The 46,619-nt window shown below is 60.6% G+C and carries 39 protein-coding genes and 2 pseudogenes (1 of these 41 only partly in view); 18 read left to right on the plus strand and 23 right to left on the minus strand.

Annotation, left to right across the window (positions count from 1 at the left end):
• A protein-coding gene (locus tag AC0L3S_RS26360) for a GntR family transcriptional regulator (protein ID WP_473282251.1) crosses the window boundary here: on the minus strand, positions 1 to 367 show its 5' portion. The gene continues 329 nt to the left of window position 1, outside the view; 367 of the gene's 696 nt are visible here — the first part of the coding sequence; its start codon is at positions 365 to 367; its stop codon lies beyond the left edge, outside the window.
• A 155-nt stretch (positions 368 to 522) separates the two neighbouring features.
• On the opposite strand from AC0L3S_RS26360, the gene tcuA reads away from it, so the two are divergent.
• The 3 genes from tcuA to tcuB are packed head-to-tail and all read left to right on the plus strand — an operon-like array spanning position 523 to position 4,080.
• Entirely contained in the window at positions 523 to 1,914 is a 1,392-nt protein-coding gene (tcuA, locus tag AC0L3S_RS26365) for an FAD-dependent tricarballylate dehydrogenase TcuA (protein ID WP_473282253.1), read from the plus strand.
• 26 nt (positions 1,915 to 1,940) lie between these two features.
• Complete coding sequence (locus AC0L3S_RS26370; protein ID WP_473282255.1) at positions 1,941 to 2,969, plus strand: alpha/beta hydrolase; 1,029 nt, start codon at positions 1,941 to 1,943, stop codon at positions 2,967 to 2,969.
• A gap of 4 nt (positions 2,970 to 2,973) precedes the next feature.
• Complete coding sequence (tcuB, locus tag AC0L3S_RS26375) at positions 2,974 to 4,080, plus strand: tricarballylate utilization 4Fe-4S protein TcuB (protein ID WP_473282257.1); 1,107 nt, start codon at positions 2,974 to 2,976, stop codon at positions 4,078 to 4,080.
• On the opposite strand, the gene AC0L3S_RS26380 is transcribed toward tcuB, so the two are convergent.
• Entirely contained in the window at positions 4,044 to 4,757 is a 714-nt protein-coding gene (locus AC0L3S_RS26380) for an esterase/lipase family protein (RefSeq protein ID WP_473282259.1), read from the minus strand. The two genes, tcuB and AC0L3S_RS26380, sit on opposite strands and share 37 nt — an antisense overlap.
• Before the next feature lie 5 nt (positions 4,758 to 4,762).
• Positions 4,763 to 8,167, minus strand: a complete 3,405-nt coding sequence (locus AC0L3S_RS26385) for an acyl-[ACP]--phospholipid O-acyltransferase (RefSeq protein ID WP_473282261.1) — start codon at positions 8,165 to 8,167, stop codon at positions 4,763 to 4,765.
• Positions 8,168 to 8,702: 535 nt separating this feature from the next.
• On the opposite strand from AC0L3S_RS26385, the gene AC0L3S_RS26390 reads away from it, so the two are divergent.
• Entirely contained in the window at positions 8,703 to 9,323 is a 621-nt protein-coding gene (locus AC0L3S_RS26390; protein ID WP_473282315.1) for a TetR/AcrR family transcriptional regulator, read from the plus strand.
• Positions 9,324 to 9,337: 14 nt separating this feature from the next.
• Here the strand turns inward: AC0L3S_RS26390 and AC0L3S_RS26395 are convergent, their stop codons facing one another.
• From AC0L3S_RS26395 to AC0L3S_RS26405, 3 genes are all read right to left on the minus strand, one after another.
• Positions 9,338 to 10,642 carry a GGDEF domain-containing protein gene (locus tag AC0L3S_RS26395; protein ID WP_473282263.1) on the minus strand — a complete coding sequence of 435 codons (1,305 nt, stop codon included), beginning with the start codon at positions 10,640 to 10,642 and terminating at the stop codon, positions 9,338 to 9,340.
• A 244-nt stretch (positions 10,643 to 10,886) separates the two neighbouring features.
• The gene (pncB, locus tag AC0L3S_RS26400; RefSeq protein WP_473282265.1) at positions 10,887 to 12,191 is read right to left on the minus strand and encodes a nicotinate phosphoribosyltransferase; all 1,305 of its coding nucleotides are present in this window, start codon (positions 12,189 to 12,191) and stop codon (positions 10,887 to 10,889) included.
• A gap of 51 nt (positions 12,192 to 12,242) precedes the next feature.
• Entirely contained in the window at positions 12,243 to 13,187 is a 945-nt protein-coding gene (locus AC0L3S_RS26405) for a LysR family transcriptional regulator (protein WP_473282267.1), read from the minus strand.
• A gap of 91 nt (positions 13,188 to 13,278) precedes the next feature.
• On the opposite strand from AC0L3S_RS26405, the gene pcaH reads away from it, so the two are divergent.
• Together pcaH and pcaG are read left to right on the plus strand one after the other, a co-directional pair.
• The gene (gene pcaH / locus AC0L3S_RS26410) at positions 13,279 to 14,067 is read left to right on the plus strand and encodes a protocatechuate 3,4-dioxygenase subunit beta (protein ID WP_473282269.1); all 789 of its coding nucleotides are present in this window, start codon (positions 13,279 to 13,281) and stop codon (positions 14,065 to 14,067) included.
• Positions 14,068 to 14,071: 4 nt separating this feature from the next.
• The gene (gene pcaG, locus AC0L3S_RS26415; protein ID WP_473282271.1) at positions 14,072 to 14,698 is read left to right on the plus strand and encodes a protocatechuate 3,4-dioxygenase subunit alpha; all 627 of its coding nucleotides are present in this window, start codon (positions 14,072 to 14,074) and stop codon (positions 14,696 to 14,698) included.
• A 5-nt stretch (positions 14,699 to 14,703) separates the two neighbouring features.
• On the opposite strand, the gene AC0L3S_RS26420 is transcribed toward pcaG, so the two are convergent.
• On the minus strand, positions 14,704 to 15,609 hold the full coding sequence (locus AC0L3S_RS26420) for a helix-turn-helix domain-containing protein (RefSeq protein ID WP_473282273.1): 906 nt from the start codon (positions 15,607 to 15,609) through the stop codon (positions 14,704 to 14,706).
• A 48-nt stretch (positions 15,610 to 15,657) separates the two neighbouring features.
• Between AC0L3S_RS26420 and pobA the strand changes: the two genes are divergently transcribed.
• On the plus strand, positions 15,658 to 16,830 hold the full coding sequence (gene pobA, locus AC0L3S_RS26425; RefSeq protein WP_473282275.1) for a 4-hydroxybenzoate 3-monooxygenase: 1,173 nt from the start codon (positions 15,658 to 15,660) through the stop codon (positions 16,828 to 16,830).
• A 35-nt stretch (positions 16,831 to 16,865) separates the two neighbouring features.
• Here the strand turns inward: pobA and AC0L3S_RS26430 are convergent, their stop codons facing one another.
• From AC0L3S_RS26430 to AC0L3S_RS26440, 3 genes are all read right to left on the minus strand, one after another.
• Complete coding sequence (locus tag AC0L3S_RS26430) at positions 16,866 to 19,016, minus strand: CHASE2 domain-containing protein (protein WP_473282277.1); 2,151 nt, start codon at positions 19,014 to 19,016, stop codon at positions 16,866 to 16,868.
• A gap of 18 nt (positions 19,017 to 19,034) precedes the next feature.
• Positions 19,035 to 19,706, minus strand: coding sequence for a hypothetical protein (locus AC0L3S_RS26435; RefSeq protein WP_473282279.1), 672 nt, complete (start codon positions 19,704 to 19,706; stop codon positions 19,035 to 19,037).
• Between the two features lie 129 nt (positions 19,707 to 19,835).
• Positions 19,836 to 20,114 carry a hypothetical protein gene (locus tag AC0L3S_RS26440; RefSeq protein ID WP_473282281.1) on the minus strand — a complete coding sequence of 93 codons (279 nt, stop codon included), beginning with the start codon at positions 20,112 to 20,114 and terminating at the stop codon, positions 19,836 to 19,838.
• 159 nt (positions 20,115 to 20,273) lie between these two features.
• Here AC0L3S_RS26440 and AC0L3S_RS26445 point away from each other — a divergent pair, with 159 nt between their 5' ends.
• The 4 genes from AC0L3S_RS26445 (at position 20,274) to AC0L3S_RS26460 (ending at position 25,621) form a co-directional block, all read left to right on the plus strand.
• A complete protein-coding gene (locus tag AC0L3S_RS26445) occupies positions 20,274 to 20,531 on the plus strand; it encodes a PilZ domain-containing protein (protein ID WP_063993707.1) in 258 nt (85 codons plus the stop codon).
• Between the two features lie 2,056 nt (positions 20,532 to 22,587).
• Positions 22,588 to 23,025 (plus strand): hypothetical protein, encoded by a 438-nt coding sequence (locus AC0L3S_RS26450; RefSeq protein WP_473282283.1) that lies wholly within the window; start codon positions 22,588 to 22,590, stop codon positions 23,023 to 23,025.
• A 519-nt stretch (positions 23,026 to 23,544) separates the two neighbouring features.
• Complete coding sequence (locus tag AC0L3S_RS26455; protein ID WP_473282285.1) at positions 23,545 to 23,718, plus strand: hypothetical protein; 174 nt, start codon at positions 23,545 to 23,547, stop codon at positions 23,716 to 23,718.
• Between the two features lie 1,705 nt (positions 23,719 to 25,423).
• Positions 25,424 to 25,621: a hypothetical protein gene (locus AC0L3S_RS26460; RefSeq protein WP_473282287.1), complete on the plus strand. Its 198-nt coding sequence runs from the start codon at positions 25,424 to 25,426 to the stop codon at positions 25,619 to 25,621.
• Between the two features lie 37 nt (positions 25,622 to 25,658).
• Here the strand turns inward: AC0L3S_RS26460 and AC0L3S_RS26465 are convergent, their stop codons facing one another.
• The 3 genes from AC0L3S_RS26465 to AC0L3S_RS26475 all read right to left on the minus strand — a co-directional run bounded on the left by AC0L3S_RS26465 (position 25,659) and on the right by AC0L3S_RS26475 (position 28,881).
• Entirely contained in the window at positions 25,659 to 25,871 is a 213-nt protein-coding gene (locus AC0L3S_RS26465) for a hypothetical protein (RefSeq protein ID WP_084462212.1), read from the minus strand.
• 1,834 nt (positions 25,872 to 27,705) lie between these two features.
• Positions 27,706 to 28,701: a UDP-glucose 4-epimerase GalE gene (gene galE / locus AC0L3S_RS26470; RefSeq protein WP_473282289.1), complete on the minus strand. Its 996-nt coding sequence runs from the start codon at positions 28,699 to 28,701 to the stop codon at positions 27,706 to 27,708.
• A 6-nt stretch (positions 28,702 to 28,707) separates the two neighbouring features.
• Entirely contained in the window at positions 28,708 to 28,881 is a 174-nt protein-coding gene (locus AC0L3S_RS26475) for a hypothetical protein (protein WP_473282291.1), read from the minus strand.
• Positions 28,882 to 29,121: 240 nt separating this feature from the next.
• On the opposite strand from AC0L3S_RS26475, the gene AC0L3S_RS26480 reads away from it, so the two are divergent.
• Positions 29,122 to 29,406 carry a hypothetical protein gene (locus AC0L3S_RS26480; RefSeq protein ID WP_247282658.1) on the plus strand — a complete coding sequence of 95 codons (285 nt, stop codon included), beginning with the start codon at positions 29,122 to 29,124 and terminating at the stop codon, positions 29,404 to 29,406.
• A 216-nt stretch (positions 29,407 to 29,622) separates the two neighbouring features.
• Positions 29,623 to 30,103: pseudogene (locus tag AC0L3S_RS26485) on the plus strand (CHRD domain-containing protein).
• Here AC0L3S_RS26485 and AC0L3S_RS26490 read toward each other — a convergent pair.
• Positions 30,054 to 30,413 carry a VanZ family protein gene (locus AC0L3S_RS26490; protein ID WP_473282317.1) on the minus strand — a complete coding sequence of 120 codons (360 nt, stop codon included), beginning with the start codon at positions 30,411 to 30,413 and terminating at the stop codon, positions 30,054 to 30,056. The pseudogene AC0L3S_RS26485 and the gene AC0L3S_RS26490 overlap by 50 nt on opposite strands.
• A gap of 785 nt (positions 30,414 to 31,198) precedes the next feature.
• Between AC0L3S_RS26490 and AC0L3S_RS26495 the strand changes: the two genes are divergently transcribed.
• Entirely contained in the window at positions 31,199 to 31,495 is a 297-nt protein-coding gene (locus AC0L3S_RS26495; RefSeq protein ID WP_473282293.1) for a hypothetical protein, read from the plus strand.
• A 999-nt stretch (positions 31,496 to 32,494) separates the two neighbouring features.
• Here AC0L3S_RS26495 and AC0L3S_RS26500 read toward each other — a convergent pair.
• From AC0L3S_RS26500 to AC0L3S_RS26515, 4 genes are all read right to left on the minus strand, one after another.
• Positions 32,495 to 32,776, minus strand: coding sequence for a hypothetical protein (locus AC0L3S_RS26500; RefSeq protein WP_473282295.1), 282 nt, complete (start codon positions 32,774 to 32,776; stop codon positions 32,495 to 32,497).
• Positions 32,777 to 33,152: 376 nt separating this feature from the next.
• Entirely contained in the window at positions 33,153 to 33,491 is a 339-nt protein-coding gene (locus tag AC0L3S_RS26505; protein ID WP_473282297.1) for a hypothetical protein, read from the minus strand.
• A 287-nt stretch (positions 33,492 to 33,778) separates the two neighbouring features.
• Positions 33,779 to 34,045 (minus strand): hypothetical protein, encoded by a 267-nt coding sequence (locus AC0L3S_RS26510; RefSeq protein WP_473282299.1) that lies wholly within the window; start codon positions 34,043 to 34,045, stop codon positions 33,779 to 33,781.
• 673 nt (positions 34,046 to 34,718) lie between these two features.
• Entirely contained in the window at positions 34,719 to 35,003 is a 285-nt protein-coding gene (locus tag AC0L3S_RS26515; RefSeq protein WP_473282301.1) for a hypothetical protein, read from the minus strand.
• 2,282 nt (positions 35,004 to 37,285) lie between these two features.
• On the opposite strand from AC0L3S_RS26515, the gene AC0L3S_RS26520 reads away from it, so the two are divergent.
• Together AC0L3S_RS26520 and AC0L3S_RS26525 are read left to right on the plus strand one after the other, a co-directional pair.
• Entirely contained in the window at positions 37,286 to 37,441 is a 156-nt protein-coding gene (locus tag AC0L3S_RS26520) for a hypothetical protein (RefSeq protein ID WP_473282303.1), read from the plus strand.
• Positions 37,442 to 38,030: 589 nt separating this feature from the next.
• Entirely contained in the window at positions 38,031 to 38,714 is a 684-nt protein-coding gene (locus tag AC0L3S_RS26525) for a phage tail tube protein (protein WP_473282305.1), read from the plus strand.
• A gap of 723 nt (positions 38,715 to 39,437) precedes the next feature.
• On the opposite strand, the gene AC0L3S_RS26530 is transcribed toward AC0L3S_RS26525, so the two are convergent.
• From AC0L3S_RS26530 to AC0L3S_RS26540, 3 genes and pseudogenes are all read right to left on the minus strand, one after another.
• A complete protein-coding gene (locus AC0L3S_RS26530) occupies positions 39,438 to 39,611 on the minus strand; it encodes a hypothetical protein (protein WP_473282307.1) in 174 nt (57 codons plus the stop codon).
• Between the two features lie 349 nt (positions 39,612 to 39,960).
• Entirely contained in the window at positions 39,961 to 40,137 is a 177-nt protein-coding gene (locus AC0L3S_RS26535) for a hypothetical protein (RefSeq protein ID WP_473282309.1), read from the minus strand.
• A gap of 425 nt (positions 40,138 to 40,562) precedes the next feature.
• Positions 40,563 to 40,862: pseudogene (locus AC0L3S_RS26540) on the minus strand (transposase); the annotation flags it as partial.
• A gap of 260 nt (positions 40,863 to 41,122) precedes the next feature.
• On the opposite strand from AC0L3S_RS26540, the gene AC0L3S_RS26545 reads away from it, so the two are divergent.
• On the plus strand, positions 41,123 to 41,554 hold the full coding sequence (locus AC0L3S_RS26545; RefSeq protein WP_473282311.1) for a hypothetical protein: 432 nt from the start codon (positions 41,123 to 41,125) through the stop codon (positions 41,552 to 41,554).
• Positions 41,555 to 42,043: 489 nt separating this feature from the next.
• A complete protein-coding gene (locus tag AC0L3S_RS26550) occupies positions 42,044 to 42,337 on the plus strand; it encodes a BA14K family protein (protein WP_473282319.1) in 294 nt (97 codons plus the stop codon).
• An 822-nt stretch (positions 42,338 to 43,159) separates the two neighbouring features.
• On the opposite strand, the gene AC0L3S_RS26555 is transcribed toward AC0L3S_RS26550, so the two are convergent.
• Positions 43,160 to 44,116, minus strand: coding sequence for a UDP-glucuronic acid decarboxylase family protein (locus AC0L3S_RS26555; RefSeq protein WP_473282321.1), 957 nt, complete (start codon positions 44,114 to 44,116; stop codon positions 43,160 to 43,162).
• A gap of 647 nt (positions 44,117 to 44,763) precedes the next feature.
• Positions 44,764 to 44,943: a hypothetical protein gene (locus tag AC0L3S_RS26560; RefSeq protein WP_473282313.1), complete on the minus strand. Its 180-nt coding sequence runs from the start codon at positions 44,941 to 44,943 to the stop codon at positions 44,764 to 44,766.
• Between the last annotated feature and the right edge of the window lie 1,676 nt (positions 44,944 to 46,619).

Consider the following 46,619-nt stretch of genomic DNA (forward strand, 5'->3'; position numbering starts at 1 on the left):
TATCTCGGAGTGCATCGATTTCGGGCGTCGAGGCGTGCTCGGCCGCAAGTCGGGCAGCGGCGCCCTCCATGATCTCGCGCATGGCGTAGAGCTCGAGCACCTCCGAGATGTCGAGGTTGCGTACGATCAGGCCGCGGCCGCCGGCAGGTTCGACGAACCCGCGTGCCGCGAGCCGCCCCAGAGCTTCCCGCACCGGCGTACGGCTGACCTTCAGCCGCTGGGCGACCTCTTCCTCGCGCAGGCGGTCGCCCGCGCGGTAGCTGCCGGCCTGCAGCGCCTCGCAGAGTGAGCGGAACACGGCTTCGCCGAGCGCCACGTCGCCGCCGCGCGCGATCGAGCCGCCTGCCTTTGTCGGGCGTCTTGCCATCCATCCTCGTGGGCTCGCGCATCCTGCCCATGCAGCGGTGGCGCTTGCTGCACGTCTGTATATCTTTGTATACAAAGGTGCGCAATGGCCCCGGATCTGACCGGGGGCCGCCGGCGGGCAGAATGTCTCCAACTTCGTCGCATCGGGCAGACGGCATGAGCAGCAAATACGATGTGCTGGTGATCGGCGGCGGCAACGCTGCGCTCTGTGCGGCGATCAGCGCGCGACGCGGTGGGGCGTCGGTGCTGGTGCTCGAAGGCGCGCCAAAATTCTATCGCGGCGGCAACACGCGCCACACCCGCAACATGCGCTGCGCCCATGACGAAGCGACCGAAATCCTGACCGGCCCCTACACCGAGGAAGAGTTCTGGGAGGATCTCCTGCGCGTCACCGGCGGGCAGACCGACGAGGTGCTCGCCCGGCACATGATCCGTGAGTCCAAGGACATTTTGAACTGGATCGTGGAGCAGGGCGTGCGCTGGCAGCCCTCACTCGGCGGCACGCTGAGCCTCGGTCGCACCAACTCCTTCTTTCTCGGTGGCGGCCGCGCGATGTTGAACGCACTTTATCTCACCGCCGAGAAGCTCGGCGTCGAGGTCGAATACGACGCCGAGGTCACCGACCTCGTGATCGAGGACGGCATGTTCCTCGCCGCCCGCCTCAAACGGCCGATCAAGGGCAACACCGAGATCCGCGCGACGTCGTTGGTCGCCGCCGCCGGCGGGTTCGAGGCCAACATCGAATGGCTGAAGCAATATTGGGGCGAGGCCGCCGACAATTTCCTGATCCGCGGCACGCCCTATAACCGCGGCTCAATCCTGAAGATGCTGCTCGACAAGGGCGTGCAGGAGGTCGGCGATCCCACCCAGTGCCATGCGGTCGCGATCGACGCTCGCGCGCCGAAATTCGACGGTGGCATCATCACGCGCCACGACTCGGTCGTGTTCGGCATCGTCGTCAACAAGCACGCGCAGCGTTTCTATGACGAGGGCGAGGACATCTGGCCGAAGCGCTACGCGATCTGGGGCCGGCTGGTGGCCGCGCAGCCCGACCAGATCGCCTACATCATCTTCGATTCCACGGTGGTCACGAGCTTCATGCCGACGCTGTTTCCGCCGATCGCAGGGCAGACCGTGGCTGAGCTCGCCGCCAAGCTCGAGATCGATCCGGCCGCACTGGAAAAGACCATCACCGAGTTCAACGCCGCGGTGCAGCCCGGCACCTTCGACCACACCATTCTGGACGACTGCCGCACCGAAGGCATCACGCCGCCGAAGACGCACTGGGCGCGGCGGATCGAGACGCCGCCTTACCTCGCCTATCCGGTGCGGCCCGGCATCACCTTCACCTATCTCGGCACGCGCGTGACCAGGGAAGCGCGCATGCTGATGGCTGACGGCAAGCCGTCGGCCAACATGTTCGCTGCCGGCGAGATCATGGCCGGCAATGTGCTCGGGAAGGGCTATGCCGCTGGCATGGGCATGACCATCGGCAGCGTGTTCGGGCGGATTGCAGGACACGAAGCGGCGCGCCACGCGAAGAACTAGGACGAAGAAAAGACGAGGGAGGAACCATGTCACGCATTGCGATTTCTGCGATAGCGGCGCTGCTGATCGTCGGCCACGCCCATGCGGCCGAGCCGATCACGCTACGAGACATGGGTTCGTTCCATGTCGGTGGCCGTCTTGTCGAAATCTCGGGCAAGCCGGTGAGGGAGGTCGTGTTCGCGCCCGGCGGAGTGCCGGCCAAGGTCGATCCCAACGGCACGTATCAGGTCGAGCAGATGTACGTGCAGTATTTCCTGCCGGCAAACGAGAAGGGTGCCTATCCTTTGCTGATGTGGCACGGCGGCGGATTGACCGGCGTCACCTACGAGACCACGCCCGATGGACGCGAAGGCTGGCTGAATTATTTTCTACGCAAGGGGTGGGCGGTCTATAACTCCGATGCGGTAGAGCGCGGACGCGCGGGCTGGGCGCAATACCCAGATATTTTCAAGAGCGAGCCGGTCTTCCTGACCACGGCCAATCCGTTCGAGCGTTTCCGCATCGGTGATGGGCCGAATTCCTACGATCCCGATCCAGCCAAGCGAAAATTGTTGCCGGGCAACCAGTTCCCCGTCGAGGGTTACGAGAATTTCGTCAAGCAGAACGTACCGCGCTGGACCACGACCGACGATGCGACCATCGCCGCCTATATCGCCGAGATCGATCGCGTCGGCCCCTCGGTGCTCCTGTTCCACAGCCAGGCCGGCACCTTCGGTTTCAAGGTCGCGCAAGCCCGACCAGACAAGGTCAAGGCGCTGATTGCGATCGAGCCGGCAGGCATCGGCGATCCCGCCAAGGCGGATGTGCTGAAGAACATCCCGACCCTCATCATCTACGGCGACTATATCGAGCGCGATTCCCGCTGGCCCAAGATTCGCGCCAACGGCATCGCCTTTGCGGACGCGATCAAAGCGGCCGGCGGCAGTGTCGACATCGTCGATCTCCCGCAGGCCGGCATCAAGGGCAATTCGCATATGGTGATGATGGACAAGAACAACCTCGAGGTCGCCGCCCTGATCCAGAAATGGCTCGAGGGCAAAGGCCTGACGAAGTAAAGCCATGCACGGAACCAGAATTTTGGACGAAGCCGACCGCCTGATGACGGTCTGCAATTCCTGCCGTTACTGCGAGGGTCTTTGCGCGGTTTTTCCCGCCATGGAGATGCGGCGCGCCTTCTCCGACGGCGACCTCAATTATCTCGCCAATCTCTGCCATGGCTGCGGCGCCTGCTACGTCGACTGCCAGTTCTCGCCGCCGCACGAATTCAACGTCAATGTCCCGCAGACGCTGGCGATCGCGCGCGCGGAATCCTACGCGGCTTATGCCTGGCCGCAGGCGCTGTCCGGTGCCTTCGCGCGCAATGGTCTCGTCATCAGCATCGTCGCCGCGCTCAGCATGGCTGCCTTCATCCTCGGCTTCGCGGCACTGAACGACCGCAGCGTGCTGTTCGGCGTGCACACCGGCCCCGGCGCGTTCTACAGGTTGATGCCGCACAACGCGATGGCGGCGTTATTCAGCGCCGCTTTCCTTTATGCGATTTTCGTGCTGGTGATGAGCGTGCGTGCCTTCTGGCGGGATATCGGTCCGCCGATCGGCGGCCGTGCGGACGGCGGCTCCATCTTTCAGGCAATGCGCGATGCTGGTGAGCTGCGCTATCTCCATGGTGGCGGCGTCGGCTGCTACAATGAGGATGACAAGCCGACCGACCGGCGCAAGCTGTATCATCACCTGACCTTCTACGGCTTCCTGCTCTGCTTCGCCGCGACCTCAGTCGCCACGCTGTATCACTATCTGCTCGGCCGCGAGGCGCCGTATCCGTGGTGGGATCTGCCGGTGGTGCTCGGCACCCTCGGCGGCGTCGGTCTGATCATCGGGCCGATCGGCCTCGTTATCGCCAAGATGCGGCGCGATCCGGCGCTGCTCGACCAGCAACGCTACGGCATGGATATCGGCTTCATCGCCATGCTGTTCCTGACCGGCTTCACCGGCATGCTGCTTCTGCTCCTGCGCGAGACCGCAGCCATGGGGCCGTTGCTTGCGTTGCATTTGGGCGCAGTGTTCGCACTGTTCGTCACCATGCCCTACGGCAAGTTCGTGCACGGCATCTATCGCTTCGCAGCGCTGGTGCGTTACGCGCAGGAGCGTCGCGAAGAAGCCGGCTCCTGAGATTCAGACGGTCGGAAGCGGCCGTCGCGCAGGAAAGCGATCGTCTGTTCGATCGCGGCGGCGTGACGCGGAAGTCCGGTATGGGACGCCTTGACGACGATATGGTCGGCCATGCCTGCTACTATCGTGCTTTGCACTGAGACCCGTCCGTCATTCGGCTTCGGCAGAATGAAGAGACCTGCCACGGGATCGATGAAGCGGCTTCCCGCGATCACGGCAACGGGATAGTCCACGGCGGGCGGGGCGTCGGACCGGGGCGTGGACGTAGTAGTAAGCTCGAGCCCGGCGGGTCCGTAGAATGCGCTGTAGAGGCGATATCGGATGAGGAGATCGGCGACCTCGCTGCCGCCGTGTGGCGTGCCAAGCATCACCACGCCGGCAAGCCGGTCCGGACGGTGTTTTGCGATATAGGCGCGCGTCACCAGACCCCCCATGGAATGTGCGACGAAATACAGCGGCGCGTCACGTTCGGCGAAGCGGGCGATTTCCGGGTGGATATCGTCCGCGAGCGCCGTGATCGGTTTGCTGCGGCTGGCATAGTCGATGTTGAGCGTTGCGAAGCCGCTTGCCCGGAGCGCCCGTTCCAGTCTGGTCAGGGACGCCGAGGTGCGCGCGATGCCGTGAAGCAGAACCACTCCCGGGCATCGCGCCCCGCCTGATTGAGGCGCCACGTGCATCTCTCTTACGCCACCTCGCGCTCCGGCGCGGACGCCTGCTCGCGAGCCATCGTCGTTGCGGTGACGTAGTCGGTCTTGCCGGTGCCGAGCAGTGGCACCTTGTCGACCACCATGATCGCCGCGGGAACGGTCAGCTCGGACGCGCCGATGGCCTTTGCCTGGCCCTGCATCGCACTGCGCTCGGCATTTTTTTCCGTCGTCAGCAGCACGATGCGCTCGCCCTTGCGCGGGTCCGGGATCGACACGGCAACCGATGCGGCCTGCGGCCACAGCGCCGCCGCGATGTTCTCGACCGCGGACAGCGAGACCATTTCGCCGGCGATCTTGGCAAAGCGCTTGGCGCGGCCCTTGATGGTGATGAAGCCGGCCGGGTCGATCGCCACGATGTCGCCGGTGTCGTGCCAGCCCTCGGCGAGCGGTTCGAGCACGCCGGGATTTTCGGCCCTGAGATAACCGAGCATCACGTTCGGTCCGCGCACCGACAGGCGGCCGCCGTCCTCGATGCCGGGGACCGGGTCGAGGCGGCTTTCCATCAGCGGCGACAGGCGTCCGACCGTGCCGGGACGATTGGCCATCGGCGTGTTCATTGCCAGCACCGGCGCCGTCTCGGTGACGCCATAGCCTTCGAGGATGCGGATGCCGTAGCGCTCCATGAAGACCTGTCGGGTGCGATCCTTGACCGCTTCGGCGCCGGCGATCACCAGGCGCAGGGTGCGGAAGTCATAGGCATGCGCCGAGCGGGCGTAGCCGGTGAGAAACGTGTCGGTGCCGAACAGGATCGTGGCGCCGGTCTGGTAAATCAGCTCGGGCACGATCCGGTAGTGTAGCGGCGAGGGGTACATGTAGATCGGAATGCCCGCGAGCAGCGGCATCATCATTCCCCCGGTCAGCCCGAACGAGTGGAACACCGGCAGCACGTTGAACACCTTGTCATTGGCGTTGGCATCGACCCGCGCCAGCGCCTGTGAGGCGTTCGCAAGGATGTTGCGATGGGAGAGCACAACGCCCTTGGGTGTGCCTTCCGAGCCCGACGTGAACAGCACGACGGCCGGATCGCTCGCCTGGCGGACGACGCGCGGCGTAGTACCGGCGAGCAAGCCCTTGATCTTGTCGGCCGTGCCGATCGAGGCGCGGACATCCTCGAGATAGACGACGCGAACTTCCGCGGAGATCGCCGCCATCAGCTTGTCGAGCTTGCCCTTCTCGATGAAGGCCTTGGACGTCAGCACGGTCTTCACCTGTGCGGCCTTCATGGCGGCGAGCACGTTGACCGGGCCGGCCGAGAAGTTGAGCATCGCCGGCACCCGGCCGATGTTTTGCAACGCCATGAAGACGACGGCGACGCCCGCGGAATTCGGCAGCAGCACGCCGACATTCTCGCCGACAGCGGTGCCGTTCTCCAGCTTTCGGCTCAAGACCTGCGCGCCCAGGATCAGCTTGCGATAGGTTAGCTTGGTGCCGAGCGCGTCCTCGATGATGACCTTGCCGGTGTCGCGGTCGCGATAGGCGTGTCCGAGCGCCTCGAACAGGGTGTGATCGAGCATGGCGTTCTTCACCATCGCGTCGATCATCACGTCCTGAAGTGCTGCGCCCGCGGCATTGCGGCGCGTCTTGCCCTTGAGCGACGGATCGACCGGAAGCTTGACCGGCGGCAGGATGGTGACGGTCACTCGCGGAAACCACGTGCGCTTGATCTGGCTACCGTTGAGATAGCTGAGATGCGAGCGTTGGGCGCCTTCGATGCGGACCGGGACGACTACCGCGTCGGCCTTGTCCGCGATCATCGCGGTGCCGTCATAGACCTTCATCAGCGAGCCGGAGACGGTGATGCGTCCCTCCGGGAAGATCACCACCGGCTCGCCGGCGGCGACGAGCTTGATGAGATCGCGCGCGGCGAGCGGCTTGCTGGGGTCCATGGTGTAGTGCTTGACCACCCGCAGGAACGGCTTGGCCCACCAGGCCTTGGCGATGCCGGTATCGACTGCGAAGCTCGCGTCAATCGGCAGCACGGCGTGCAGCAGCGGGCCGTCGATCAGGCTGACATGGTTGGGCGCGATCAGCATGCGCGTGCCAGCAGGCGGCAGGTTCTCCAGCCCGCGGACCTCGGTGCGGAACAGCGCGCGGAACAGCAGCCCGCCAAAGTCGCGCACGCCTTCTTTGCCCCACTTCGTCAGCACGAACCAGACTGCGCCGAAGCTGGCGACGCCGAGACCGAAGAAGATCCAGCCGATGTGCAATCCGCCGGCCTGCAGCAGCGCGACGAAAAGCGAGCCGGCCACCATGAAGGCGGCCTGCAGCACGTTGCCGGCGGCGATGATGCGGGCGCGCTCGGAGGGGGCGGACCAGGCCTGGACGGCGGCGAAGGACGGCACGACGAACAGCCCGCCGCCGAATGCGAAGGCGACGAAGTCGAGCAGCATGCGTAGGCCCGCGAACGAGATCGCGAAGTCGCCCGCGGTGATGTCCTGCCCCTTGGTGGTTATGCCGATCGCCCACGCGAGGTCGAGACCGGCAAACCCCATCATGATGGCGCCGATCGGCACCAGCGCGAGGTTCGGGCGAACGTGGCTCAAATTCGCGGCGAACAGCGAGCCGATGGCAATGCCGATTGCGAAGATCGCGAGGCACAACGTCACCACGCCCTCGGTGCCACCGATGACCTCCTTGACCAGCGCCGGCAGCAGCGAGAGCACGATGGCGCCGACCAGCCAGAACCAGGAGACGATCACGGTGCCGTCCCACAGCCGGTGGTCGGCGTACAAGGTCTTCAGCAGGCCGAGCGTCGAGGTCCAGGGATTGGCATTGACCGGCAGATCGGGTGCAGACGGCGTCGTCGCGGGAATGCGGGAGGCGAACGCCCAGGACAGCAGGGCCAGCACGACCACGGCCGATGCGACCCAGCCCATATGCGCGGAGCCGGCCACGAACTGGCCGCCGGCAACTGTGCCGAGCAGGATGGCCATGAAGGTCGCGCCTTCGACCAGCGCGTTGCCGGTCGCGAGCTCGCCGAGCTCGAGCTGGTCCGGCAACATCGCGTATTTCACGGGGCCGAACAGCGCGGCGATGACGCCGAACAGCGCGAGCGCTGCGAACAGCAGCGGCACCGAGTGTAGGAAGAAGCCGGCCGCGGCAAAGCCCGCGGCAAAGATCTCGGCGAATTTGAGCCGCCTCGCGACGACGGATTTGACGTATTTGTCGGCCAGCTGGCCGCCGAGCCCGGACAGAATGAAATAGGGGAAGATGAAGACGGCGCCTGCGACCGTCACCAGCGCATCTCCGTGGCCGGTCGCGGCGCTGTAAAGCAGGATGATGACGAGTGCGTTCTTCAGCACGTTGTCGTTCAGCGCCGAGAAGAATTGCGCCCAGAACAGCGGCGCGAAGCGGCGTGACGACATCAAATCCCTGATCATGACTAGTCCTGTTTTGGAAACGCTGTCTGAGGTTGTTTCATTGTCGGATGGGCGTCGGGATCGGAGGAGATGCGACGGGCATTTGCGGGTTGACGACAATCGTCCCGGCCTGCTCTGCGCCTTTACCTTCCGATCCTGTTGGTCTCCGCGTGGCGACGTTTGGTTCGCAAATGGCTGGTCGTGGCTCTATCACGCCCGGCAAGGAGGCGTGCGCGCCTCAGGTGAGGTGGGCGAGGCGGCGAAAGGGCGAGAGGCGGCCGAGCAGGCTGATACGGCGGCTCTCATGACGGGCACGGCTGCGGTTGGCCCGCCACATCCGGAAGGTCGCGCGGCGCTCGGTCAAAACGCCGGCAATGTCGCAGGCATTTGCGATGCGATCGATCGGCCCCATCGCGAACCGCAGGAGGGCGCGGCCAAATCCGGTCACGAGAGCAGTGGCGTCATCGACGAAGGTGGAGGCGATATCAACGGTGAGGGTTTGCATTTTGCAGGTCTCCAGGTTAAATTGAACATTGTTCAAGTGAGTATCCTGAGAATGAACAATGTTCAAGATGAATCGTTGCGGAACCGAAAAAAATCTCGCCGACGGCAGCAGATCGTGGAGATCGCTCGCAGCATTATTGCGACTAAGGGACTGAAATCGTTGAAAGTCCGGGACGTCGCGGACGCCGCCGGCTGCTCGGTTGGAAGTGTCTATAACGAGTTCGGCGACTTCGATGGCGTGATCCTGACCGTGAATCGGGAGACCGTTAATGCGCTGACGGTGCGGCTGGGCCAGGTTCCGGCCGAGGATCCCATTCGCCAGCTCTACGGGCTGGCTGCGACCTACCTCGAATTCTTTGCGGAGCACGCCAATCTGCTGCGCTCGCTGTTCGAACATCGGATGGAGGACGACCGCCCTTACCCCGATGACATCCTTCAGATGGTGATGGACGCCTTCGCGCTGATGCATCCGCCCCTGGTGCGGCTGCTTCCGAATGCAGACGACGTGCAGATCGCGCTGCTGTCACGCACCCTGTTTTCCGCCGTGCACGGCATCATCTCCCTCGGCCTCGAAGAGCGCATGGTAGCCGTGCCCCCGCAGATGCTGCGCCAGCAGGTCGAACAATTTCTCGATGCGCATCTCGCGGGGCTCGGGATTCTGCCAGTACGATAAAGTGCTGAGCGCTGCTACGCGCTGGCGGATCTGCGCTGCCGCGAGGTGACGACGACGACGTCCATTGTCCCGTTGTCGACCTGAACACGGTTGCGTCCGTTCTCCTTGGCGCGATAGCAGGCAGCGTCCGCGCGCCGCATCGCGTCCTCGAGCGTGGTGTTGCCGTCGGTGATGTAGGCAACGCCGATGCTGGCGGTCACTGCAAAGCAACGATCGTCCCAGGCGAAGACGGATAGCTCCAGCGACCGGCGTAGCCGTTCGGCGATGTCCACGGCGTCGTACTGCGTGCATTGCGGCAGGATCAAGCCGAATTCGTCACCGCCGAGCCGGGCCACCAGGTCATGCGGCCGTCGCTCCTGCTGCAGGAGACGTGAAATCTGGCGGAGCAGGCGATCGCCGGCGAGGTGACCGCAACTGTCGTTGACGTCCTTGAACTGGTCGAGATCGAGCAGGATCAGGCCCAGCGAAGCCGCCGCGGTGTCCAACTCGTTTTGCAGGCGGGCCTCGAACGCGCGACGGTTGGACAAGCCGGTCAGCCAGTCGTGCGAAGCCTGATGCGCCAGGCGCTCCTTCTCGGCATACAAGGCATCCTCGAAAGCCTGTCGTTGCAGCACCAATCGCCGTGTGTGCCAGATGAGGAGCAGGATCAGCGTCATGGCTGTGACGACATTGACGCCAGTCAGCGTCATCTTGATTGCGCGCGAGCCTTCGCCGAGAACGGTGGAGAATCGCTTGGCGTGCACCGTGAACTGAGTGTTGAGCTCCGAGAGCCGCGACGACAATAATTGCAGGCGCTTGCTGTCCTGAACGGGCCCGCTCTCAAGCTCTGACCGGATGACCTCGCCGAACACGCTCAGTTCCAGCAGCATGGGGTCGGTGGCAGCCCACTCGCGGATCGCCTCTTTGAGAAAGCTGACTTGCTTGAAGTAGCGGAACAGCCAGATCAATCCCGGCACGTCATCGGGATGGTTGCCGCCTTGCAGGAAGCCTATGCGGGCGGCCTCGACGTCGACCGGATCGCGCTCGAGCGCCCAGCGCGCGAACTCGTCGCCGATGGGAACGGCGAGCGCGGCCTGATATTGCGCAAACTGGCTGGCATCGCCCGAATGCAGATAGAGATTGAGGAAATAGACGGCGTTCTTCTGCGAGCGCGACCACAGCGCTTCGCCCGCGACATAGGCGCGGACGGAGGACATCACCTCCAGGCTAAACCCGGCGATCGCCGCCTGCAGCAGGACGACCGTGACGAAAGGCGAGACGAGCTTGATGACGTGAAGGAAGTTGCGTCCCTTCGTTGATGGCGCTGTTCTGCGAAACACTTTGCGTTCCCCAAGTCGCTCAACGACCCCAGCGGAGCGATCCGCTCATAACGCGGATTACGCGCGAAAGGTGCTTAACTCGACTTGAAAATGCCAGGAGACCACGTCGCAGGGTGAAGGCGTCGTGAAGTGGATGCTTGCAGATCGTCGCAAATGCCGCCGAACCGGAACTGACGCGGCATCGGCCCGCCGATGTCTCGCATTCGCCCCAGGTGGTCTACCTGATGGAGAGATTGCTCTGGCGCTAGACCAGCACCGGCTTGCGCACGCGGCCGGCATCGCCGAATACGCGCAAATAGCGCTCGATCTCCGAGGGCAGGCCGGTCGCCTTCTCGGGATTGTCGGAAAGCTTGACGGCCGGATGTCCGTCGACCGACGACACCTTGCAGACCAGCGAAATCGGATCGAGATTGAACGAGCCGTCCGGCGTGCAGCCGACGAAATCATTGGTGAGATTGGTGCCCCAGCCGAAGGAGAGTCGCACCCGGCCGGCGAAGTGGTGGTAGGTCTCCTCGATCGAGCCGACGTCCATCGCGTCGGAGAACACCAGCAGCTTGTCCCTGGGATTGCGGCCCTTCTGCTCCCACCATTTCATGATCTCCTCGCCCGCCTGGATCGGCGGCGCGCTGTCGGGACGGAAGCCGGTCCAGTCGGCGACCCATTCCGGCGCATCGCGCAGGAAAGCTTTGGTGCCGAAAGCGTCGGGCAGCGCGATCAGGAGGTTGCCGCCATAGGTCTGGCGCCATTGGTCAAGGATGCGATAGGGCGCCCACCGCAACTCCTCGTCGTCGCTGGCGAGCGCCGCCGCGACCATCGGCAGTTCATGGGCGTTGGTGCCGATGGCTTCGAGATCATTGTCCATCGCGAGCAGCACGTTGGAGGTGCCGATGAAGGACGGGCCCAGGCCTTCCTTCACGGCCTCCACGCACCATCGCTGCCAGAGGAAGCCATGGCGGCGACGGGTGCCGAAATCGGACAGCCGGAGGCCATCCAGCTTGCGCAGGCGTTCCACCTTGCTCCACAGCTTGGCCTTGGCGCGGGCATAGAGCACGTCGAGTTCAAAGCGGCCGCGGCCCTTCATCGCTGCGCGCGAGCGCAACTCGTTGAGGATGGCGAGCGCAGGAATCTCCCACATCGTGGTATGGCTCCACGGCCCATGGAAGTGCAGCTCGTACTGGCCTTCGACCTTGCGCAGCTCGTATTCGGGCAGTCGGAATTCGGCGAGCCAGCGGATGAAGTCCGCCGAGAACATGTGGGTCTTGCCGTAGAAAGTGTTACCGGCAAGCCAGATCAGCTCTTTTTTGGTGAAGCGGATGGTGCGGGCGTGGTCGAGCTGGGCGCGCAGTTCGCCCTCGTCGATGATTTCGGCGAGCCGGACATGGCGCGACCGGTTGATGACCGAGAACGTTACCTGCTGATCCGGGTAAGATTCCCGAATCATTTGCAACATCAATAGTTTGTAGAAGTCGGTATCAAGCAGGCTGCGGATGATGGGATCCAGCCGCCAGCTGTGATTGTAGGTCCGGCTCGCAATGTCGGTCACTGTCATGGGCGAATTCTAGCGTGGCCGCCCCGGCGCAACCAGTGGGTTTGACGGGGATCAGGTTTTCGCGGGGACGGGGTGCGAGGCCGTCGCCGCCACGGTCTCGAGCTGGCTTCTGATCCAGCGATGCGCCGGGTCCTTCTGATAGCGCTGGTGCCAGACCATGAACATCGGCAGCTCGGCGAGGGTTCGCGTGCGCGAGGCCAGCGGAATCCGCATCTGCGCGAAGCCGTGCATCACACCGGGCGCCAGCAGGCTCGGCATGCTTGCCAGCATCTGCGAGCCGCGCAGGAAGGACGGCACGCCGGAGAAGCTCGGCACCGAGATCGCGATGTCGCGGTGGAAGCCGTTGGCTGCAAGCCGGCGATCGAAGTCGAGCCGCTCATTGTCAGTGTAGACCACCGTGATGTGACGCCCCGCGAGATAGGCGCCGCGTGTAGCCGGCGCGGCACGCGCTTTGGGGTCGTAGTAACAAACGTAGTGGTCCTGCAGCAGGCGCTTCTGCACGATGTCCACGCCCGACGGCGGCAGCGGCGTGATCAGCAGGTCGCAGCGGTTTTCCCGCAGCATCGCCGGCGAGGGCGACTGCGAGGGGGTCACGCGCAGGTTCAGGCTCATCACTTGCGCGGCGACATGGTCGAAGAACCGCGGCAGCAGCAGGTCGCGCTGGAAGTCGTTCGCGGCGATCGTCAGCGAAAGCTGCGCGCTCGCCGGTTCGAACGTGACGCCGCCGGCAAAGCTGCGCATCTCGTCGATCAGCGCCCGCGCCTTTGCCGCGAGCGCCTGGGCGTGCGCCGTGGCCACAATGCCGCGGCCGGATTTGGCAAACAGCGGATCGCCGACGATCCGCCGCAGATTGTTCAGGCCGTGGCTGACCGCGGATTGCGTCAGGCCGAGCCGCGTTGCGGCCGCTGTCACCGAGCCTTCTTCCAGCACGGCCAGGAACAGCTCCAGCGCGTGGCCATCGAGCGCCAAATGATCGATTTTGTTCATGTAATTCATTATAATCGATCTATTTATCTTGAGAATAGCCGGCGCCATCATCTCCCGATAAATCGTGCGCCCCAACGGGGGCCAGAGGGAGACAACGCCGATGCATGCCCAGGCGCCAGCCTTGCGGGATCCCCGCCTCAACCGCCCCGAGCCGTTCGCGCCGCCGCTCGGTGACGGCGGCTTCTTCCAGCGCGACCGCTCCATGCATCCGCCAGCGCACGCGCCGGGCTACAAATCCTCGGTGCTGCGTTCGCCGCGCCACGCGCTGCTGTCGCTTGAGACCTCGGTCTCGGAGATCACAGGGCCGGTGTTCGGGCACAACGATCTCGGCCCGCTCGACAATGATTTGATCCGCAACTACGCCAAGGACGGCGATCCCGTCGGCGAGCGCATCATCGTCCACGGCCGCGTGCTGGACGAGGCCGGCCGCGGCGTGCCGAACACGCTGGTCGAGTTCTGGCAGGCGAATGCCGGCGGCCGCTACCGGCACAAGAAGGACACGTATCTGGCGCCGGTCGATCCGAATTTCGGCGGTTGCGGTCGCGCGCTGACCGACGACACCGGCTACTATTATTTCCGCACCGTGAAGCCAGGACCCTATCCCTGGCGCAACTACGTCAACAGCTGGCGTCCCGCTCACATCCACTTCTCGGTGTTCGGCTCGGGCTTCGCACAACGTCTGATCACCCAGATGTACTTTGAGGGCGATCCCCTGATCCCGGTCTGCCCGATCCTGACGACGATCCCGGACAAGGACGCGCTGGAGCGCCTCGTCGCGCCGCTCGACCTCAACGCATCCACTCCGTTCGACTCGCTCGCCTACCGCTTCGACATCGTCTTGCGCGGCCAGCGCTCCACTTACTTCGAAAATCGCACCGCAGGGAACTAGGTCCATGCCGCAGCCGCTCAACTACCTCAAGGAAACCGCCTCGCAGACGGCCGGGCCCTACGTCCATATCGGGTTGATCCCGGCCATGGCCGGCTTCGACATTTTCGAGAAGAACTTCTCCAACGTGCTGGTGGCGCCGAACACGCAAGGCGAACGCATCACGCTGGAGGGCAAGGTGATCGACGGCAGCGGCACGCCACTTCGCGACGTGCTGCTGGAGATTTGGCAGGCCAACGCGACCGGCCGCTACAACCATCCGGCCGATCGGTCGCGCGGAGTGCTGGACGAGGAGTTTCGCGGCTGGGGCCGCGCCGGCTCCGATTTCGAGAGTGGTCTCGTCACCTTCGAGACCATCAAACCGGGCGCGATCATCGACAAGACCGGCCGCAAGGGAGCTCCGCACATCAATGTTTGGATCGTCGCGCGCGGTATCAACATCGGTCTGAACACGCGCCTCTATTTCTCGGACGAAGAGGCCGCCAACGCCGCCGATCCGGTGCTCAACCTGATCGAGCAGCCGGTCCGGCGCTCGACTCTGATCGCAAATCGCAGCGAACGCGCCGGCAAGATCGTGTATTCCTTCACGATCAATTTGCAGGGGCCGGAAGAGACGGTGTTTTTCGACGTGTGATGGTCTCAGGTCTCGTCGCCATGGAGCTGCGCGCGAAAGGCGCGCGGCGACACGCCCGTGGCGGCGGCGTAGACCCGGCTGAAATAGGCGGGGTCCTCGAAGCCAAGTGCATAGGCGATGGTCGAGACCGGCAAATTGGTGTAGACGAGGTTGCGCCGCGCCTCGCGGATCAGCCGGTTGAGGATCAGGTGCGAGGCGGTGTCGCCGGTTGCTGCCCGCGTCACCCGGTTGAGATGAGTCGGCGTGATCGACAGCGCACTCGCATAGTCCGCAACGCTCCAGCGTTCCAGATGATGCTGTTCCAGCAGCGCCTCGAAGCGGCGGAATAGTCCGCTTTCAGCCGTGCCGTTGCCGCCGCTCTCGCCGGTGAGCGCGCGGGCCACCAGCCCGATCATGGCCGCCGACAGTGCACGCAGCACATGCGCTCGGCCGAAATCGCGCGCGGCGTGTTCGGCAAAGATCTGCTTCATGGTGGTCCGGATCTGCGGCGTGCCGCGTATCACGGCCGAGCGCGACAGGGCACCTCGCAGTCCTTCGGAGGCGAGCAGCGCTTCGTCCAATATTTCCGCGGCGATGGTCAGCACCCAGCCCTGGGTATCAGGCACGAAACGGAAGCCATGGACGTGGCCGATAGGCACGTTGACGATTTGCATCGGCTTCAGCTGCACCACGCGTCCATCGAGCGTAGCCTCGCCGCCGCCGCGTTCGATCAGCAGCACCTGATGCAGCCGGGCGTGGCGGTGCACGGCCAGCGTCCAGTCGTGCAGCACCGAGCGCGAGGCAATCGTCTCGCAATGCACGACATCGGGCAGATCGCCGGACTCGCCGAACAAATTGTAGACCCGGATCGCCGGGGCGGGGGCTGCGTTTCTCATGTTCGAATAGTACAAGATAAAGACGAAAGCCTCCATCGGTCAGCGGCGCTGAATCTGCAAGAAAGTGCCGAGGAGGACGTAAAAATGAAAGTTCAGGTTTGTATCATCGGCGGCGGGCCGTCCGGGCTGCTGTTGTCCCAGCTCCTGCACCTCAAGGGCATCGACACGGTCGTGTTGGAAAAGTACAGCCGCGACCACGTGCTTGCCCGGATCCGTGCCGGCGTGCTCGAGCACGGCTTCGCCAGGCTGATGCGCGAGGCTCAGTGCGGCGACCGGATGGACCGGGAGGGCGAGATCCACAAGGGATTCGAGATCGCCCATGACGGCGTGCTCTCCCAGATCGACCTTTACAAGCATTCCGGCGGTAATTCGGTGCTGGTCTACGGCCAGACCGAGCTGACGCGCGACCTCTACGAGGCGCGCGACCGCCTCGGCGGCAACGTCGTGCATAATGCCGAGGACGTGACGCCGCATGACCTGACCTCGGACCGGCCGTACGTGACCTATCGTTCGAATGGCGAAACCGTTCGAGTCGATTGCGACTATATCGTCGGCGCCGACGGCTTTCACGGCGTCAGCCGCAAGTCGATCCCGAAGGACGTGCTGCGGGAATACGAAAAGATCTATCCGTTCGGCTGGCTCGGCGTGCTGTCGCGCACGAAACCGGTGTCGCCGGAGCTGATCTATGTGAAGCACGAGCGCGGCTTCGCGCTGTGTTCCCTACGGTCGCAAGTGCTGAGCCGCTACTACGTCCAGGTGTCGCTCACCGACAAGGTGGAGGACTGGGGTGACGATGCGTTCTGGGCCGAGCTGAAGCGTCGTTTGCCGGACGAGGTCGGCGGCCGCTTGATCACGGGGCCGTCCATCGAGAAGAGCATCGCGCCGTTGCGCAGCTTCGTCGCCGAGCCGATGAGCTACGGCCGCCTGTTTCTCGCCGGCGATGCCGCCCACATCGTGCCGCCGACCGGCGCGCGCGGGCTGAACAGCGCCGCCTCCGACATCTATTATCTCTACCACGCCATGCTCGCGCACTATCAGAACGGCGATGATTCCGGGCTTCAGGGCTATTCCGCCAAGGCGCTGGCGCGGATCTGGAAGGCGCAACGATTCTCGTGGTGGATGACGATGCTGCTGCATCGCTTCCCCGACCGGCTCGAATACGAGGACCGGCTCCAGCAGACCGAACTGGAATATCTGCTGTCGTCCGAGACGGCGCAGCGTCTGCTGGCGGAGAATTACGTGGGGTTGCCGTTCTAGCGTGGAGTGGACCCGAAAAGCGGTGCGACGCCGCGCTACTTTCCTTCTAGAATATTCACCGGCGTCCAATCCGACGCCGGTGGATTTGTAGCGAGCGCAGTCGCGCGCTTGCCAAAAAGCGCTGACGCCGAATCCATTTCCGCCGTTCGCCCGAACGCATCAGCCGCCTTCGCAAACTCCCTTGCCCGCCAGCACGCCAGCCCTTCCGCATACGCGGCGGCAATTTTCGTCTGCCCGGCACTCTCCGTGCCCTTCTCCGCGAGGGGCTCGAACACCTTGATCGCCTCGCCGCGTCCTATCACTTTGATGGAGTCGAGCTCGCGCCATTTGAAAGTATTGCCTGTCTGCGCGACAGTCGTTTCTGAGGCCATGATTGCGGTGCCGTAGTATTTGTTGGCGCCTTCGAGCCGCGAAGCGACGTTCACGGTGTCGCTCATCACGGTGTAGTTGAAGCGGCGGCGGGAGCCGATATTGCCGACCACGGCCTCGCCGCTGTTGAGCCCGATGCGGTGAGACAGGCCATGGCCGGCGAAGGCGGCGCTCCCGGCGTTGAGCTCCGCCAACTTTTCGTGACATTTCAGCGCGGCATGGACCGCGTGGCGCGCATGCGCGGGATCGTCGGCGGGCGCACCGAACATGGCGACGATGGAATCGCCGATATATTTGTCGACATAGCCGCCATGGCTCTCGATGATGTCGGTCATGGCCGACAGATATTCGTTCATCAGCGTCACCAGCTCGCCCGGCGTCATCGTCTCGGCGATGGAGGAGAAGCCGCTGAGATCGGAGAAGAACATGGTGACGTTGCGCATTTCGCCGCCGAGCGCCGGCATCTTGCCGGAGGCAACCATGGTGTCGATGACTTCGGGGGCGAGATAGAACGCAAAGCTCTTGCGCAGGAAACGCTCGTCACGATCGGCCAGCACGAAACGGTAGCCGATCATCATCGCGAGCGCGGCGAGGCTCGCGAGCGCGGGCTCGGCCAATGGTAGCGCCAACGCGTGCACGAATGCACCGACCGCTGCGGCGGCGTAAACGGCGGTGAGGACGAACCAGGCGATCATCGCGCCGCCGGGCGCGAGCATGCAGGCCGCGCAGGCGATGATTGCCGCGAGCGCGATCGTGACAATGGTCCGTGCCGGAAAGCCGAGTTCGCTCACGGCATCGCGCTCGATCAAGTTCCGGACCGCGGTGGCATGCAAGAAGACCCCGGCGATGTCGCTGCGGGCCTTTTGCGCGGCGTTCGCCGAGACGGGTAGGGCGCATCGCGGCGCCGGCGATCCGTCATACCCGCCAGACAGTCGCATCGAGGTGAGCTTGCGATCATCGAAATTGAGGACGGTCCCGAGCAGCACCACCTTGCCTTCGAAGGCATGACGGAAGAAGTCGCGGTCACCCTTCTCGACGCAGGCACGCAGGTCGGCGAAGGAATAGGCCGGCACGTCACGACCCATGCCGCGGAAGTTGAGCGTCAGCGTGTTGGGGACCGCGCTTGGGATCGTGTAGCCGGATAGTTCCGTCGCGTCGGATGGTCCGATCTCGGGCCTTGCGCCGAGCGTACGCGCGGCGAGCTCGACCGCCATTGCGGGGGCCGGCTTGCCGTTGATCGCAAAGCTCAGCGGCATCCGCCGGATAACGTCGTCGCTGTCGGTATGGACGTTGAGCGCGCGGATATTGTTCTTCACCACTAGTTGCTGCGCGCGGTCAGGACTATCCGGGTGGTCGTTACTGAGGACCTCGCCGAGCAACAGCTTGCCGCTGTCGGAGAGCTGCCGCAGTGCGATCAGGTAATCGCGGTCAAATCCCTTGATCCGGCTGCCGAACGAGGTATCCCCAAAGGGAATCTCCGACTGCTCGATCGAGCTTGGAAAGATGACGTCGAAGCCGATCGCCCGGGCGCCGCCGTCGTCGATGCTACCGAGAACCCGGCCGATCTCGCGCGTCCAGGTCTGCGTTGGCGATCCCTTGAACGGCGGAGTGTCGTAGGTCTCGCCGTCGATGGCCACGACGACGACGGGTGATGTCGCGGGATCGCGGTGGTCGCCGACGAGCTTGCCGCGCAGTGCCGTGAGGACGTCGAGTGACAGGCCCTGCAGCGTCTGCAAAGGCGGAGACGTCACAACGGCGCCTGCAAGAAGCGCAATCAGGATCGCTGCAACGATGTCCCGTCTGCCGATCCGCCGCATCGCCCTGTCGCTAGCTGCCTATTCGAGCCGCAGCAGGCGTCCCACGATCGGCTTCGGCGACGACGTGGCGCTGGGATCGACCTGGAAGGCGTAACGCTTGGTGCCGAGGATGGCGAGATAGCTGCCGCCCGGCGTCAGCGACTTCCCGGCCTTGGCGAAGTCATAGAACTTGCCTCCGACCATCGTCTCGCTCTTGAGGGGAACGCTGATGGTGGGCTCCTTGCCATCGGTGCGTTCGATCACCAGGGTGCTGCCGCTCTTGGCCTGCACCAACGGTGCGACGCCGTAGAGCGTCGGCAGCTTGGCCGGAGCGCTGCCCTTGGCGTCCGACCGCATGGTGCGGAAGGTCGTCGCGGCACTCTGGTTCGCCTCGCGCTCCGACAGTTTTGCCGCGTTGGTATCGCAGGGCACCTTCTCCCGCTTAACCTCGCCGAGTTGCACGGTGCTCTGCTCGGTGCCGACCATGACGACGCCTTCGCTGATAGTCTCGCGCTGGCACGATTTGAGATAGCTGAGCGTAATGGTTGCCTTGGGCCCCAGCTTGATGATCTTGCCCGGCGCCACATAATCCATGAACGCGACACCGTCGACCTTGCCTTGCACGTCCTCGACGATGGCGGCCGGGCTCTCCGCCAAAGCCGGGGCAGCAAGACAGCACGCGCCGACAACAGCGCCGATCAGGCTTTTCATGGGAATTCTCATCCAATTCGACCGATATTTGCCCGGTCCCCGTCCAGGCCCGATGCTTAGCAGCGAAACGCCCAGGCAAGTGTGACCGGAATCACTCTCAGATATTGGTGCACTCTATCAGGAAGAGGTTCAAACGGGCGACCGGAGAAAACACTGCGCCGGCAAGCTGTTGGCCGGATGGATAACATCATTCGGCTGGGACGGCCTCGACCGGGTGCCCTCCGCTGCACTCTCTATATTCACAATGGGCGCGAGCGTGGCCTCGGTCTTCTGATATGGCGTCGCCTGCTGACCGGCGGCGATCTCGACCACTTCCTCCCAGCGCGACAGGAAGGCCTCGACACAGGCCGGGTCGAACTGCCGGCCCTGGTTTTCGACCAGATAGTCTCGCGCCACGTTCAGCGGCATCGGCTGTTTATACGGCCGTCGCGTCGTCAAGCCGTCGAAGACGGCGACGACCGATGCCGCTCGTGGTTACCGCCCCCTTGAGTGACGGCCAGAATTGGGGCAGGACTTTCCGCAATAAGTTTCAACAATTTCTCATTTATGCGTCGTAATCTCGCGGTCATGGAAAAGCGCAAAGTACGCCGACGGCGCGTCTTCAAAGCCGCAATGATCCAATTTCCCGGAGGCGCCTTCAGTTGCGTGGTGCGTGACCTCTCGGACGTCGGAGCCCTCTTGGAGGTACCAGGTCAAATTGGTATTCCGCACGAGTTCAGTTTAAGCATTCCGACGGCGGAATTGCAGCGGCCGTGCCGAGCCGTGTGGCGCTCGGCCAAAGGCATCGGGATCGCTTTTGTGTCCGAGGAGACAGTTTTGTCGTAGACGGAAATCTGACTTTCTCCCACGGCTGAAGCATTTCAGGTACAATGCTCATTAGGGGTCGGTTGTGGCATTGTGCTTCTGGTTGAGGATTGATCGCTTATCCGCATGATGATTGCGGACATGCTGGCGGAGCTCGGTCATAGCGTCGCTGGTGAAGCTAAAGATTGCAAAGCGGGCTCTTGTTTACATCTGCATCGGGCATCGATGCAGCCATTCTCGATATACTGCTGGAAACACATAGTTCTGAACCGATCCCAGAATTGCTGAAAGGGACGGGCATTCCGTTTGCGTTTGCTAGCGGATACGGTGCCGACGGGTGCCTGAAAAACCATTCCCTCTCGAAGAGCTTGAACGCGGTTGAGCGTCTCTGTTGCGCTAGCAAAGCCCAGCCGTTTGTTGCAGGACGCGGGCGCTCCGAGAACGGCTTTCGGCATGGGAGGGACGACTGGTCGGGGCTCCCCAAGGTCACCGTACCCGGCTGGAGGCGTCGGCACGAGGAAGCCGTTGACGCGCGCAGCCCGTCTCGCTGTGTCAGACGCCGAACGAACGCGTTATCTGCTTTGCCATGACGAGAACCGCATCGATATACTTCCCGTTTGATACTTGATGATCGCATAACGCCAAAAAAAGTAGCGCGAAAGTAGCAATCATGCATGCTTTGAGCATAACGGTCTCTCCCACGAAGAGACTGCCAACCGAGCAGGTCTAGACGATAACTAGCGGAAACGAAGTCGCTGCCGCGACGAGTTGCTGGCTCTCGACATTAGAAATGACCTATTAAGGTTCCGTAAAATCAGAACTAAAGAGGCAAGTGCCGGCGGGACTGCAGATCTCTGCCGTCGACCCGGCGAGTGCGCCTGATTAGCCTTGCCGCCGCTCACGTTGCGCCACTCTCGAGATCGAAGCTGCCGCTTAGCGGACTTGAAGCCCTTCTGCCACCGGCCAAAACTGGCCTGCTTGCTGATCACTTTTGGACGATTCCAGTTTGCTTTCTGACTATCCCAAGGGGAGAGCGCGGTGCCCGCTGTGCCACCGGCGCAATAGGTTGCCATTTGCACAAAGCTTGGCGATTCGCGAAAGAAGGTCATGAAGGCGGGCGAGAATAGTGGCAGCAAAAGCGAACAAAAGTACCCCGCCGAAGCGGGGTTGTTGATGCGATGCTGGTCAATGCTAACCTTTAGCCATGCATTCTTTGACATACGCCCGCTTCTTCGACAGATGGAGCCCCTGCGTAGAAGCCTCCTTCTTGCAAACCTTCTGCCTCGTGAGCCACTCGGGGCTCTGCGTCGCACTCCCTGCAAGCGCAGGCGTGGCGATTGCGGCTGCCAGCGCAGCGGCTGTGATAATGGAAATGTATTTCATAAAATCTCCAGAAGTGTGATGCACCGAGGACCATGTTAGGTTCCCTGATCACGAAGGCAATGTAGAGGGCGCTCAAAATAGCATCAAACTCGCTCGCGTTTTGAATAATGAAGAGGCGGCCTGGCGAAGAACCATGCAAGCGCGCGCTACCTCCCGTCTTCTGATTTCGGCGAAGTTCGTTTTCATGCCGACTTCTGGTCGTCCACACAGCCGAAAGTTGGCGAGCCGTCGTCCACCGGCAACAGGCACGACGCGTCGCCCCAACTTCCGCTTGTGGCCCTGTCCGCCCTCGATGATCAACTGCAGACTATAGGGCGCTCGTGACCTACGTTCGTCGTTAATCAACCCCGCTGAAGGGCACGCGCCCACACGGCGGTGGAAGGTTCGGGGATGCCGTACCTTGCAGTACCCAGGTCCGGGTGGTTCAAACAATGCAGCGGAGCGCGCGCTGCGGTTTTCCGGAATTCCTTCAAGCGCCGGGGCTGATGTCGATTGCCGCTGTGCGCCGGGTCGAGACCGCCGACGACGGCATAGAATTGTTCTGAGTTTGTCGCCTGCGTTGCGCATGCGGCACCGGCAATTGAGCAATCAGCTTTGCAGTCCGTTAACCGTGCCGCAATACGCGGCGTATGGGTCATTGTCACGCCCTGGAGTTGATTGCAAATACATCTGAATACTATGACGGATGTTTTTCATGCTGAGCGACGGCAAATATGCGGCCTGGTTCAGGACTCCGCGTGGCCAGGGCACGGGCCTTGTGGACCTTGTCGACGGGCGGATCTCCGGCCGTGACAGCTTCTTCACCTATGGCGGCTCCTATCAGGTCCATGAGCAGGGTTTCACGGCCGTCCTGACCGTTAAACGTCATACCGAGGGCAACCCGAGCGTATTTGGTCCCGATGAGGTCGAGGTCAACCTGACGGGCAAATGCAGCGGCGCGATGGCTACTTGCTCGGGCACAGCGCGAGAGGTGCCAGAGGTTCGGTTCGAGTGCACGCTGATCTATAGTCAGGAAGGAGCACTGCCAGCCGATGCCAAGAGCGCGGTCGTCAAGCTCAATCCCGATAAATTGCCCAAGGGGCTCGACAGCCGGTCGCGGTCGCGGGCGCGGGCGCCATTCGCGCCCGGGTGATTGGGGGGCGTCTCCCGGGTGCGAGTCGGTAGGTAAAGCAAAGCCGCTCGGACGGGCGCCCTCGAGTAGCGCCGTAGCGGGCGGGCGGCTTTGCAGTGGTCACAGGCAGTCCTCCGGCAGGATCAGGTTGCGACCCGGCAACGCAACCGACAAAGTTGCCACCTTTAATCTGGCCTGGCTTCAGGATCGCTAGGTCGGAATGGCAGCCAAAGACGGCATCCCTGGACGTTCTGCTCTGCCGGAGAACCGACCGCTCGACAAGCTGGCCTGCCTCCGGTCTGATGATGTTTCCAGAAATCGACAGCCGCACGCGATTACTCCGGCAGCTGAGCAAAGAACTCCCCGCTCGTCCTGCTCGCTCGCCCCCGCTGCTTTCGAAAGCGCTGCAAGCGAGCGTAGACCGCCTGACGCGTGCGGCCCAGCTCTTCTCCGATCTCGTCAGCTGTGGCGCCCTCGCCGAACAGCGCGAGCAGTCTCCCCTCTTCGTTCGGCAACCACGGACGCGTTAAGGAGCGATTATTGGTCATCCGCAAAGCCCTGCAACGTTCTAAATGCGCGGCGGCGCCGGTCGGCGCGACGGGTCCGGAGATCGGGAGGGCCGCTCTGTGCGTGGCGGCGCTGGCAAGCGGCCTGGCTCAGGCGCGCGGTTTCCGCGCGTCATCCATGCTGCTAGACGCGCGTAACTTCGCCTGAGAGCAGGCACCAACCAGGTCGATACATCATCGCGGTCCATGCCGTCCAAGAATGCCTTGAATCCCTTTAAGAAACATTCATGGCTGATCCTCAATGGCACGGAGCCTCCCGATGATCGAAACTGGACCGGTTGAGACGATACTGCAGGACGTTGCACACCGGCAAAGCTCACCCCGGGTTTTCAATCAGCATCACCGCCAAATTCCAGACTCCCGCGCGATCTCCATCGGGTTTCCACCGGAAGATGCCCGCCACACCAGAATCGCGCTCGCTCTTCTGCGAAGCCGTTGAGCGGGTGGCGCATCCGGTGACGAGGCGACTGGGCGGCGACTCCCCTGTAGATGGCGGCAACTGCGTCAGCCCGCTCCGACAAAAGATCGGCAGGCCGTACGCTGGCGACCAAATTTCATGCTCGCGGCGGCGCCGCCGAGACCCCCAACCAATAGGCGGCCAACCGCTGGCAAAGGATGAGCCTGTCTTCGAGCTGCAGGGTGCGAGCGTCCATGATTATCCTTCGAGCAGATAGTCCGCGAGCTCATAGAGAAAGATCAGCCAACCCAAGGTGCTGAGCGTTATGGCTACGATGTACGTGATCTGGCGCGCTTTGTCGGACATTGCATCTTTCGATCAGCCCTCCAGCTGTAAGCCTTGATGGGCGGCCCGGCTGCTCAGAAAGCTTTCGCGTTACAACCGCCTTCGCATGAATTTTGCCCGCCGGCGTGCCGACACGGCAGCGCGCACGCCGTAGCCGCACAGGCCACCGGCAAGAAATGCGCCGAGCGCGATCGCGACTACCAAACTCAGATCGACCACAATCCGTCCTATGCCAAGTTTTCCCTAACGTCTTGCTGGCTGGAAGCGTTCCTCCATGCTCCCCAGTATCCTCTTGGGCCCTGCGCCCGGGCGCGTATTGGCCGCCCCAAAAGTGCGCGGACGGCGCCGGCCTCACTGTAGCTGGCGCGTATGCGTTTGGCGGCAGAGCTTGACTTCCCGAGGCTGGCGCCCCGTAATCAGGTATTCGGAGTCGATTATGGACATCCGTATTTTGCTTTCTGCATTTGTTGGCGTTTTTTGCTTCGTTTTGATCCTGGCTTCGATCACCACCTACAGGCACATTTCGCATGGGTCGGAGCCGGTCATTTCAAGGCCAAGTTGACGCTCCGACAAACAAAAAGACCGCTCAAAGGCCTCTCTGCTGCTGACTGGGCTGACATCAGGCGGCGCTGACAGCTGATGCTCAGCTATGTCGGCGACAAGCGGCCGTTGAACCAACTCCGCAGAAAGCCAGCATCATCACGCTCAATTGGCAGGTGCGGGGATCGCGCTATGGTAGTGACCGCGACGTTTCCGAAGTGGTACTGAGAAGGCCAATTAGAAGCGGCAGATGCGGGCAACGCAGCAGTTATATGCGGCTGCGGGACGCCGCTGCCTGCCTGTAGGGCACCTCGGCGCCACGCGTTGCTCCTGTGTTTCCAGGGATTTCGCCGAGGTTACGAAATGCTTCGTGCAAAACTGGAGAACAGGTCCGCGCTTCTCGCTAGTGGACGCGACTTCCTTTGTCACGGCTTTGCATACGCCGCACCTCACCGGCGGGACGCCTCTTCGCGATCGTGCCTGCGATCGACACACGTAATTCGCACATTCAATCATCAATCTCAAAAGAGACTTCATGATGGTTTGCCGCCTGCGGCTGGCGGAGGAGCACATGACTTACCTCAAACCACCGCGGGACGATGGCTGCTCGGCAGCTGACACACTCGCCGACTTCTATTTCGTCTCGCATAAGGGCGTGCTACAAGGCTCCGCTATCGGCGGCGACGCCGAAGCGCTCGGCTCCCGTGCTCCGGACCAGGTGCGGACCTCCAGGCACGGGGGCCGGATTGGCGCTGAATTGCCATCGTAATTGGCGCAATGGCGCCCGCTTGTAGTGGCGACCGTGGCTACACGTCTCGGCAAGCAATACCGAAATTGTCACAAACGAGAGCGAACGACTCCTTTGCCTTCGCATCCTCGAAGCAAAAACGGGTTCCGACCTCCGCGCGATCGATCCACCAATCAAGATTCTTGCCTTTGGCGATGCGGGAAGCTTCGCCGCGCAGGAGGTCCAGTTGTCTTCCGGCAGCATGAACGACGAGGCAATTTTCTTTGGGCACTACTATCCTCCCATGGCGATCAGAAAGTCGCGATAAATCCAGGCAAATTGGATAAATAAATTGCGGTGGCGGGCCATCTTGATTCTGGCGCAAAGCACTGTGAACACGAACGCTGCAGCAGGTGAGTGCTGCGGCCGGCGCGTCAAAATCCGGGTGGAAAGCTCGAAGCCCCCGGTGAACCTCGTACCGGAGATTTCCGGGCTCCGATATGATCTAGTTCACAAACGGCAGCGTGCTCAACATGCGTCGAAGTGCGGGTGTATCAAGCTCCTCGGCGGCGTGACGGCCTTGAAAGGCGATCGCGCTGTGACGCGTCCTCTCTGCATGCAGAGCTGGGCGAGGCCGCTGCGTAATACGGTATTTTGTCCCGGTACCAGAGTCGCGCTGCCGATCCATCCGTTGAGCAAACGAGGGAATGTATTTTGGGCGCATCCGAGAGCTTTGAGGCCGCTGTCCAGCCGGCTCTCCGAACGGTCGCGAAACTCTACGCTGCAAGTTGAGGATCGGCAAAGCTCTCATCCGCCTCGGCATCCGGGCCCAGGCCGTCCAGGCTCGCGATCAACCAGCGCTGTGTCATGACAGCGAATATTGCACCGCATCGTCAGAAGTGGTGATTGACGGCCAAGCTCAAGGAGCGCCCACGTGAACGCCACGAGCAAGCTCATGCTGACTTTGCGGGGGTAGGAGCCGTTGCTTGCTCACGGAGCCCTTTCGCGTGCGCGCCGAGGCGTGCGATCGTCGTGACGATGGAGGCAATCAGTGCGGTCCAGAAGCACACGTCGAACGCGATCAAAAGTAGTTTGCGCATCTTGCTGCTCTCGCCGATGAACGGACCGACGCGGCCGAATATGTTGGCGCGCCGGCTCCGCCATGAGGGCCCCATCGGGGCAAAGCACGGTTTGAGCACGCTAGTTTGTGAGCGTCGACAACCGGACTCTCGGATCAAGCTTGATATTGCGCGGGCAGGTTGATTCTGGAAAGCCGGCCGCGAAAACTCGGCCCGGCTAGACCACGAGGTCGCAAGCAGCATCAAGATGTTGTTCTACCCGTCGAGCCAAGCATCGATGCGAGGCTTAACAACTAGGAACCTAACCAAAAACGCCGTAGCAAGGACGAAGAATACTGCGGTAGTCGTGTGCATTGCGCTTGCTCCTGCAGGCCCCGTTACTTTTAATAACCCGACGCCTCACGTGTCGGTTGTTGCGGTTCTGGGCCTGTAGTTAAGGCCCCTGCCGTTTGGCTGCTGACCTGACGTCGGGGGCCCAAAATCGAGATCGCAGATAAGCTTTCTGGCTCCCGAGTTAGATCCGGGCCGGGCAGGCGCGTGCTTGGGCAAGTGGTTTCCTCCGCTAACGCGAAAGGGCCTGCCCAGGGCGAGGCGCTGTTTCAGGTCGAGGCAGACATCCAAGAAATGTCCTGATCAGGCATCACAGGGAAAGCTATGGCTGAGCGCGCTGATCTCGCAGCTACGTGGCCGTGTTGATCTCATGAGTCGAATCCTCCAGAAAGGGGCCACCGCTGGAATGTCCGATGTATGCCAGCCGACGTACTGGTGCTTGCGCTGCGACTGAGATGCGTGAATGGAATGCTGCATTCAACGAGGCGCGGACCGTCGAGGCGACGCTTCGATATGCGACCTTCGAAGACGGGAAGGTGGCGACATTGAGGAGCTCGGTCGTATGGAAGAAATAGCAGCACGAGATGCGATGAAATGAATCGACGGCCTTGTAGACATGCCGCCCGTGCTATCGCTTGCGGTTGAATTCGCCGGTAGCTCTCGGTTTATTGGATAAGTGCTTCCAGGTGCGAGCTTTAAGCCTGCACCTGAGCCAGGTTATCCGGTTGATTTAAGCGGATGCGCCTTCTGGTGCCAGGCCCAGGCGGTGCGGATCACGGTCGACAGATCGGAATGTCGCGGCACGAAGTCCAGCACTTTTCGGGCGGCCGAGGGGTCTGCGACGAGATAGGTGGGATCACCGGCGCGGCGCGGCTTGACGACATGCGGCACCTCGCGTCCGGTCTCCTGCCTGATGGCAGTGAGGATCTCGCGCACCGAGAAGCCTGAGCCGGTGCCGAGATTGAAGCTGCCGCCAGCATGCCCCAATTCCAGCAGCTTCAAAGCCGCGACATGGGCAGCAGCGAGATCGGCAACGTGGATGTAGTCGCGGATCGCGGTTCCGTCGGGCGTGTCGTAGTCGTCGCCGAACACGGCGAAGTCGACATGCCCCTGCAGCGCCATCATCGCGCGGGGAATAAGATGCGTCTCGTTTTCACGCAATTCGCCGATGCCGCCTGCCGGATCGGCGCCGCTGGCATTGAAATAGCGCAAGCAGAATGCGCCGAAGCCGTAAGCTGCACGGTAGTCGGCGAGCATGCGCTCGATCATCCACTTCGATGCGCCATAGGGGTTGATCGGCGCGCAGGGGAAGTCTTCCGGCAGTTCCTTGGAATCGGCATTGCCGTAGACGGCGCCGGTCGAGGAGAACACGATACGATGGCAATCCGCATTGCGCATCGCCTGCAATAGCGACAGCGTGCCCTGCACATTGTTGACGTAGTACTTTTGCGGGTCGGTCATGGATTCGCCGACGAGGCTCGCCGCCGCGAAATGCATGACCGCCGTGATGTTGTGCTCGGCGAAGGCGCGCGCCAGCGTGGCGCCGTCGAGCAGATCGCCTGTTACCAGCGGGCCGGCGACGAAGCCGCGATGACCTGTCGACAGATTGTCATAAACGACGGGCTGATAGCCGGCCGCGGTCAGTGCGCGGCAGGCATGCGAGCCGATATAGCCTGCGCCTCCCGTAACGAGGACAGTCGGTCGGTCGGTCATGTCTGCTTACCTCGAGGTGAAATCAACGATCGTCCATGCGTCCGCCGCCAGCACCAAATCGGCACACAGCACGAGCACCGCAAGCGTCGGCAATGCAAGGCGTTTGCGGCGAAGCCGGCCCACAGTGGTGCCGAAGGCGGGGACATGCCGCGTGGCGCCACGGGACACGACGTCACTCAAGGAGAGGGCTTTCCGAAGTGATCTGTCCCAATGCGATTGCCTCAGTTGAACGGTTGATCGATCGGACGAGCATAGATCGATCTTCGCTGTATGCAACCCACCGGCGGCTCGGCAGGATTGTCCTTCCTCGTTTAGCTCGCATTGACCCTATCACCGCGAAAAGGTGGGCGCGCGCATCGCGGCAACCGAAGCTTTAAGCACGAAAAATAAGCTGAGGCCGAGTAAAGGAGTGACCGAAACATGGCACAGATCTGGATGACTTATGACGAACTCGCCGGGCTTAGTGGCTGCACGCCTGCCGAGGCCAGAATGCGGGCCATCCATCTGTCACTTGACCGCCGCAAAAGCCGCGATGGCGCAACCCGCGTTAAGCTCGATCTGGCGCTGACGGCTAAATTTTTCGCATCTGTCCGGGACGCCGATTTTGATCTGGACGGCGCCATCGAGGCACTCCAGGCCACCCATCGGCAGATGGCAGAACTCCTGACGCCGAACCAGTTCCTGGGCCAGCGCCGCTCGGCTTAGCCCCCGCAAGCGATCGCTCAGGCTTCGGGTATGAGGAGCCGAGATTCTCGCGAGAGTTGTCCCGAATCAGGCATAAATCTCCATCCGGAATTTCCATTGCGGGCCGGGGTTTAACCGCAGCGGGCGCAGAGCCTGCAGGAGGATGCCATGAGGAACGACAGCGATCGGGGCTACGCGACACTGGTGGGAGCGGCGATGCTGGGTGGGCTGATCATCATGACGGCCGCAACGGCAAACGCAGAGCTCGTGAAGTTGCAGGCCGATTTAAAAGGCAGCAATGAAGTGCCTCCGAACAACTCGTCCGGGTCAGGCAAGGCGGAAGCGACCTACGATACCGAGACGAAAGCGCTGACATATATGGTCACCCTATCTCGGCCAGACGGGTCCGCGTTCGGCGCGCATTTCCACGGCCCCGGTGAGGCCGGCAAGAACGCCGGAGTCGTGCTGCCATTCAAGGCCGTCCAAAGCCCGATCCAGGACAAAGCCACTCTCACGGACGCTCAGGCTACGGATTTGCTCGCCGGAAGGTGAGTACGCGAACATTCATACCGCCATAAATCCCGGTGGTGAATTGCGCGGGCAGATGATGAAGTTAGGACCGAATTACTGTGTCGCTGATGACATGGCTGGCGCCTGCGTCGCCAACTTCAGGACGGAGGCCCGGGTAAGAAGGCCAGGATCGTCTGGGCGAGGATGACGCCGACGATGCCCCCCGCCGCCTTTTGCAGCACGTCGAGGAAACCCGGATCATGGTCGGGCGTCAGCGCCTGCAACAGTTCAAGCCCCGTTGCGACGGCCACGACGAGCGAGCAGGCCAGAGCGAACCGTCCGGGCAGCAGGAAGGACAGAAGAAAGCCCAACAGGCCATAGGCGCTGAAGCGCTCGATGACGACGACCCAATAGGCTTCGGCATGGCCCATGAGCGCCGGCCTCCCCGCAAGCCTCGCCAAGGTGGCGTAGACGACGAGGGCGAGGCAAATACCCGCGGCTGCAAAGAAGTGGTGCATTGCCCAGCATAGCCCGTTGAGCGGCGTTCCGATTCGAAAGACGAGAATATCGTTAAAGCGCTCGTGCATGCCAAACAGAGTGTCGAAGTGATAGGTTTTACAGGTGGCGTCTTGGCGATTGGCTCGAATTCCGTCAGGCGACCAACACCATGTCGTCGATCGAAGATGCCGCGATGTGCGCGGAGCAGCATGACTCCATCAACTCACTGAACTTCGGGAACGGCAAAGGCGCTGAGACGAGATTACGCTGCCCACTTCGACGCCGGACGAAATGGCGCGGACCTATTCCTCCGGCTCGATGCCTTCCGCGAGCACCGTATTTGAAGGTCCTCCGCAGGCGCTACTAGAATTTCCGCGATCGCCGCGGTCGATGCGTCCATGGTGATCGTGTCGACGAAAAATTTCTTGAGCCTCGAACGCGCGGCGGCAGCTGCATCGAGGTTAGCAGCAGCATTGATCTCAGGGGCCAGCCGGACGTCTCAGACATTGCCATTCCCAATCTGAGAGAGGAGTAATGGTTCCGATGAGACGGTGGCGGTTTCCGACGGAATGCAGCAGCGCACTGACGAGATACGGAAGATGCTACTCAGTCGTCACCAAGAGGACGGCTGCAGGGCCTGGGTTCAAATATCAAGCTTAATTTGCTTGTTCGATTGCGGTCGGGACGCCGGTGGCTATGGTGGAGTATCGGACATTTCCCCGTCCGGAACCCCGATGGCATAGTCGACGTGCGATCATACTCGGCGCGTCGGTCCTATTCTTCATGGCAACGTCGCGAGCCTCACTTGGAAAAGAAAACGCGCGATTCTCCACTCGATCTTTTCGAGATGCGTCGACGGATCACGGCGCTTCGAGCCCAGCATTCAGATAATGCTCGAGTTACGTATCTGTTGAATCGATTGCTGATCAAGATTGCATATCTGACTGAACCGGAGAGCGCAACTCACGCGGCCCGTCTGCGCGAAACATTCGCAATGACGATGGCTGAGATTGAGAAGACCATCGTGATCAACCGAGCGGTACCCGGTAAGACCAATAGCTCGATCGCGCCGCTTGTGACCCTTGCCGCGCGCCGACGCTGAGGTCGCCTGACACAATCCTGTCTTGAATTATAGCCTGGAAGTAGGGCGGGATTATTCCGCGCCACGCGGCTGGCCAACCAAGACTGGAGCGGTGCACCTGCGCCAGACCAACTCACAACGAGGACGCTTCCGCATTTCGTGAATGCAAGTTCAAATTGGACTGGACTGGAGATTTTCTCCCATACAATGAGCTTGGCCCCGTTAGCGGACATCGGACCGCGCGTGCCCTAGGTGTTAAGAAAGCCCGAAGCTGGCGGCCAAGTACGAGCCGCTGCTCCGCTACATGTACCCAAGTCTCGCCCAGCGGCCGATATTCGCTCGGAACGTCGGGCGGGCCGAGCTTTATCTTGCGAGTACCCCAGCGATTGTACGGGAAGAAATGCCAAGATAATGCCCGACTCAGCTCTCTGCTACAGCCAAACTGGCAGTTCGGGAGATGGAGATGCCCTGTCTATCAAGTCAGCAATCTTACACTGCGGCTGTGGCGTACGCTCTCGTTCTGGCGTGTTGGTGCTTTTGGGCGCGGCCACCAAGCGAAATTTGAAGCTGGAGCGGACACTCGATCCTGTCCTACCCACTGTCATCCGGATGGAGCGATGACCATGTCGCCGCCGCGACCTTCGCGACTTGGGTCAGCCCCATGAACCAATTGTTTGCCGCTCTGTTGATCAGTGTATCCCTAGCACTGACGGGCTATTTAGGGATCGCTGCTTGGCGCTTCCGGCTTCGCCGTGCCGGGGACCGAGGTGATTTTTCCGCTATCGCATAAGCTCGCGCTTCGCGGCGTTTCGAGGGGTGAGGAGAACGTGATCCAAGCGGATAGGGAAACGGTCGCCGGGATCAAACGCAATAACCGCTGGAGAAGGTCGAGAAGCTGGAGAAGGTTGGCAAGAAGCCGCGGCGCTCGCCGCGCGCACTAGCCGAATGTCGCAACGCCGCTCGGCGAGCTTATTTCTCGCCGCCAGCAGGCGACACATTGAGACGGTCGCAACTTACCGCTTACTGCGACACGAGCGTGATGTGGTCACCATCGATCCGTGTGCGAATGCCATTGACCTGAAAACGCATGATCTTGCCGGCCTTGTTGTAACCGAGCACGGCTGTCCCGCCATTCATGAACTCAATGGTGTGGATGACGAAATCTTCACGGTTCGAGAGGTCGTAGCGTCTGATGCGCGTAATGTTATCCAGTGAGATCTTACGAATAAGAGAAATGTGGACGCGAAGGTTACTCGACCCGCTCGCGACCGAAATTGCCGCGGATTTGCGAATATTACTCATACAAATGCTCCTACTGTTCTAGCGAGCATTTCAGATTGTTTCACCTCGTTTTACCAGATGTCAACCATCATCTGGCGCCAGTGTTTGCCTGAGCATTATGCATGTGGCCGCCTCCTGCCCCGATTGGGAAACCCGCATCCGCGAGGGACGCTCGCTGATGCCGGATCTGCCGCTGATCATGGCAGAGGCCGACATGGGGCTGGCGTTTTTCGATGAGTTGGCTACCCGACGTTCCCTGCATCCCGCTGGCTCGGCGACGTCTCCGGCGAATGGTTCCGCGACCTGGTCCGCGCCGTGTTCGGCTTCTGGGATCCGGTCAACAGGGTCCGGATGATCCGCGATTTCTTCGCGTTGGTCCCGAGAGGTCGAAGACGACCTATTCCGCCGCGCTGATGCTGGTCGCGATGCTGATGAACCACCGGCCGCGCGCGACGGCTCTGTTTCTCGCGCGTTGGATGAACCCGGACCGCTGGCCGTGGGTGATGCCGAAGATCAACCGGCCGATTAGGGTCGCCTCGATGCTGGCCGATTTCACCAGTGAGTGCGAGAAGGGCGAGGAGCCATCCGCATCTGGGCTTCGCAGCATCTCAATATCGAGATCGGGACCGGCACCAAAGACGACGGCTGGAGCGGCGCGGATCTCTGGGATCAGCAGGTTGACGAGAGGCTCGATCTGGAACCACTGTTCGTGCGCAAACGGGTTATCTCTCGTCATCGATGGGCCAGTTCAAAAATTGAGCATGGATTGAGTCGTAAGTGTCTTCGAGTGTCTCGGCGCAAGGCCGGCATGTAACCAGCGTCAATCCGAGCAGGATGACAATCGCTGTCGCGACGGAAAATGCTTTGGCTGCTGCATTGGTCATGGCTGAACGATATGCCTAATTTCGTCTCTGCTCCAATCGTTCGTGGTTCCCGGGTTTCCATTCCGGTCTCAGTCCTTCACTCCTTCAGGGGAGATTGACTTGCAGCCCTCATGGCAAGTGACCGATTTCCTCTTCGGTATCACGCGGAAGGAATCTGGCTTCCCAGCTCAGGCGATCGGGAAAAAAGCTGGACAGCCTGTGGCAAGCGCATCCGGGCCCCAGCCGCCTCCACAACAAAGTTCGCTTCTGCTTCAACGGTATCTTGAACGCCATAAATTTCTCTGGCCTGCTCAATCTGCTGCGTTGCTAGAACGGCCAGTGCCCACTCTTTCACGATTAGAATGTCGTCAGGTGCATGCACGTTTGAGAGCTGACGAATGCCGATGCGTGTCCAGCTCAGAGACAAGGATTTTGCTCTCAACAACATTTGCAGGAGGCGCGTGTCGGCCGGCGGATCGCGGCAAGCGTTGCCTACTGGCCTGCTGGGGTCAGTATATGGGCAGTCCCGCTAGAAGCGGCGCGTATGTGGCGAGCCTAGCCGAGGTTACCGAGGCGACATCGTGATACCTTCCATCCCGAAGTTTCATCTGGACCTTGATGGTCGAGATAGGAATGGAGCTTGCCAAAGAGGGGTGCAGAGAGATGCGACCCTCCAGAATTTCAGGCTCCGCCGCATCATCACCTATTCTGGGTGCGAACGTCGGAACGTAGAGGTCACGTTTCGCGTTTTCTCGCACGGCGGCAATGCGTCGTGGCTTGTCGTCCGTGTGAACCAAAACATCCGCTTTTAATAGCGACATCCAGAATTCCTCGGCGTGATGGGGCGGCTTAGCCCATTGCCCATCCCTTCCACAAAGAATTTCACTCCCCCAGGGGGGAGTGGCTCGACCTCCCTTAGGGAGGAGCGGGACATAGAACGAGTTGCAGCTGTCTGAAAAATTAAGCGACGGCGCCATGGCATCTCTATGCGCCTTGCGTTTGATCCACCACAAATGCTTGCGGTTCCTGGCGACAGGGCGGAACGGCTTCCGTATCCCGCTCCTTCAGTGGCTGCGGGTCGCTCACCTTCAAGGGAGAGGTTAGCAGCGGCTGGCGAGTTCGCGGAAGCGCCGCACTATGACGTTGGCGTACTCTTGCCGGCGTTGGTCCAGTTCCTTGCGCTGCTCGGAGACGTCGTGGCCATCTCGTTCAAGCACTTCGAGCAAAATCTCCCGACCCTCGATGTCGGCTAAGCTCTCGGAGAGAACTTGCTGGGTCTGGGAGATCGTTTGCTCTGTCACGGGTGCCTCACTGTCGACAGCCAGCATAACGAACGTCTCCCGAAGCGCAGTTTGTAAGATCTGCGCCACTTTTAGCGGTTTCATTCACTCCTTCAGGGCGAGTGCGCCGCTACCTTCAAGGCAGCGGATGCACCCCTCAGATCAACGGCAGAAGATGCCAGGCCGCTTTGAGTTGCGAGAAAAGCTCCGCATTGACGACGGATCGAGCGCTGGATGTCGCGATGCATTAAGTCGGTTTAGACCGTCCGCGTGGGATGGTCGTCGGCTAATGGCCGAAAAGCCAATCGCAACGGCAATTCCTGCGCGCGCAATGGCATAAAGCCAACCGAGCGTGGCGACGGCAACTAGTGCCAGAAATCCCAAAGTGAACGTTCGACTGGAGCGGGACGTGCTGCCCGCCGTAGCATCATCTTCAGTTGCCATGCTGGCCCGCCGACTGTTCTCCTTTGAGTATAAAGACATGCGGCCCACCAATTTGTGAGCTATCTCACAGCGTTTTGCCGCCAGTTACGGGGCTAGGTGAGGTGACAACGAGCTCAAATCTGAGACGTTCCAACGCTTAGCGGCACTCGTCCGCTACTTCAGCGCGTCGGTTCGCTGCCTTCAGGAATTAACGATTCCTCAGTCCGGCATCAGCAATGGTGTCAAATGGATTGTTTTCGCGGAATCTTAATCGGCACGCCCATAAGCTTGGCGTTGTGGGCGCTGATCTTGTGGCCTCTCTGGCGATAGTCCATGTCTGTCGCCCTTCAGGGAAGGCGACAGAGGTAGCCTCCATCAGGACTTCGGGTAAAATCCGTGACGACTTGCGGGCACGACCACCGTGTGGGCATTCCGAGCAGAAGCAGAGCGCGATAAAATTCTACTCCTCCGCCGAATGCTATGCCGCACGAAGCGAGGAAAATTAGAGCCTGCAAATCAAACGGATCACTGACCGCGATCTCAACAGGCTACCGGCCTATCGGTGAAGTTGGGAGGGCTGGCTTGGAGGCGCATCTATCGACCGGAAGATCTTGGCTTTATCCCACGGGCGAGGCATCTCTTTTGCCAGTAGCTCATCCCGGGCCTTCTGCTCGGTCCGAATTCTTTCCCATTCGGCTTTGTCGTTTGCGGTCCATTCATAAGCGAAAGCGCTCGAACATGATAAGAGCGCCGCGCAGAGCAATATTGAAAAATGTCTCATCGGGGCACCGTGTCACCCAATCAAGGCGTCAATAAGTAGTGCACTGCACCCCTGGAATGAGACACGGTAATTGCGGTGGCGCCCCACGCCGGTTGAGATATACGAGGCGCTTCAACGACGGAAACCGCCGCCGGGAGAATTGCCGCAGAACCACTTTCCTGAGTAGGGCCGCCGTCAAAATGCTGCAAGACAACTGGCGAATAGAGCCCGACCTCGCCAAAAGTAAATTGAACGTCCCCATTCGTCTTTCCCGGGACTATCGCGCTCGAGCTGGTTCGCCTGCGGTACGCACTAACCGGTCCGCCTTGACGAGCACACGATCATCTTTCGGTTGCGGTCGCAATGAAAAGCTGATCGCGACAAATGCAACGCAAAGAACTGCACTTACGGCCACTACGCGCCGGTAGGTTGATCTGTCGGCATCGCGGAGTGATGGCGGAGGTGTGACGCTCCCGACCCGAAACTCTGCCCGGAGAGGCTTTTGTAATTGGGCTATTTCGCGATGTTCAATGGCTAGAGCGCGACAGTGCGCGGCCATCTCGCGGTAGTGCTGCCGCGAGGATCGATCCATCGCTATCTCGGCGCGCTTCTCAAACATTTGGGCGCGCTCGGCAAGTTCTTTTGCCTTTGACATCGGACACCTCGTTCTAAGGCGAGCCGCAGAAAATCATTTGTGTTGGTCGGCCTTCCTCCCCACCAGGTTCAAATCTCGGCCTGCGGGAGGCCGAACTCTTCCGATACTGGAAGATTTGGCGTGCAGCGTCGTCCGGTCTGCGGTGAGGCGCCGGTCCACTCCCATCAAGTGTCAGTAGGGATGCGACGAAACAAGCGTTTTCCCCGTTGCATGGGGTTCTCAGAGCGGGCAATCGCGATCTGCAGTTTTGCGGCGCTGGTTCGTATCGAGGATTGGCTACGCCCCATCTGCTCGGCTATTTTACTTCGTCCCAGGCCAGAAAGCACGAGTTTCCGAAGCTTGCAATCTTCTTCAGCTGTCCAAGGTTGGGTAACCACCAATCACGGTCCTCGCCTAGTTGATCTATGGTCCTGCAAAGTTCGCAAACACCCGGCCAAAAGTCTATCCGCCTTTCCTTCAAGGGCTGCAGGCCGCTCCCCTTTAGATTGCGCACGGCCTGGATAGTTGACCGCCGCGGACTAGTCGGTCCGCATGACAGACGCCAACCGAATGCTGCTGGCGCAGCTCAACATGATCGAGCGCCTCGCCGGCTTGATCGAAACCAAGCGCACCTCCACACGCCGAGCGAGGCGCAAGATCGCGCGGCTTAAGGCGCAGCTGAGGCGCATTGACCGCCAGACTCGGCAACAACCGAAATTTCAGTAATCCACTCCTTCAGGGGGAGTGAGCCGCTTGCTTCAAGCGAGAGCTAACGCTTTGAGCGCAAATAGTGCTGAGGCGTTAATTCTCCGAGCAAGTCTCCGAGATCGTGTACCTCAACGGCTGCTAGGCGTCTTTCGGTGACACAGAGCTCGTCTACCGGGATATAACGCACAACGAAAAACTCAGCATGGACCGTGCCTCCAGGCACCTCGATATGAAGAAACTAAGTTGTTCGTGCAGCTCACGAACTGCACACTCTAGGAACGTCTCGCTTCCTTCGCGATGGCCGCCGAAAAATGCGATTTTGCCGGGACAGAGGATGCCAGGAACGTCGTCGCGCAGCTGCAGGAGCAACCTGCCGGATAAGCAGCCGCGATTTATCGAGGCTTCGATGGGATCATGGTTTTTAGCGTAGCTGTCACAGCAATGCCTGGCAACTACGGTTCAGGGGCGCTGCCGGCGAACCACTTCCTCCTTAGGGTAAAGCGAGAAATCCGAAAATGCTCCTGCTCCTCCTCAACCAGCCAAACGGCTCGCCGCCGGCCGTCTTCGTGCTCTGTGCCCGCGTCGCAGTGCTGGCATTGCTGTCACGATGACTGATCTTCAGTCGACGAACCGCGTTGCGCTGGCCAAAGTCCGCGAAACCACCTTTGGCATCACGCCGGCCAGTCCGGTCTTCAAGGCCATCCGGCAGACCTCGTCGGGCCTCAACGCGAACCCGAAAACCGTCATCACCTCCGAGATCCGCAGCGATCGCCAGGTCTCCGATCTGATCTTGGTCGACGAGGACGCCGGCGGCCCGGTCGGCGGCGAGCTGGCGTTTTCGGTCGCCGATGACGATCTCGATGAGGCGCTGCAGGGCACCCGGTCCAACAACCCTTCGATCACGGTCGTCACCTCCGAAACCGGGATCTCCGACGTCTCGACCACCACCATCACGGTTGCGGCCGGCGGCGCTGCGTTCCTGCTCGGCATACTGACGCAGACGCAGAACCTGCCGACTGCGGCCAACAACAAGCTGGCGCGCGTCAAATCCTCGACCGCAACCACGATCGTCTATCCGGCGGCGAACGTTCTCTGCCGATGCCGTCATTCCGGTCAGCGCCAGCGTGCGCCAGGTCGGATTACAGGGCGTCAGCGGCGACACCACGGCCGGGATGTCGGGTGGCAACGGTCTGGCCTCCACCACGCTCGATCTCACCACGCTTGGCATGGTGCCGGGCTCGCCTCCGCGCATCGAACGACGTCGAGCTTTCTCGAAATGGAAGTGCGTTGAACTTTAGCGCGTCAATGGTCGAGCGCTTGGGGTGTTCGCTTTCAAGTTCGTTCAGCGGAGCAAACCAGCTACTTCATGTCCCAATGACAGGAGCGCAGGACTTGCGGATGAGCCGCCAATGCACGTTATTTGGCGGCCGCAAGGATGCATCGCCGTTCGGACCGCCCGTTGGGACGTCGCCAAATTCCAGATAGCCTTGCTGGCTGTGAACGTATCTGTTGGGCATTTGCCTGCGGCATAGGCGTTAGGCGAGCCTAGAAGAACGGCAAATGCCACAAGCATCATCTTCGCACGCATCGCTCCTCTCCCGATCAAGCTGAAAGCCTCTGCGGCCCGCTCGGTTTTAACGTGTCAGACGGTCGATATACAAAAATTACAGCTTGTTGCTAGGTTTCGCGCCTGCGGCCCATTGAGAAGGCCCCGATTTCAACAACCCCGTATTGTTTTAACGATTGGTACTGCGCTCAAGTTGTTGCGGGCGAATAGTCAATGAGAGTATGCGTATGTGGGACGAGGAAGATCCTTCACCAGTTCGAATGCCGTTTTACCGAGATACGAAACGACAAGCACGCATTGGCGCACGCAACTCCGAACAGCTTTCCGCGCCACCGCCGAGCGCTTCCTGATCGGGGCCGGCGTTAGCTGCATCCTGACTATGCCGGCAGGTGATCGCTCAGGGCACGCCACCCCAAGATGCTAACCGCGCGTATGGGTCTTATCGGGCTAGTACTGGCCGCGCAACTGACTAACGGCGAAAAGCACGTCGGGCCGTTCGAGGATTTCAACCAATTGATCCAGAATGACGCGCTCGTTGGTGCGGGGTTGAGGCTTCAGATACTCTTCAAGAACACGCTGTGCATCGCTGACGGCTTGAAGAATTATTTGGTCGCCGCGCATGCCAATCTCCACGATGGACCAACTTAAGCGACCAAGCATGTCTCAGTTTGGTTCCAATTGTCTTAAAACTTGCGTGCGCGGATTGAGAAGTGACCTCCCTGACAAATCGGGGTGACCGAATTTTGTGCCAACCAGGCCGGAAAAGAGAGCGATTTCAATCACGGCAGGCATGGCGGTTGCCAAAACTATCGCGTAAAAACAGCAAGGTGCGCGGATCCGGGAGACTAATTTAATGCCTGCGCGACGTCGAAGCCGAAGCACGCCGAGCGCGTCGCCACTGAACCGCTTGCAAGTCTGAAGATCCTGGAGCGCATCAAGCTCGCGGCCTGGCAGCCGATTCAATGTTTAGCTAGTCGATCTTCTTCGAGACTTTTGACCTGAGCGAAAGACCGAGGCGCAGAGCCATGCGTTTGATCGCGTCGGGCGATCGGCCGAGTTGCTTCGCCGCCTCTTCCAGCGAAACGGAAGCCTTTGCTAGTTCCATGAGGCGGCGATCTTCCTTGAACGACCAGGGCTTGCGCGCCATAACTGAAGAAACCTTTCAAACATAGCGACAAAGCCGCCAAGCGGACCCATGTTCGCTCGACGGCTTTACTTGGGTGCGGCCGGGCCTGAAGCCCCGTGAAAAAGGGATAAGCGATCCAGAGAGCACTCCGCAATGAAGACCGCGAATTAAGCTAACTGTTCAACCTTAACGGGCGAAGTGGAGCGCGAAAACATCCGTAAAAGCACGGGAATGTTAAGCGGCGAGGGGAGCCTCGCTTTTCAGCTTGGTGGCCGCTGAGCCAGAGACGACCCCGCAGTTCTGCTGTTGAGACGCACTCGAATCTTTCTCGATTCGCCGCTCACCAGCGGCAGCTGGCCTATTCTTGGAATGAGGTGATTTGACACGTTTGCGCATATGGATGCGGATACGATTGATCCGAGTGAGCAGCGCCGACCAGGGGCTTAGGCTTCCTGCACCACGGCGGTGAGCGCCTTCTCGGCCATGCGGCGCGGCTCCAGGAAGCCCGGGAAGTAGGAACCCTTGCGCAGCTTTGGAATGCGCAGTTCGACCGCGCCGCCGCGGGTCACCCAGATCCGGTCGCGGTAACCGTTGCGCTGGGCTGGGCGTTCGGGGTTCTTCTCGCCATAGGTCGCCCCGGTCTGGCCCTCGACTTTCAGCTCCATCAGACGCTGGGCGGCAAAGCCGATCATCTCGCGCAGCAGATCGGCATCAGGGGTAATATGTACGAGCGTGCGCAGGTTCATCACATCGTCGGTCTTAGGTGGGTTTCTCCGTTGCGTTGGCGTGTCGCAACCCGGTCCTACTGGACCGCCCGCCCGCTACGGCGCTATTGGGGGGCGCGTCCGGGCGGCTTTGCTCTACCGAGCTACACCACACATCAACTCAGATGTAAGGCTGGGACGCCTGTGCAGCTGGAAGTGCGAAAAGTGGACGCGAGTTTAGTGTTTGTTAAGTACACTTGTTTGATGTTTCCATCGTACGCTCAGTTCGGCGAGATGAACCTATGTTTCAGTTTTTTCGGGGAGCTTTCCATCGTCCGAACGATAGGAGACCGGACGGGCGTTTATTTAGAGCTCGTTCGGCGACGCGGGATGGCGAAACCGACAAAGGTCGCATAGTCCCCATCATGAGAGCCATCGAAACGGCGTTGGTCGCTGCCGAACGGGAGCAATCTGGTCTTAGTCGCAGGGTACACGACGTGTTGGCGCGCGCAGCAGTTACGATAGGTAACGGCGATGATGAGTATTTGCACCGAGAGCCGCTAGATAGGCATCATCAAAATTTGTTCGATCAGGAAATTTTGAATGGTCAGCGCCGTCTTGACCAACTGAGTTCAACGATAGCAAACCTACAGATTTTGAAAGCTGCGGCACTCAAACGGTTTGAAGAAGTATTGTTACATAGCGATGCTGGCGGCGTCTCGAGCGCGCCCTGACGGAAGTCCTCCAGCGGTCAGCATACGAGCGATCAACTTTGGTTGCGGTGCGGTCGAAGGCTCGTCTTATTTCCTGCGGCTTCGCGCCTCACGGCGCACATGCGTGCCTCGGCTGCTTATTTTCTAAGCATATTTGTTCGCAGGAGCCCGCAGTCGCCGTGTCGGAGCATTGCGCCGTTAGCACTAAATCCATCCAGAAGGCGGAGTTTGTGCCGCATGCGCGGCCCGGATCTCCGTATTGTCTTGGCCACAGATATGCCAGGAAGGACGGATACAATCCGAAATATTTCAATTTAAGTGGTTTCCATGAAAGGCTTAAGTCGGCAAATCGCTATGGCCTGTACCACCGTTCTTGCGTTGAGCGGGGAAGTATCGGCTCAAGTGACGGGCAGTACAACGACTAGCCCTACGTCTGCTGAGGGGGCCGCGCGGATTGACGTGCCGCCGTCGGGTAGTTGTATGCCTATCGGTGTGACGACTTCGGGAGAGATGGTCTTTCCTATCCAATGCAAAGAGTTTATTGAGCAATACAAGGCGCTGGATCAGAAATCCGCTGTAAGAGACGCGGACAAACCCATCTCCAAGCAATCTGTGTCCAAGCAACCGGAACTCCCGCAGAATGCCAGCACCAGACCCGACGTCGCGCCGGCAAATCGACCTTTGGCGAAGCCGGCGGAGCGCGAAGCGCGTGAAGGAGCTCCCGGTTGCAAGCAATTTCGCAGCTACGATCCAGCCACAGCCACTTACACCACTTATGACGGCAAACGACATCCGTGTAGATGAGTCGTGATCGTTTAAGAGCGCGGTATCGCAATCTCGCTGCTCCGGCGAAATCGCAACTGTCAGGATGCCGATAGGAATGGACTGAGGTCGCAGAACGGCGGCTAACAGACGTACGGAGGTTGGTGTGCGTCTGTAGGAGTGCTGGGCGATTTGGCTGTGTACCGGATTGCTCTTCGCCTACGTGTAGGTAGGGTTGCACGAATGTTAAGAGCCGCTCGGCTTCGCGTTAACTAGCGTCTCGAAATTTCAAGTTCGCGCTTTAAGCGGTCCACGATAAGCGAGAGCGCCGAATTGCAGCTTTCTATTTCTGTGTTTCCGAATTTTACCCCCCGCGCCGTCCAATTTGAATCATCGGTCGATTTGGGGCTGCATCCGCCAACCACGACACCGACAAATCCCTCACAATTCGGGTTCGATTTCCGAACGGCGGTAGTTATGGCCGTCTCCAGGTCGATCTGTTCGAAACGCGGATTTCTTCTTAGCCTTGAACATGCGAGGTCCTCGGACTGGATCCTCTTTAAGCAGACAAAAAACCGTAATTTGGAGTCAAAAAGGCCAAAAGTTAATATGTCTCGGATTGTTGTCTGACGCCACATCAAGGATGGATTTGCTCAATTGCCGAGCAATGACGGTCGTTGGACGAAGCGGTTTATACCCGCGGAAGCGAACACTTTCGCAAAAAAGGCCGAAGCGCAGTGCGCTCGCTCGTCCGACGTCTAGTAAAGACGGGGAATGGCCGACGCCGGTCGCTCGCAGTTCCAGCACCGAAATTAGGGCATCTCTCGAGATGGGGATCTGACAGGCGCAGCCCGGGGACTTCCGTCAGCTAAGCGTACGTTTGAAGAAGGCGATAGTCTCCTTCAACCCATCCTCAAGGCCGATTTTTGGCTCCCAGGTCAGGATCGACTTGGCCAATGTAATGTCGGGCTGGCGCTGTCGCGGGTCGTCTTGCGGGAGCGGCTTAAACACCAATCGTGAACGAGAGCCAGTCAATTGGAGAACTTTTTCGGCAAGCTCCCGGATCGTGAATTCCGAAGGGTTGCCAAGATTGACCGGCCCCGTGAATCCGTCCTCGGTAAGCATCAGCCTGAGAATCGCTTCGGCGAGATCGTCGACATAGCAAAATGAGCGGGTCTGTTCGCCGTCGCCAAAGACGGTGATCGGTTCGCCCCTTAGCGCTTGTACGATGAATGAAGACACCACCCGGCCATCATCCGGCTGCATGCGTGGGCCATAAGTGTTGAAGATCCGCGCAACCTTGATCGGCAATCTGTGTTGACGCCAATAATCGAAGAACAGGGTTTCCGCGCAGCGTTTGCCTTCATCATAGCAGGAACGGATCCCGACCGGGTTGACGTTGCCCCAATAGTCTTCAGTCTGAGGATGGATCAAGGGATCGCCGTAGACCTCGCTGGTAGAGGCCTGGAAGATTCGTGCCTTGAGCCGTTTGGCGAGACCGAGCATGTTGATCGCGCCATGCACTGAGGTCTTCGTGGTCTGCACAGGGTCGCGCTGGTAGTGGATCGGCGAAGCCGGGCAGGCGAGGTTGAAGATTGCATCAACTTCCGTGTAGAGCGGCAAGGTGACGTCGTGGCGGATGGCTTCGAACATAGGATCAGAGAGCAGTCCAGCAATGTTGCGGCGACTGCCGGTGAAGTAATTGTCCACGCAGATCACCTCGGCGCCGGCCGCCAGCAATCGCTCGCATAGATGCGATCCGATGAAGCCGGCACCGCCAGTCACAAGGATCCTTTTGTTCTTATAGCTTTCCATCAGCATAGCGTTTGACCGGCTAAGAGTTTCAGCAAGGAACATCATTGTTGCGTCAACTTTTCGGGAAATGGAAGAGAAAGGCTTGCTCTTCACGTAAGAGCGTTAATTCACGGGGCCTACCGCTGTGTGTCTGTAGGTCGGGTCGAAGTTCGCTACGCGCAGTGATCGGGGAACCGATTTTGCTGTGGGCGCAGGCCGAGGTTCTATTACAAGTGCAAGCCCACCAGGGGACCTCGCTAACGCACCGGCTACGCCACATCGCTTACGAGGGGCAACGCATACAGTTAGCCATCTGTGAAAGAGTCCCAGCTCCTGACGAGCCTGAACCAACGAGAACGAAGCCATCGGTCAGCGTCGTCCCTTTCTATGCTTCAGGACCTCAAGCAACAGGAAGAGAGCAAGCGCCAGGCAACTTGTGACAACGATGAATGTCTCCATTCGCTTCGACAGCTTTTTTCGGTGCGCGGCAGCAGGCCACCGCTGATCAACCTCTAAGTTAAATCAGTCCTCGGGGTTTGGCGACGCCAATAGGCGAGGCTGCGTCACCGCGGCGGGTAGGCATCCTTGTTGCGCCTCAAATGTCAAAATCATCAATTGCAGCGCTTTTGAGCGAGCAAATAGCTAAAGATCTGCTTCGTGCCCACAGGTCATCTTCATCTTGTACCGGGGATGTCATGCTGGCGCAAAGATTGCTCTCGAGGCAAACGAGAATGAAACACTTGCTGTTGCAAACCATTTTCCGTCGGGGATTCCGGTTCAAAACCCGATAATGCGACCGCAGCGACGTGCATATTAGCAGGCGCGAATTGATATCGGAGCAGTTCTTCGGTCATTTGAAGGTATGTCTCGTGAACAGAGGTTATTCGAACTCGCGCGGTACGATTGATGAACAAATTCACTTTTGAGCCCCTCAGGCTGAATGACAAAGCCCCTGGGGGAGCGTGTGAACTTCGCAATTTTGACGATGTCGGTACGTTCATGGTTTGAATCCTTCGTAAGACAGCGCTTAAGAATTAATCCTCGTTGCCCCGTTGGTTCGACGGCCAGGTTATGCAGAGGAGATCACGGCCCCGAGGCCATCCTTTTGAAAAACCGCAAGCGTCGCGTTGGTCGTGTGAGGGCGTCGCGCCGGGGCAATGTGAGGTGGCATCAAAAGAACGGTCGAGTGTTTCGACGTGTGCACTGCCTTACCGCTTCGTCTTGACCGCCGGACCTAACGTCGAGGGCAAGTTGAACGGGCGGTGCCTAAAGTTTATGCGACATTTAGAATGGAGAATTGTCGCCTAAATTCTGCGACTCAGGATGGCAGTGACACTTGCGCTCTGAAATTCATTGCCACATTCAGCGAGCTTCCCATGAACGGCGAGGCCCAATGTACTGCGTGTACCCAGGCAAGATTTCTCGTCGCTTGCCTGCCTATCTCAAGAAGATACGGGCTCAAGCTATATAAATGCACCTCATGCGGCAGCAGTCCCCTCCTTGTCAGCCGGACAATCCTCTCCAAGCAAACCATGAGGCCATCCAGATCTAAACGGCCTCACTCAATGGATGAGATGATCATTGCAGCCCGAGAACCCTCGCTTTCAGCTGTGGAATGGTCGTACCATTCGAGAGCGAAGGAAGAGCAATGAAGCAGTTGCGCGAGATAGGGCAATGGACTTCTCAGGAGGAGAACAGTTCCGAGGGCTGTTGCGTCAAGAGAGAACTGCCGACGAGATCGCATCTACGTTAGGTCGGACACGCGGCGCGATCTATTCGCGCATACAGCGCTTCTATCGGCAGCAAACGCGAAAGAAAAACTAGGGCGCGACGTGTGGTTGGCGGGCTTCGTCGGATCAGGCCGCTAACCTGCTGTCGGCAATATCGAATGATGAGGGAGCGCGCTGTGCCGCGCCGACACTTAGCGATCGACTGAGTGCAATTCACTTTTGGCTCGCGCGCCCATCTCGGAGGGTCTTCGGCGGCGGTATCGCGTTCTTTTGCGCTGGTGATAAGTTGCCGCCACCGGTGGTTGTATTCGTTGGGGTGGCTGGCTGCTGGGTCCATCCGCCGCTTTCAATACCAGGTCCCCTTGGGCCGACTTGTGGTCCGACGCCGGTTGAGGTTTTTCCGGTGCCAGCGCTACCTTGCGCGTGCGCAGCAATCAGCGGCAAAGTGAAGAACAAGACGGCGGCAACCATGCAGTATCTGGTCATGTAGCTATTCCCGAGCGTTCGGAGATGGTCAACTGTACAGCCGCCGGGCTGCTTCCGGTTCCTTGTCGTATAGCGGATCCGGGGTCGCCGATCTGGGAGATGCTGCCTCTCGCAACCCGCCCGCACGCGAGGCGCGGAATCAAGCGCATCGGTTCGCTCTTGGAATCCATTCCCGCGGGCTACTTTTAATCGATCCCACTTCGCCTTTCGTTATTTCCTCTCTGCGTTGAGGCCTGGCTAGTGTCCTGAACCAGAAGTTCGGGACATCGGGTCGTGTTTTGCCGGGGCATTGTATCGGCAGAAGCGTTCGATGG

It is taken from the genome of Bradyrhizobium sp. Ken01 (assembly GCF_055807355.1).

Coding starts and splice junctions, on each gene's coding strand:
- AC0L3S_RS26555 (WP_473282321.1), bottom strand. CDS start 44,116: ATGCTGATGGAAAGCTATAAGAACAAAAGGATCCTTGTGACTGGCGGT.
- AC0L3S_RS26490 (WP_473282317.1), bottom strand. CDS start 30,413: ATGCACCACTTCTTTGCAGCCGCGGGTATTTGCCTCGCCCTCGTCGTC.
- AC0L3S_RS26390 (WP_473282315.1), top strand. CDS start 8,703: ATGAACAATGTTCAAGATGAATCGTTGCGGAACCGAAAAAAATCTCGC.
- AC0L3S_RS26505 (WP_473282297.1), bottom strand. CDS start 33,491: ATGACGAGAGATAACCCGTTTGCGCACGAACAGTGGTTCCAGATCGAG.
- pcaH (WP_473282269.1), top strand. CDS start 13,279: ATGCATGCCCAGGCGCCAGCCTTGCGGGATCCCCGCCTCAACCGCCCC.
- AC0L3S_RS26520 (WP_473282303.1), top strand. CDS start 37,286: ATGCTGCTGGCGCAGCTCAACATGATCGAGCGCCTCGCCGGCTTGATC.
- AC0L3S_RS26430 (WP_473282277.1), bottom strand. CDS start 19,016: ATGCGGCGGATCGGCAGACGGGACATCGTTGCAGCGATCCTGATTGCG.
- galE (WP_473282289.1), bottom strand. CDS start 28,701: ATGACCGACCGACCGACTGTCCTCGTTACGGGAGGCGCAGGCTATATC.
- AC0L3S_RS26535 (WP_473282309.1), bottom strand. CDS start 40,137: ATGGCGCGCAAGCCCTGGTCGTTCAAGGAAGATCGCCGCCTCATGGAA.
- AC0L3S_RS26515 (WP_473282301.1), bottom strand. CDS start 35,003: ATGAAACCGCTAAAAGTGGCGCAGATCTTACAAACTGCGCTTCGGGAG.
- tcuB (WP_473282257.1), top strand. CDS start 2,974: ATGCACGGAACCAGAATTTTGGACGAAGCCGACCGCCTGATGACGGTC.
- AC0L3S_RS26435 (WP_473282279.1), bottom strand. CDS start 19,706: ATGAAAAGCCTGATCGGCGCTGTTGTCGGCGCGTGCTGTCTTGCTGCC.
- pncB (WP_473282265.1), bottom strand. CDS start 12,191: ATGACAGTGACCGACATTGCGAGCCGGACCTACAATCACAGCTGGCGG.
- AC0L3S_RS26450 (WP_473282283.1), top strand. CDS start 22,588: ATGCTGAGCGACGGCAAATATGCGGCCTGGTTCAGGACTCCGCGTGGC.
- AC0L3S_RS26525 (WP_473282305.1), top strand. CDS start 38,031: ATGACTGATCTTCAGTCGACGAACCGCGTTGCGCTGGCCAAAGTCCGC.
- AC0L3S_RS26480 (WP_247282658.1), top strand. CDS start 29,122: ATGGCACAGATCTGGATGACTTATGACGAACTCGCCGGGCTTAGTGGC.
- AC0L3S_RS26545 (WP_473282311.1), top strand. CDS start 41,123: ATGTTTCAGTTTTTTCGGGGAGCTTTCCATCGTCCGAACGATAGGAGA.
- AC0L3S_RS26405 (WP_473282267.1), bottom strand. CDS start 13,187: ATGAATTACATGAACAAAATCGATCATTTGGCGCTCGATGGCCACGCG.
- tcuA (WP_473282253.1), top strand. CDS start 523: ATGAGCAGCAAATACGATGTGCTGGTGATCGGCGGCGGCAACGCTGCG.
- AC0L3S_RS26370 (WP_473282255.1), top strand. CDS start 1,941: ATGTCACGCATTGCGATTTCTGCGATAGCGGCGCTGCTGATCGTCGGC.
- AC0L3S_RS26530 (WP_473282307.1), bottom strand. CDS start 39,611: ATGCGCGGCGACCAAATAATTCTTCAAGCCGTCAGCGATGCACAGCGT.
- AC0L3S_RS26560 (WP_473282313.1), bottom strand. CDS start 44,943: ATGACCGAAGAACTGCTCCGATATCAATTCGCGCCTGCTAATATGCAC.
- AC0L3S_RS26460 (WP_473282287.1), top strand. CDS start 25,424: ATGACTTACCTCAAACCACCGCGGGACGATGGCTGCTCGGCAGCTGAC.
- AC0L3S_RS26500 (WP_473282295.1), bottom strand. CDS start 32,776: ATGAGTAATATTCGCAAATCCGCGGCAATTTCGGTCGCGAGCGGGTCG.
- AC0L3S_RS26380 (WP_473282259.1), bottom strand. CDS start 4,757: ATGCACGTGGCGCCTCAATCAGGCGGGGCGCGATGCCCGGGAGTGGTT.
- AC0L3S_RS26445 (WP_063993707.1), top strand. CDS start 20,274: ATGGAAAAGCGCAAAGTACGCCGACGGCGCGTCTTCAAAGCCGCAATG.
- pcaG (WP_473282271.1), top strand. CDS start 14,072: ATGCCGCAGCCGCTCAACTACCTCAAGGAAACCGCCTCGCAGACGGCC.
- AC0L3S_RS26385 (WP_473282261.1), bottom strand. CDS start 8,167: ATGATCAGGGATTTGATGTCGTCACGCCGCTTCGCGCCGCTGTTCTGG.
- AC0L3S_RS26440 (WP_473282281.1), bottom strand. CDS start 20,114: ATGCCGCTGAACGTGGCGCGAGACTATCTGGTCGAAAACCAGGGCCGG.
- AC0L3S_RS26550 (WP_473282319.1), top strand. CDS start 42,044: ATGGTCTTTCCTATCCAATGCAAAGAGTTTATTGAGCAATACAAGGCG.
- AC0L3S_RS26420 (WP_473282273.1), bottom strand. CDS start 15,609: ATGGAGGCTTTCGTCTTTATCTTGTACTATTCGAACATGAGAAACGCA.
- pobA (WP_473282275.1), top strand. CDS start 15,658: ATGAAAGTTCAGGTTTGTATCATCGGCGGCGGGCCGTCCGGGCTGCTG.